We start from the raw sequence: 57671 nt of genomic DNA, 5'->3' as shown, positions 1-57671 counted from the left end.
CAGATAGCCGATGACATGCCTGGCTTTGCCGCCAACCACCACCGTATCCTGTTCGCCGGCGAGGTTCTGCTGTACCGTCAGTTCCGGGTTGAGTTGCTCCCGCAGTTGATCAAAATAAATTGTCTGCAGGTTTGTGCCAAGTTTGACTTCACCCTGTTGCGGCTGCAACTCGCCGAGAATCAACTTGAGCAGGGTGGTTTTGCCCACACCGTTGGGGCCGATGATGCCGATCCGGTCACCGCGAATGACGGTCGTTGAAAAGTCCTTGACCACGGGGGCCTCGCCATAGGCGAAGGAAAGTCCTTTTACTTTAGCGACCAGTTTTCCGCTGCGATCGGCTTCCTGCAGGTTGAAGTTGGCTGTGCCGAGGCGTGCGCGCCTTTGACTGCGCTCTTCTCGCATCTTCTTCAACTCGCGGACCCGCCCCTCATTACGGGTGCGTCGTGCCTTGATCCCTTTACGGATCCAGACTTCCTCTTCCGCCAGCTTCTTGTCAAAGCGGGCGTTCTCCTGGCTCTCGGCGTGAAGGTGCTCTTCTTTGCGGAGCAGAAAGGTGTCGTAATCGCAGGCGAAGTCGTACAGGCGGCCACGGTCTATCTCGACGATACGGGTTGCCAGATTACGTAAAAAGGCCCGGTCGTGAGTGACAAAGACCAAGGTGAGGTTCTCGCGTTTGAGGAATCCTTCAAGCCAGGTAATCGACTCGATGTCCAGGTGGTTGGTCGGCTCATCAAGTAACAGGATGTCGGGATTAACAGCAAGAGCCCGTCCGAGAAGAACCCGTCGCATCATCCCTCCCGAGAGACCCTGCACCGGCAGATCGGCTTCGAGCTTGAGGCGGGAGAGAACCTGTTCAATCTGCTGCTGCAGAGCCCAGCCATCACAACTCTCCAGCTTATGTTGAATCTCGGAGAGTTCCTTGTGCAGATCAGACTCTCCCTGCTCCATACGCAGGCTGAGTTCGTGGTAACGGTTCAGCAGCGAGCCCGCCTGGCCAAGTCCTCCGGCGAGTGCTTCATAAATGGTCCCCCGCAGGTTGCGGGGCACGTCCTGTTCGAGGCGTGCGACGCGCAGCCCCTGTTGACGATCTATGACGCCATCATCAGGTGGAAGCTCGCCGGAAATCACTTTGAGCAGGGTCGATTTGCCTGTGCCGTTGCGACCGAGCAAACAGATGCGTTCGCCCTTGGAAATGCGCAGGGAGACGTCCTCGAAAAGACTCGGGCCCCCGAAGGCCAGACTGATGTTGCGGAGATTAATAAATGCCATGAATACTCTCTTCCCGGATAATCGTGAGGGATTATGGCAGAGTGACGTTGCCATGCAAAGGAAAATGGTTTTCTTCTTACTTTCTGTCATGTAACAGCCGTCCTCTTTAAGGACGTCTGCGAGTGTGAATCTGCACGAAGATATTTAAAATTTGCTCGGCCGATGATTTTATCCTGCGCCCGAGCCGCTTGGTGTTAAACTTAACCGGTAAAAAAACTTATCAGAATGGAGAATCCCAATGTTCGACCTTGGTCATATGAATCGACTTGAAGTGTCACGAATAGATGAAGAAGGCGCCTGGTTACGTTCCGGTCGGCAAGAAGCGCTCTTGCCAAAGCGGGAGCTTGACGAAGAAATCAAGAAGGGCGATACGCTCCTGGTTTTTGTTTATGCGGATACTTCCGGGGAGCCTGTCGCGACCCTGCGCCAGCCCTTTGCCGAGGTTGGTGAGTATGCCTTGCTGCGCGCAAGCCAGGTCAATGTTCATGGTGCTTTCATGGACTGGGGATTGTTCAAAGATCTGCTGGTGCCGGTCAAAGAGCAGTTGGTAGAGATGAAACCCGGAGGGCGTTACCTGGTTAAGGTGCGTCTCGATCGCGAGGGGCGGCCGATCGGTACGGCGCGTGTCGAAAAAGGGCTCTCTGCTGTTGATGAAACTTTGGGCGAAGGTCAGGAGGTTGACCTGATCGTCTGGGGATTTACCGAGATTGGAGCCAAAGTGATTATCAATCATCGCTTTGCCGGTTTGCTCTATAACGACGAGGTTGGTAGTCGCCTGAAATACGGAGACCAGGTGAAAGGCTATATCCGGCAGATTCGTGCCGATGGCAAAGTTGATTGTACCCTGAGTATGGGAACCCGAAGCGACAGGGACGATGCCCGCGGAAAAGTCATGAAAGCCCTGATCGACCATGATGGCTTTTTACCCCTGCACGACAAGAGCCCGGCTGAAGATATTCAGGAGATGCTCGGTTTGAGCAAGAAGCTTTTCAAGAAAGGTGTTGGCAACCTTTACAAAGAGGGATTGATCGAACTTCCCGGCGATGGTGTTCGTTTGAAAAATGACTCCTGAATTTGCCCCAGGTGTTTGACAGACCCCTGTCGCTATTGTAGATATTTAGGGTACCTTTTTTGAGTAACCCGGTGAGGCTAACGAATTCATTCATAACAACCATAAGGAGAAATGAAATGGCAACTTATACCTGTGCGAAGTGTGGAATGGGCGTCAATGCTACCTGCGCCAAATGCGACGCTCCTCTTGAAAATGATTCTCTGGTTCTGGGTGACGGCAACAGCGTTCAAATCTCCAAGTGCCCCAACGGCCATGGTAAGATCAAGTCGCCCATGTGTTGCGGCGAAGATATGAGCTGCGCGCTTTAAAACCAGACCATATAAAAGTTATGAAGGGCAGCCTGTCGGCTGCCCTTCTTCGTTGTTGGCTTCAGCAAAGAGTAGGATGGTATGCCTTTGGTTTAGTAATCGGGACTTGATCTGACAGACAGTGTCTGGTTTTTAGCTTGCCTTCCGCGTACTAAATATCCCTAGATAATGTAAGAAAGAGTTGCAGTAATACTCATAGGAATACTCCTACTCGGAGAATCAGGGCGGGGGTAATGTTTACTGTAAATAGTGGTTAATCGAAATAGACTGACGTATCGATCCCCTGAGTCGTAGGATCAATGTCAGCAACTATCAAGTCGTGTTCAGTCGGCAGTAGTTCAGATAAGTTTTTTCCGGGGTCCGACTTCCCATTCGCAGTTCTTAATCGGCGCAACCTTAAATGGCTGCTGCCTAATTCGCCGAAACCGATGACCAGCATGATTTCGCCATTTTTTAGTCGAATAAGACTACCTACAGGGTAGTCCCCAAGGTGGAAAGTAAAATAGTCTAGAAACTCTGGATTCAAAATGTTGCCCCGGACAGCTTTCATTTGCCGGAGACCTTCTCGGGGCGGTATTGACCGCTTGTAAACCCGGTGCGTGGTTATTGCATCATAGGTATCTGCAATCTTGACCATATCTACCATAGGAGAAAGGTTTCTTCGCGGACGGCTGGGATAGCCACCAAAGCCTTTGTTGTGTAAATGGTGATAATGCACCATATCGATAACTTCTTGCTGAATACCCTCAACCTTAGAGATCAATTCCATTCCAGCTACAGGGTGATTTTTCATCAAATCATATTCTTCCTTGGTCAACTTCCCTGGCTTGTTAAGGATTTTCGAGGATATTTTCAGCTTGCCGATATCGTGCACCATGCCGCCGAAGGCCAATAGAGCGAGCTGTTTTGGGTCAATGTTGCAGGCATGACCAACGGTCAGTGAAATAATGCCAACATTTACCGAATGGTTGAATGTGTAATTGTCATAGTCCTTGATCTGGGCTAGAGCAAACAAGGCATGTTTCTCACGCAGAACTGACTGAACCATACTTTTTGAAACATTGCGAAGGCCTTCTGTTGAAGGAACACGTCCTCCCTTAATGTCATTAAAAACCTGGTCAACAGCTTGCATCGCGGCATTATAGACAGCACGCGGTTTTTCATCTTCTTCCTGTAAAGTGATAATACGTAGATGGTGCAGCTTTTTAAGATCGTGAGCATTCTCAATCTTTTTGTCTGAATTAAGACAGTAAACGCTCAGAGCAAAAAAAAGATTCAATTCCTCAAGCGTCAATCCACGTACTACTTCGAGACCTTTGAGTCCAAGGTCATTCAGAATGTCTATGGCTTCTGCCTCTGAAATGTATGGGTCGGTGAAGAGGTAATCATCTACAAAAAGAGTTTCTTCTGTTATGCCAATACAAATTTTGGGCTGCTGCATTAGCAGCATAGACAGTTGTTCGTAGCACTTCTTTATCCTCTGAACGCAAGCAGGGTGTTTGGCCGGGTACATGCGAAAGCTCTGCCAAGCAGCGACCAGTTGCCCTATTGTTTCGTGTCCTTGTTGAAGATCCATAGTAATCCGCGGTCAATGAATTTGGCTCTACATGGTAAGAGCAGTTGTTCTATACTTTATTATATATCTTGATATTTAGGAATGAATTATAATGAGGAGACAGCTTGATTCATTCTAGAGGCTTTTACTAGAAATCCTCTCACATTGTTTTGGTGTGCTAAGATTTGTTGAAATGCAAAATTACTGCACCCCCCGACTTCTAAAAATGTCGACAAGGCCTTTTTCAGTTCGACTAAATCTGACACTGACTGTCAGATCAAGTTTCAGCTACTAGACCTGTGGTGCTCTGGAAAGCCCTCTTTGATTTCTTGAATCTATACTCATTTCCAAAAAAGTTTTGTCCTAGCTCAAATCTGCTGTTTGACATGCACCACAGAAACCTTATAGTGTAATTACCTGAGTATTTTTGTCGGGCAAATGTGCTTACCAATTTCCTTCAAGACCTCCGGAGAGATTACAATGCAAACCTCTCACGTGGCTCGTGCATGGAAATGGCTGCTAAGTCATCTGGTCATAGCGGCCTTGATCGGTTATTTCTCCACGATGTTAGTGGCCGGGCTGTTTCAGGTGGAACCTGTAACCCTTCTGAAGGCGACGACGTTTGGTCTGCCACATGTCGGTACGATGATTACGAGCCAGGGGATGGCCCTTGGTGTTGATGCATGGCTCACGTTGTTTTTCTGTAATCTCACAGTTGCTCTGTCGATCGTGGCCCTCGCCTACTGGACCCAACTACTCAATCCTCACAACCAGAACCGGTCGTTCCTGCGACTCCGCAGATACCTGCAAAAAGACCGTTCTGCAGAATACTTGCTGAAAATCCCGGCTTTTGCGCCCATCCCATCCCCTCAACTGCGTCTGTCTTTGTTCCTTTTGATGGTTGTCCCCTACATCGCCACAATTGCTCTAGGTTTTATGGCCGGGGCTTGGATCGGTATCGGCCATGTGTTTAGTTCGTCGCTGCCTGTCGCCTTGGCCTACGTTTTACCGCATGGTATTCCTGAGATTGCAGCTATATTACTCGCCTGTAGCCTCCCAGTCGGAATCTGGAAGACCATTCGTCCGGTCGTGTTCGGTAATGAATCCACATTGGAGTCTTTCCAAAGTATTGATCATGTGCTTGCGTCGCAGAAGTTTCAGCAGAATTTGAAGATGATCATCAATCTTCTTCTGATTGCCGGCCTGACCGAAGCTTATTTAACGCGTCAGGTGGTCGCCATGATTGCCGGTAGCTGAAAAAGTTTTCTAATAAGCCCTGAGTTTTAACAAAAAAAGCCCCACAGCTAGGAGGGGCTGTGGGGCAACGGGTTTTATGGGTTTTGCTTAGGAGGTAGAACCATGAAGAACTTGTGTTCTGTGTTTATATATTACTGATTTTGTCAGGTATGTCAACAGAAAAATAAAAATAAAAAAAGGCCACCAGGGATCGCCCCCCTGGTGGCCATAGTGTTGTAGATCAAAGAGCCTTTTTAAGGTTGCCAGCTCTGAGCCTCTGTAACAGCCTTTACTTCATTTCTTCTGCAACGCACCAAAAATCATATCCAACACCACCTTCTGCCGCGCCTCATTCTTGTTCAGCACCGCGAGACATTCACCCATGGCGAAACGTTCGTGCAGGTAGTCTGCGTCACGTCCCGAGAGGATTATAATGCGCCGGCTATCCAGGCCCTTTTCGATGGCGTAGGAGAGCAGTTTGCCGCCGTCCATTTTGGGCATCTCAAGGTCGAGAAGAAGTAAATCGAGATCCTTATCAATTTGTGCCAGACCCTGGTGCGGTTCATCACAGGTTATGATCTCAAGGTTCGGGTAGCGTTCTCGCACGTATCTTGTGAGTAGATCGAGAAAGAGTCGATCGTCATCGATGATCAGGATTCTTTTCATGATGGTTTCTCTTAAGTTAAGTGTGCCTAGACGTTTATTATATCAAGCAAACGGATTAATGGTACTGAGGCGTTAGGTCTTGCCAAAAAGTAAGTTTGACTCACGCTCGGTCGCTATGCTCACTTGAGACGCGGAGATTGCAGAGTAAGACAAAATCCGGAAAGCCAGGATGTGGAAGTCCTGCCTGCGCGATTTCTGCGCCTCTGCGTAAGGCCGGCCGTCTGCTTTTCCGGTTTAAAGTTTTTGTTTAGTACGTCACCAGAAAGTTTATGCAACAGTTTGCTGGAATGAAGTAGATAACCAGAAAAGTAAAAACGCAAAGAATGGGCTAAGAAATTTAAACGCTTTAGGTTATCATTACTCTATTGCCGGTCTTGGGACTATCCGTTTTCTCGTTGGAGTACGCATTGTATCTAGTCGTTCTACATGATTGGAAGATGGAAGAGAGCGCTGTTGCCATGGTTGTCGCTGAAAAACTGGGAACCGTGGCATTCGAAGCCCGTCAGAAACTTTCTGGTGGCAGTCCGGTTGTGATTGCAACTTTTGCAGACGAAGATCACGCCCGTGCGTTGGTTGCCAGTTTGACTCAAGAAGAACTGCCGGCGTTCATGATCGACACGGAAGATGTGCGTAAACACCAGTCAGCCTGCTACGTCTATCGTTTTGTTCTGGGAGAAGAGGCGTTAAAGGTAGAGTCGCGTGATGGTGAAAGTTGCGAGATTGAATACGGTACGATCGAACTGTTGCTGGTTGCCATCTGTAAGGCCGGTGAGATTCAGACCACGGGGACCGAGACTAGCCGTAAGTTCAGCCTTGGCAAGACTCTTCTGGCCGGCGGGTTGCCGATGACCAAACAAGTCAAGACAGAGAAAATCGTGACGGTCGAAGAGCGTGACGAATCACTCTGGCTCTACACGCATGATCGTGCACTGTTTATCTTCGATCGCCCGGTGATGAGCTACGATGGTCTGGGCGAGGCGATGCAGTTTACCCGTGAGCTTAATTTTAACCACCTGAAGAACGAACTGAAGCGTCTCGCTCCGGGGGCGCGCTTCGACAATCGGTTACTCAAACGAGCCGCTATGATTCGCCTGATAGGGCCGGCGCTCAACCCTGAAGTAGATCACGACCTGGCTTTCGAAATCCTCTCCCGGAGCATGCGGCTAAAAGGCCTTTAACGGGGGCCTTTGCCCTTGTTGACCCGGAAACCTGATTTTGACAAGGCCTCGGCCATGGCCGTTGAAGGCTCAGGGGCTTTTTTTTCGGATCTTGCTTGCTTGACACGTTCTTTCTGCTGCGGTGGCTTCTCTGACTCACCCTTGCGCATGGTCAGGCCGATCCGTTTGCGCTGCAGATCAATCGACAGAACCCTGACCTGAACCTGCTGACCAACCTTGACCACCTGGTTCGGGTCTTTAACAAAGCGATCGGCAAGCTGGCTGACATGGACCAGGCCATCCTGGTGGACGCCAATATCGACAAAGGCACCAAAGGCTGCGACATTGGTCACGATGCCGTTAAGTGTCATCCCTTCTTTAAGGTCTTTCACCTCCATGACATCTTCGCGAAAGCTTGTCGTAACAAAACTTTCCCGGGGATCCCGACCTGGCTTTTTTAGCTCATAGACAATGTCATTCAACGTCGGCAGTCCAATGTCGTCTCCGGCATAAGTTTCCAGCTTGATGTTGTTGAGTAAAGCCGGTTCAGTGACCAACTTTGCTATGGCCACACCGAGGTCGGAGGCCATCTTCTCCACCACCCCGTAGCGTTCCGGATGGACGGCCGTGTTGTCGAGGGGCTGAACGGCGTTCCTGATCCTCAAAAAACCTGCTGCCTGCTCATAGGCCTTCTTGCCAAAGCGCGACACCTGGAGGAGTTGATCCCGTCTGACAAAAGCACCTTCAGCATCACGATGGTTGACGATCGCCTTGGCAAGAGTATCGCTGATTCCCGACACAAAGCTCAAGAGCGCCCAGCTGGCCGTGTTCAGGTCAACACCGACAAAGTTGACGCAAGATTCAACCACCTCATCGAGGGACTTCTTCAGGGCTGTTTGGCTGACATCGTGCTGATACTGACCAACGCCGATACTTTTGGGGTCGACCTTGACGAGTTCGGCCAAGGGATCCTGAAGGCGGCGGGCAATGGAGATGGCCCCGCGAACGGTCAGGTCGAGATCCGGAAATTCTTCGCGGGCGATCTCTGATGCCGAATAGACGCTGGCGCCAGCTTCGCTGACCATGACAACCTGCAGCTTTAAACCGGCCTCTTTGAGGGCGGCGCGAATGAATTGATCCATCTCACGCCCAGCGGTGCCGTTGCCGATAGCAATCATTTCAACGTTGTGATTCTCAATCAGACGCAGCAGTTCACGACGGGCCGACTCGATCTTGGCTCCTCCCCCGGTGTGGGGGTAAATTGTCACATGCTCGAGAAAGCGGCCGGTCGCATCGACCACAGCCAGCTTGGAGCCGGTGCGCAAGCCCGGATCAACACCGAGGAGTTTATAGCTGCCGGCCGGCGCGGCCAGAAGCAGGTTCCGCAAGTTCTCCGCAAAGACACGAATCGCCTCGTCATCAGCAGCCTTTTTTGCCTGTAACCTCAATTCCACTTCGATCGAAGGGGTGAGCAGGCGTTTGTAGGCGTCGACGATGATCTCACGTAATAATTCGCTAAAACGGCTTTCGGCAGGAACGAAAAGTACGCAGAGTCGGCCAAGAATCTCTTCTTCCGGCGCCTCGATGCGCAGACGTAAAACGTCTTCTTTTTCACCTCGCCGCATGGCGAGCATCCGGTGTGATGGTATCTGTTGCAGCGGTTCGCTGAAATCGTAATACATCTCAAACTTGCTGACCGTCTCCTCTTTGCCCCGTGCCGGTTGAGAAGAAAACAGTCCTTTTTGCCAGGTCAGGTCGCGCACAATCGCACGTGCCTCGGCAACATCGGCGAACTGTTCAGCAAGAATATGGCCAGCACCGGTCAAGGCTTCTTCGGTTGTTGTTATTTCCCGTTCCGCATTGAGATAAGGCCTTGCCAACTCTTCAGCAGAGGCCCCTTGGCCTCGTGCCGCCAGTAACTGCCCTGCAAGGGGTTCAAGCCCACGCTCCTTGGCAATCAGTGCCTTGGTGCGTCGTTTCGGTTTGAAGGGCAGGTAGAGGTCTTCCAGTTCAGTTTTTTGCCGGGTCTGCTCAATCTTCTGGCGTAGCTCAGGGGTCAGTTTGCCCTGCTCATCGATTGACTTAAGAATGGTCTGTCGACGCTCGTTCAGGGCCGTGTGATATTCAAGGCGTTCCTGGATCAGGCGTATCTCAACCTCATCGAGCTCCCCTGTGGCTTCTTTACGATAACGGGCGATAAAGGGGACGGTCGCGCCCTCTTCGAGAAGCGCTACGGTCTGCTTGATTTGCGCTAGTTGCAACCCGGTCTCTTCGACCAGAATCTGATTGATTGCGATTATTCCTGCAGTGTTCATTGTTGAGTCGATCCTTGTTTCGGGGTTGTTGTCAGGGGGTGCGATACTAGCACAAGCGTTTCATCTCTTGAGCAGGAATTTCTATCGGGTCATACAAGAAAGGTTGGGGAAGATCCGGTTAAAATATCCTCCAGGTTTTTGTAGCAGGAGGAAAAACTTTTAAATGAGATTTCCATGCAATAACTTGCGAGCTTTAATAATCCCCCCCTCTTCGCCCAGAAGCATAAGGGTGTCACCGACTTCCAGGCGCAATTCTGCCGTGGGATTGTAATCGACCCTCTCCTGACGAATCACTCCCATAACGCTACAACCGGTTACGGCGCGAAAGTTGAGTTCGGCAAGGCTCTTGCCAAGGCAGGGGGAATCGTCCGGAACCGCTTGAATCTCAATCTCTCCGCCCTCTAGTACAGACAGGTAGCCGGTCAGGTTTCTGGTCGGCTTGTCATGTTGTTTGTAGCGCTGATGATGCTCCTCGCGCAAGGAGGAGAGAATCTTCAGGACCCGACCTTCGGGGATGTCGAGCTGGCGTAGCAGGAAAGTCGACATCTCAAGTCCGGCTCCGAATTCATCCGTAATGATTTCGTCGGCTCCCAGCCGCACCAGCTGCTCAATGCTGGCAACGAAGTTGGTGCGAGCCAGAATGTACAAGTCGGGGTTCAGCTCTCGTGCTGTTGGGATGGCCCGGGCTAAAGCCGAGGGGTCGTTAATGGCAAGGACCATGGCTCGTGCCTTGTGGATTCCCGCCCCTTCCAGAACCGCCGGTGCCGTTGCATCGCCATAAATGATGATCTCACCTGATTTGCGTGCCTGATGCACCATTTCACCATTCATTTCGATGTGAATGTAGGGAATGCGAATCTCGCGTAAGGTGCGCGCGATGTTCCTGCCCGCCACTCCGTAGCCCGCGATCACAACATGTCCCTCGAGGTTGGCAGTGCGCTCGTTATCCTCTGTCATCGGGCGATCAGCGGCTCCGCTCCACAGGGACGAGAGGCGATCTGAGATATTATGGGCGTGACGAAACATCAGGGGTGACAACATCATCGTTAAGGCGACAACTGAAAGCGCGAGTTGATAGGTTTGAATAGGAATCAGTTTTAACTCCTGGGCTGACTCGAGCAGGATGAAAGAGAACTCTCCAACTTGGAAGGTCATCAATCCTGCGATCATGGACGTACGTAGAGGCTGGTTGGCCATCAGACCTGCGAGCGTTCCAGTCACGGCTTTGGTCAGGCTGAGCAGGACCACGCAGAGAAGCACAAGCCACAAATTGCTCATGAACAGCTGGATGTCGACCAACATGCCGACTGAGATGAAGAAGACGGCCAGAAAAACATCGCGGAAGGGGATAATATCAGCCATGACCTGATGGGAGGAGTCTGATTCTGCCAAAGCCAATCCCGCCAGGAAAGCTCCAAGCGCCAGCGACAGGCCTGCATGGGCCGTTGCCCAGGCGGTGCCGAGAACCACAGCGATAATCGTCAGGCGAAAAAGCTCTGGAGCACGGGTGCTCAGGATGATGCGCAGCAGAGGCTTGAGAAGATGACGGACGAACAGGTAGAGAGAGCACAGAATCAAGCCGGTTTTAACCAGAGCCCAGATCGTAAAGTCTTGATCTGTTTCGCCAAGAAGGGGCAGGGCAACAATGAAGAGGATGATGCACAGGTCCTGAAACAGCAGGATGCCGAGCGCCATGCGACCGTGTGCTGCATCAACTTCGCCGCGTTCAAGGAGTAATTTCAAGACGATTGCAGTTGATGACAGGGCCATTGCCATACCGAGAATCGTGGCGGAAACCATGCTTCCTCCAAACAGGAGGGTTATGCAAAATACAGTTGCCCCGGTTAAGGCCACTTGCGTGACGCCGGCTGAAAGCAACAGCTTCTTGAGGCGCAAAATTCGATCGTAGGAGAACTCCAGTCCGATAGTGAAGAGAAGCAGAACAATTCCGACCTCGGCAACCAGTTCGACTTCGTGGTGCCCGGTAACCAGGTGGAAACCATAGGGGCCTACGAGCAGTCCGGTGGTGAGGTAGCCGACAATTGGTGATTGACGCAGAAGGCTAAAGGCGTATGCGTTGAGCAGAGCGAGGCAAAGGAGGATAAGGATGTCTTGAAGAGCGGTCAGCTCAGTCATGGTTTGGCCTCTGTTCAGTGAGTGCAGGTGTGCGGAAAGCTAACAACTATTACAATCTACCAAAAACATTGCGGAATGTAATTTGAAATGGTTATCGGCTCTGCCGATTATCGGTTTCTATCAATTATTACTATGACATTTATTGAAGATGACCTGTCTTGCAACCCACCCTGCGACTGTGAGAAGCTTTCTATATGAATAAAAAACTGATTTTAAATAAGATCATAGCCCTCCTCACAGAAGATCTTAAAATTCTGACCGAGGCCGCCCGCAAAGCTCATGCGGCGGCCACTCATGAAGAGTGTCTTCCTGACAACAAGTACGACACGACCGGCCTTGAGGCGTCTTATGTGGCGCAGGGACAAGCCAATCGTGCTCAGGAAATCCGTCACGCCCTGGAGACATACAAGGCTCTGGTGGCTAAACCCTTTGACGAGGAGGCACCCATTCGTTTGACTGCTTTAGTCAGTCTCGAAGACGTGAATGGCAACGGCAGGAAAGTGTTTCTTGGTCCTGAAGCTGGTGGGTTGAAGCTCATTGATGGTGACGAGGAGTATATCGTTGTTACTCCTGAGTCGCCTTTGGGAAAAGCTCTGCTTGGGAGAGTCTGTGACGAGGAGGTGCGTGTTGGGCAAGGTAAGGGGCAAAAAACTTTCACCATTATTGATGTTTCTTAAATCCTTTTAGTCATTTGATAGTAATAGAGTAACGACCTGTTGCTCTTCTCTTGATAATTAAAAACCTGAAACCGCCGGTGTTGCCTTTCGCTTTCCGAAAGACAAAAGAGCAACAGATCTTAATCTGTTGCTCTCAATATGTCGTCCATTAAACCCTGGTGACCGGATCAGTAAACGAAGGGCTCCAATCGTACCTTGGGCAATAAACTCTCTGCACCGGTCAGGTAGGTGTCGACGCAGCGGGCGACCTCGCGTCCCTCGCTGATGGCCCAGACCACCAGACTCTGACCTCTACGACAGTCGCCGGCTGCAAAAACGCCATCGACCGAGCTCATGCGGGTGTTGGGATCGGTTTTGATGTTGGAACGCAAGTCCGTTTCGCAGCCGCACTGTTTAACCAACTCCGAGCGCGGCCCTAGATAACCCATCGCCAGGAGGACGAGGTCGCATTTCCAGATATGCTCACTCCCCTCGACCTTTTCTGGACGGCCATCGACCCATTTGACCTTGACGGTCTCGAGCCCGGTGACTGTTTTTCCCCTGCCAAGGAAGCGTGTGGTCATGATTTCATAAAAAACCTCACCACCCATAACTTGCATCTCCTCAACCGAAGTGCTGACACGCATGATGCGTGACCACTGTGGCCAAGGGTTGTCGGCGCTGCGTTGTTTCGGGGGCTGCTCGAGAAGCTCGAAGTTGACTACGCTGGTGGCTCCCTGGCGCATCGACGTGCCAATGCAGTCCGAACCGGTATCACCGCCACCTATGACAATAACTTTTTTTCCTTTGGCACTGATCGTCTGCTTTTTTTGGTGCAGGGCGGCAATATTACTGTCTCCCCAGTTGGCACGATTCTGCTGAGGTAAAAACTCCATTGCGAAGTGAATGCCCTCTAGGTCGCGGCCGTCGACGGGCAGATCCCGTGGCTCTTCTGCACCCGTGGCAATAACGACTGCATCGAATTCAGACTTGATCTCATCAAACTCCACATCCTTACCGACTTCACAGGAATAGCGGAATTCAAGCCCTTCCGCCTGCAAAAGGTCGATGCGACGCTGGACCTTTTCTTTGCGCAACTTGTAATGGGGGATGCCATACATCACCAGACCTCCGGCACGGTCTGTTTTTTCAATCACGGTCACGTTGTGGCCAGCACGATTCAGCTGTTGGGCACAGGCCAGACCGGCAGGGCCTGAGCCGATGATGGCAACGGTTTTGTCGCTGCGTCGGGAAGGTGGTTGAGGGACAATCCAGCCCTCTTCGAAGCCCTTGTCGACGATGGAGACCTCGTGCAGTTTGATCGTTACCGCAGGTTCGTTGATGCCGAGGACACAAGAGGTCTCACAGGGCGCAGGACAGACCCGGCCGGTAAACTCCGGAAAGTTGTTTGTGGCATGCAGGGCCTGAAGTGCCTGTTTCCACTGGCCACGGTAGACAAGGTCGTTCCACTCAGGAATCAGGTTGCCCAGAGGGCAGCCCGTCATGCAGAAAGGAACCCCGCAATCCATGCAACGAGAGGCCTGGGTCTTGACCTTTTCTTCTCTGGGGTAGTCATACTGCTCTTCATGATGCTGCAGGCGGGCGTTGACTGGTTGTAATGTCTTGTCACGCCGGCCGTGTTTGATAAATCCGCGTGGGTCACCCATGGGTGGCCTCCTTCTCTTTATTAGTCTTGCTCGCCCGTTCGGTCAGTACCCGGCGGTATTCACGGGGAAAGACGCGAACGAAACGCGGCAAAGAATCATTCCAGTTGGTGAGAATCTCAGCTGCACGAGGCGAGCCAGTCAGTTGGTGATGTTTGGTGATAATGTCCTGCAGCCATTGGGCATCCTCGTCCTCGTCCGACATCTGCTCGAGATCAATCATGGCCTGGTTGCAGCGGCGACGGAAACGATTGTCTTCATCCAGAACGTATGCAAAGCCCCCGGACATGCCCGCAGCGAAATTTCGTCCGGTACGACCCAGGCAGACCAGATGACCCCCCGTCATGTATTCACAGCCGTGATCCCCGGTGCCTTCGACAACTGCAGTGGCTCCAGAGTTGCGAACGCAGAAGCGCTCACCAGCTTTGCCGGCGAAGAAGACCTCGCCGCCAGTGGCACCATAGAGAACGGTGTTGCCAACGATCGAGTTTTCATGCCAGACGAAGGGGGCCCTGGGGTCGGGGTGGATGATGATCTGTCCACCGGCCATCCCTTTGCCGACGTAATCATTCGCTTCGCCGATCAACTCCAGGTCAATGCCTGGTGCCAGGAAGGCACCGAAACTCTGGCCTGCAATGCCGTTCAGCTTGATGTTGATGGTGCCTGCGGGGAGCCCTTCGCGGCCATGGAGCATGGCAACCTGACCCGAGAGCATGGTGCCGAAGGTCCGGTTGGAGTTGCGGATCGGCATCTCGATGGACACTTTCTCCTTGTGTTCCAACGCCGGTGCCGCGAGCTTGATCAACTGGTTGTCGAGTTGACCTTCCAGTCCATGTTCCTGTCCCTGAATGCGTCGGATGGCAACCTCGCTATCGACATCGGGCTTGGTGAGAATGCGCGAGAAATCAAGGCCCTGATTCTTCCAGTGTTTGATCGCATCGTCCATCTCCAGGTACTGCGTCTGACCGATCAGCTCGTCCAATGTTCGCATACCCAAATCGGCCATTAATTCACGGACCTCTTCGGCGAGGAAGGTGAAATAGTTGACCACGTGTTCTGGCTTGCCGGTGAATTTGGCGCGCAGGGCCTTGTCCTGGGTGGCAACACCAACCGGGCAGGTGTTGAGGTGGCATTTGCGCATCATAATGCAACCCACGGTTATCAGTGCCACGGTGGCAAAGGCATATTCCTCGGCGCCGAGCAGCGCCGCGATGATGACATCGCGACCGGTGCGCAGTTGACCATCGGTCTGCACGATAATACGGCCGCGCAAGTCATTGAGAACCAGCGTTTGCTGAGTTTCTGCCAGACCGATTTCCCAGGGGATGCCGGCATGCTTGATCGAAGAGCTTGGTGAGGCGCCGGTGCCGCCATCGTGGCCGGCAATGATGACGCGCTCAGCGTGGCCTTTACTGACCCCTGCTGCAACGGTGCCGACGCCGACTTCACTCACCAGTTTGACCGTGATGTCGGCTTTGGGGTTGCAGTTTTTAAGGTCGAAAATCAACTGTGCAAGATCTTCAATCGAGTAGATGTCATGATGCGGCGGCGGCGAAATCAGGGTGACGCCGGGAACGCTGAAGCGCAACTCTCCGATGTACTCGCTGACCTTGTGACCGGGCAGCTGCCCTCCCTCTCCGGGCTTGGCGCCCTGGGCGATCTTGATCTGCAGCTCGTCGGCGTTGACCAGGTAGTGGGGTGTGACACCGAAGCGTCCTGAAGCGACCTGCTTGATGGCGCTGCGGCGTGAATCGCCGTTGGCGTCCGGGGTGAAACGGCGAGGGTCTTCGCCGCCTTCTCCGGTGTTGGATTTGCCGCCGAGACGATTCATGGCGATGGCCAGTGTTTCGTGGGCCTCTTCAGAGATGGAGCCGAGGCTCATGGCTCCGGTACAGAAGCGCTTGATGATGGCGCTGATAGGTTCGACTTCTTCAAGGGGTATCGATGGCTTCAGATTCTTGAACTTGAAGAGGCCACGCAGCGTGCATATTTGCTCGCTCTGATTGTCGACCAGGTTAGAATAACGACTGAAGTCGTCGCGATTTCCGGAGCGCACGGCATGCTGCAGCAGAGCGATAACCTCCGGATTCATGAGGTGGGCTTCCCCCTCACGGCGCCAGGAGTATTCTGAGCCTCGTTCCAGGCCACGGTTGGGGTCCACCTGCTCGGCGTAGGCATTGCGATGGCGTATCAAGCTCTCTGTTGCGATCTCATTCAGTCCGGCGCCACCGATGCGACTGGCGGTGCCTGGAAAGTATTTGCTGATGAAATCCTGGTCCAGACCGACAACTTCGAAGATCTGTGCGCTGCAGTAACTCTGCAGGGTGCTGATTCCCATCTTTGAGAAGACTTTGAGCAGGCCCTTGCCGACCGCCTTGATGTAGTTCTTGATGTAGTGATAGACGATGTCGGTTTCTTCGTCAGCATGTTTGTTGCCATCCTGGCCTGGCAGCATCCCCAGAAGGACCATATCTTGAAGAGTCTGAAAGGCGAGGTAGGGATTGACCGCTGTAGCACCATAGCCAAGCAGTAGGGCAAAATGATGGACTTCACGGGCCTCGCCAGTTTCTACGACGAGTGAGCATTGACTGCGCTTGCCGACCCGGATCAGGTGGTGATGGATCCCGGAAAGTGCCAGAAGTGCAGGAATCGGTGCTTTGTCAGCGCTGACACCACGGTCAGAGAGCACCAGAATGGTGCGACCGGCATCGATCGCCTCCTCGGCTTCGACGAAAAGTTCCTGCAGGCGTTGCTCAAGGGCCCCGGATCCCTGCTCCGAGGAGAAGCGAGTGTTCAGTGTCGTGCCACGGAAACCGTCAATGTCGCTATGGCGTAATTGCTCAAGCACATCGTTGGTAATAACCGGGTGGTCGAGTTCGAGCATCCGACAGTGCTCCGGCCCAGGCATGAGGATATTGCGTGCCGGTCCCAGGTACTGCACCAGGCTCATGACCACTTCTTCACGCAGGGGATCAATCGGAGGGTTGGTTATCTGGGCGAAGAGCTGAGAAAAGTACCAGTAGAGAAGTTTGCTTTGCTTAGACAGAACTGCAACCGGAGTGTCGGTACCCATCGAGCTAACTGGCTCCTGACCGTTGATGGCCATTGGCGCCATGATCTCACGCATCTCTTCCAGGGTGTAGCCAAAGCTCGCCTGTCTGCGCTTAAATTCATCGCGCCGGGGGAGTCGTCTGGGTGCCGGTGTAGGCAGGTCATCGAGAGAGATTAATTGGTCGCGGACCCACGAAGCATAAGGCTGTTCTGCAGCAAGGTCGCCTTTGATTTCGTGGTCTTCCTTGAAAACTCCTGTTTCAACGTCGATCAGGATCATCTTGCCCGGGGCCAGACGTTCTTTACGAAGGATCTTTTCCGGGGCAATCTCCAGGACACCGGCTTCCGAAGCATAAATAATCTCGTCATCGCTGGTGACCCAGTAGCGGGCCGGGCGCAGCCCGTTGCGATCGAGGATGGCAACGACCTGTCGGCCGTCGCAGGCCACAATGTTGGCCGGGCCGTCCCAGGGCTCCATCATGGTTGCATGGTATTCGAAGAAGCCTTTCACCTCCTTGCGCAGGTGAGCCTTGGAGACCCATGCCTCTGGGACCAGCATCGCAAGAGAGTGGGCCAGACTTCGGCCGGTTACCAAAAGGAGCTCGAGGGCATTGTCGAGACAGGCGGTGTCAGAACTTCCTTCGATAATGATCGGATCCAGATCCTTAACCGCATCTCCCAGTTGGGAATGCTCAAACAGCGCAGTTCGGGCGCGCATACGGTTGATGTTGCCACGCAGGGTGTTGATCTCGCCGTTGTGAGCTGCATAGCGAAAGGGTTGGGCCAGGTCCCAGGTCGGGAAGGTGTTGGTGCTGTAGCGCTGATGAACAAAGGCAATGGCGCTGACGAGACGTTCATCCGCCAGCTCCGGAAAGAAGGTGTCCAGCTGCTCTGAGAGCAGCATGCCTTTATAAAGGACGGTGCGACTGGAGAGAGAGCAAATGTAGAAGAGTTCAGCGCCGGCAAGTGTCTCGTTGCGGATAGTATTCTCGGCGCGCTTGCGCGCCAGGTAAAGCATCAGTTCGAAGCGTGGCAGATCGACGTCACCCCGTCCAACAAAGATTTGCATGACCTTAGGCTCTACAGAGCGGGCGTTGCGGCCGATGGTTTTGCCATCGGTCTGGATGTCACGCCAGCCAAGGACGCAGCACCCGACTCGTTCCAGCTCTTGGTTCAACACCTCGATGCACGTTTCGCGGCGAGCTTTGTCTTGAGGCAGGAATACGATGCCGGCACTGAAATTACCAGTCTCTGGCAGCTCGAAATCACAGACCTCGCGGTAGTAGGCCTCAGGGGTCTGGATCATCAAGCCAGCGCCGTCACCATCCAGAGGGTCGGCACCCACGGCACCACGATGGGTCAGGTTGCAAAGTATTTCAATGCCACGCTTGACGATAGAGTGGCTTTTGCGGCCTTTGATGTTAGCGATAAAACCGACACCGCAATTATCGTGTTCGTTGGCTGGATCGTAAAGGCCTTGTGCGGGCGGCATCCCTATATGGTTTGTCATGGTTGGTCCTCGGCTATTGGGGAACGGAAGCATGGGCTTCTGTTTCTACTTAGAATTTTGCCCTCCTGTACAGGAGACCGGAGTGAGCATAATCAGAAAATATGACGTGGACAGCAGATTTTGTCAATACACATGAGTGTATCAGTCATGCAGCTCTCCACAAGACTAAAGCCCCACACCAGATGAGTGCGGGGCTTTAGTACTTTGATGGTCGGTCAAAAAGGGACTTTGATTGTCTTGTTGAGAATTATTTGCCCCATTTTTCTCTGATCCGTTGTACCGCCGTTTCTACATTGGCTCGATCACCAAAAGCCGAGAGGCGGAAGTAGCCTTCACCGGAAGGGCCGAAACCGCTGCCGGGGGTGCCGACCACATGACACTCGTTCAGGAGTTTGTCGAAGAAGTCCCAGCTGGTCATGCCTTCAGGGGTTTCCAGCCAGATGTAGGGAGCATTGACGCCACCGAAGCAGGTGATGCCGGCGTCGGTAAGGCCTTCGCGAATAATCCGGGCATTCTCCATGTAGTAGTCGATGGTTTCCTTGACCTGTGCCCAGCCTTCATCAGAATAAACAGCTGCAGCGGCTTTCTGCACTGGATAAGAGACGCCGTTGAACTTGGTGGTCTGGCGACGATTCCAGAGCTTGTTGAAACTGTATTTGGCTCCATCAGCGGTGGTGCCCATCAACTCTTCTGGAACAACCACAAGACCGCAACGCACACCGGTGAAACCTGCTGTCTTGGAGAAGGAGCGGAACTCGATGGCACATTCGCGGGCACCTTCGACCTCATAGATCGAATGAGGAATCTCCGCTTCCGTAATGAAGGCCTCGTAGGCGGCATCAAAGAGGATAACAGCGTCGTTGACCAGGGCGTAATCGACCCATTTTTTCAGGTCCGCCTTGGTTGCCACCGCACCGGTTGGGTTGTTCGGGTAGCAGAGGTAAATGACGTCGACCTTTTCGTTCGGGATCGACGGGGTGAAGTTGTTGGCACCGGTGCAAGGCATGTAGTGGATGCCTTCATAGTAGCCCTTGTCGTCTGCCTGGCCCGTGCGGCCGACCATGACATTGGTGTCGTTATAGACGGGGTACACCGGGTCGCAGATCGCGACCTTGTTGCCAAGGTCAAAGATGTCGAGAATGTTGGCACAGTCGCACTTGGAACCATCAGAGATAAAGACCTCAGAGGTTTTCAAGTCAACGCCAAGCTGTTTGTAAGCTTTGTCGATGATAATCCGGGAGAGCCAGTCATAGCCTTGTTCAGGGCCGTAGCCGTGGAATGTTTCGCCTTTGGCCATGTCATCGACACCTTCGTGGAAGGCTTTAAGAACGGCCGGTGCCAGCGGTAGGGTGACATCGCCGATGCCGAGACGAATAACCTGAGCGTCGGTGTTGGCGTCAGTGAAAGCTTTAACGCGACGGCCGATTTCAGGGAAGAGGTAGCCTGCTTGTAATTTTAAATACGAATCGTTAATTCTTGCCATTTTAAAACTCCTTCAAAAATGATTACCACGAAGATCACGAAGCACACGAACAAAAGGCCCTGCGGCTTTCCCTTCGTGATCTTCGTGGTTTATTTCTATTTCAATCCAAGGACATCCTGCATATCGTAGAGCCCGACTGGTTTTTCTGCCAGCCAACCGGCTGCGCGAACGGCGCCACGGGCGAACATGTCGCGGCTCATGGCGCGATGGGTCAGTTCAATGCGTTCGCCCATGCCGATGAAGTAGACCGTGTGCTCGCCGACGATATCGCCGCCGCGCACGGTCTGCATGCCGATCTCATCCTGGCTGCGCTCACCGCACATGCCTTCTCGATGATAGTTGGCGACTTCGTCGTAATTACGATCGAGAGCATCGGCAACGATTTCGCCCATGCGCACGGCTGTTCCCGAGGGAGAGTCTTTCTTCCTGTTGTGGTGCAACTCGACGATCTCGACATCGAAGCCTTCGCCGAGGGTCTCGGCCATATCCTTGAGAAGCTTGAAACAGACGTTGACACCGACGCTCATGTTCGGTGCGAAGACCACAGGTGAGGATTGGGCTGCCCGCTTAATAATTTCGCGTTGCTCCGGGTTCAGGCCGGTTGTGCCGACCACTATGGCTTTGCCGAGTCTTGCGCAGACTTCGGCGTTACCGATAGTTACTTCCGGCCAGGTAAAGTCGATGAGGACGTCAGCGCTGGCAAGGGCCTGTTCAAGGGAGTCGGTAATTGCGACACCGAGATCACCGCAACCGGCAACATAGCCGGCATCATCTCCGAGCCTGGCATGTCCAGCCATTTCGATCGCACCGGCGACTTCCAATCCCTCTGCTTCGGTAATCAGGGTAATGATACGGCCGCCCATACGCCCGGCGGCCCCAGTTACAGCAACTTTGATCATTTTTTAACCTCAATAATAGACCACGAAAGACACGAAGAACACAGAGATGACAATGGCTCTTTCCTTCGCGCTCTTCGTGATCTCTGTGGTTCAATCAGATAATGGCATATTTTTTCAAAACGGTTTTTAACTTCTCAAGGGTTTCATCACTCATGTCGACCAGGGGCAGTCGGACGTTCGCCTGCAATTTGCCCATCAGTTCCAGAGTCTTTTTGACCGGAACCGGGTTTGACTCGATAAACATGGCATTGTGAAAGTCCAACATTTCGAGATGCAGCTTGCGAGCCATCATGTAGTCGGCGTTCAGGACCGCTTCGACCATGTCCTTGACCTGCTTTGGAATGGCATTGGCGGAGACGGAAATAACACCCTTGGCGCCGCAGCACATCATCGGGAAGGTGAGAAAGTCGTCACCGGAGATGACGTCGATCTTTTCACCGGCTTTCGCCAAAATCTCGGAGACCTGGGTCAGGCTGCCGGAGGCTTCCTTGATCGCAACGATGTTGTCGAATTCAGCCAGGCGGACAGTTGTCGAAGAGGTCATGTTAACGCCGGTACGACCCGGGACATTGTAGAGAATCTGGGGTAAGGCAACCTCTTCGGCAAGCAACTTGTAATGCTGAAAGATACCTTCCTGGGAAGGTTTGTTGTAATAGGGGCAGACCAGCAGGAGACCATCGGCGCCCATGTCCTTGGCCTTGTTAGAGAGATGGATGGCTTCGGCCGTGTTGTTGGCACCTGTGCCGGCGATAACAGGAACACGCTTGTTGACCTGGTCGAGACAAACCTTGATGACATATTCGTGCTCGTCAACATCGAGGGTCGCTGATTCTCCTGTTGTGCCGCAGGGCACGATAACGTCAGTGCCGTTTTCGATCTGGAAGTCGATCAGCTGACGATAGGTCTCCTCGGCAAATTGCCCCTGGTTATCAAAAGGGGTGACGATCGCTACCATGGCTCCACTGAACATGATTCTCTCCTTAAAGGGCGAAGACGACCGGATCTCATTGTCCGAACGTTCTCTGGTGCTGTATGAATTTCCTGAAATCAAGTCACTGATGCACTTAGGTAACATAGCAGTAGACTCTTGTAAAGCCCGTATCTAGGCCCTCACTGAGGGGTAATCAGCACACCAGGGCTGGCCATACTTTCAAGCTGTTGAGTGCCGGTGCTTACGAGTGCGCTGACGCGATATTCATAGGCCCGTCCGTTATCGAGGCCGCGATCAAGCAGTTGGGTCTCCTGCAAGGGCTTGACGTTGACAGGAACAATCGGAAATGGCCGTTTGGCCTGTCTCCGATACAGGTTGTAACCGAGCAGCTCTAACCCTTCCGGCAGAGTGGGTGCGTTCCATTGCAATGCAATCTGACCGTCACCAGATTCCGCTTTCAAACCGCTGGGTGCGGGTGGTGATTGCCGGACTTCAAGATGAATTGTAGCGAACGGCGCTTCTATATTGCCAAGGGTGACAGGGACAATGGCGTACCTGTAGCCGGTGCCCTCGCGAATGTTGAAGTCACGCCAGTAAATCCGGTCGCCGATTCTTTGGCCTGGTGCCGGATCCTTGATTGAAAGTTCGGCGACTTCCTCTTCCGGGGTGCGGCAGGTAGGGCAGTCTTCGGTGGCATTGTAGGTCAGGCGTTTGATGATAAAGCCGGTCAAGTCTTCTGCACTCCCATCATGATTGTCGGAAGGGATTTTCCAGCCGAGGACGAAAAGGTTGCCCTGCTGTTGCAGCGTGACATCGGTCGGAGCTTTCAACTGTATGGCAATTTTCGGCCGGACCGGGCCTTTTTTACCGCAGGCAGAGAGCGACACAACCAGCGAAAAACTGATGGTGACGAGGAGCGCAGCTCGCAGGATTGAGGTCACGGGGAAAGCAAACAAACGCAAAAATCTCATATTTAGCCTTCCTTGAGGGCCTGGCGGGCGAGGCCAAGTTCTTTTTCGACCGCTGAGCGGGCTGTTCCGCCGGTCGCTGTGCGGGCATTCACAGAAGCTTCAAGGGTGACGTAATCGAAAATGTCGGATTCGATGTCGCCGGAGAATTGCTGGAACTCGGCAAGAGTCAAATCGGGAATATCCTTTGCGTTCTCAACACAGTAACGCACGGTTTTGCCAACGACTTCGTGGGCGTTACGGAAGGGCAGGCCCTTGCGTACCAGGTAATCGGCAATGTCGGTGGCGGTTGAGAAGCCGCGTGCGGCAGCAATCCTCATCTGCTCCGACTTGATGCTCATCTCGGCGATCATCTCGGCGAAGACCTTGAGTGAACCACGGACTGTGTCGATGGTGTCGAAGAGAGGCTCTTTGTCTTCCTGCATATCCTTGTTATAAGCCAGGGGCAGGGATTTCATAAGCGTTAGTAAACTGATCGAGTTGCCATAAACCCGGCCGGTTTTACCCCGCACCAGTTCTGGGACATCGGGGTTTTTCTTCTGCGGCATGATCGAGCTGCCGGTGCAGAAGCCATCGGAGAGATCGATGAAGGCAAAATCGGCGCTCGACCAGAGGATCAGTTCCTCGGAGAGCCTCGAGAGATGCATCATCATGATCGAGGCGAAGCTGCAGAACTCGAGCGCGAAGTCACGATCGGAGACGGTATCGAGGCTGTTGCGTGTGACACCGGCAAAACCGAGTTGCTCGGCCACCCATTCCCGGTCAATCGGGAAGGTTGTTCCCGCAAGGGCTCCGGCACCCAGAGGCATCAGGTTGAGGCGACTGCGCAAGTCATGCAGACGACCGGTATCCCGCGCCAGCATCTCCACGTAAGCGAGCATGTGATGGGCAAAGAGAACCGGCTGTGCGGTTTGCAGGTGCGTGTAGCCCGGCATGATGACATCGAGGTTTGCCTCGGCCTGGTCAAGCAGGGCCGTTTGCAACTTCTTAAGGGCTGCGGAGATGGCATCAACTTCATCGCGCAGGTAGAGGCGCACGTCGAGTGCGACCTGGTCGTTTCTTGAGCGTGCGGTGTGCAGCTTGCCACCGACCGAACCAATCTTTTCAATCAGGCGTGCTTCGATATTCATGTGAATATCTTCGCGGGCGACAGAGAAGGTAAAGTTGCCGGATTCAATCTCAAGCAGGATTTCATTAAGGCCCGCAACGATCGTTTCGGCCTCGCCATCGGTAATGATCTGCTGCCGGGCGAGCATTCTGGCATGAGTGACAGAACCGAGGATGTCGTAGCGGTAAAGGCGTTGGTCAAAATTGATCGAAGCTGTGAATTCTTCGACAAAGGCATCGGTTGGTTGTGTGAATCGTCCGGCCCAGAGTTTGTCACTCATGTTTTTCCCTTTAGTAAGGCAGTCTTGAACTCTTTTACGCTCAAGGTTGTTGGTCAATAATTCCAGCCAGATTGCGGTTTGTCAGTTCATCGTCCGGATTCCCCGGATCCTGCAGTACGCCAGGGTAAATCTGGGCCAGAATATGGCGTGTGCCGGGGGTCATGTCATATTTAGCAAGTCGTTCCGCAGAAACCCAGTCCGCCTCGGTGACTTCCTGATTATTCGGTACCAGTTCAACCGTCAATGGGTGTGCCCGGTAATAGAGAATCACGTAGTGATCGTTGTTGTCACCGATGGCAAGGTGTTCGTAAACATCGAGCAGTCCGTCGATATGAACTTCGAGACCGACCTCTTCACGAACCTCACGGTGCAGTGCTTCTGCTAAAGGTTCACCGTGATCGACCTTGCCTCCCGGCATGACCCACTGACCGCAAAAAGGCTCAATGCAGCGCCGGGTCAAAAGGACTCGTTTCTGGTCGTCGATAATGCAGGCGACGATAGAGGTTTTGATCGACTGTTTTTTGAAGTCCATTTTGGTTCAGGGCGCAGGGCTAAGGGTTAAGGGAAAACCCTGTGCCCTTAGCCTCGACCCCTTATCCTGTTTTTATTTCTTCACTTCTCTCTGCATCGCTGCAATTCTCAGACGTAGCGCGTTCAGCTTGATAAACCCTTCGGCGTCTGCCTGGTTGTATACTTCATCGGCCTCAAAGGTGGCGAAGTCGACATTGAAAAGGCTGTTGGTGTCGGAATCACGGCCAACCACGCGGCAGTGACCTTTGTAGAGCTTGACGCGTGCCTTACCGTTGACCGTCTGCTGGGTCTGGTCAATCATCGCCTGCAGCGCAATGCGCTCCGGAGCGAACCAGAAGCCGTTGTAGACCATCGTGGCGTAGCGGGAGATTATAGAATCACGCAGGTGCATGACCTCGCGGTCCATGGTGATTGATTCCACGGCGCGGTGAGCCTCTTCGAGAATGGTGCCGCCGGGCGTCTCGTAGACCCCGCGGCTCTTCATGCCGACGAAGCGATTCTCCATCAGATCGACGCGGCCGATACCGTGCTTGCCGCCCAGTTCATTGAGCTTGGCAAGCAGTTTGGCCGGGGAGAGCCGTTCGCCGTTAACGGCAACGGCATCACCTTTCTCAAAATCAATTTCAACATATTCCGCTTGGTCGGGAGCCTCTTCTGGTGCGACGCTGAGCACGTACATGTGCTCAGGTGCTTCGGCCCAGGGGTCTTCAAGTATGTCGCCCTCGAAAGAAATGTGCAACAGGTTGCGGTCGCTGCTCCAGGGACTCTTTTTGCTGGTCGGTACCGGGATGCCATGCTTCTTGGCATACTCTTCCAATGCCGTACGGCTGTTTAAATCCCACTCGCGCCAGGGGGCGATGACCGTAACAGAAGGATCAAAGTGATAATAGGCGAGCTCGAAACGAACCTGGTCGTTGCCCTTGCCGGTGGCGCCATGAGAGACGGCGTCAGCACCTTCGCTGGCGGCGATTTCCATCTGTGCTTTGGAGATCAACGGCCGGGCGATCGAGGTGCCGAGGAAGTAACGTCCTTCGTAAATGGCGTTGGCGCGGAACATGGGGAAAACGAAATCGCGGACGAATTCTTCACGCAGGTCGAGGATGTGGCAGGCGCTTGCGCCGGTATCCTTGGCTTTCTGCGGGATGCCGTCGAGTTCTTCACCCTGGCCGAGGTCTGCCGAAAAGGCGATGACTTCACAACCATATTCTTCAATCAGCCACTTCAGGATGATCGAGGTATCAAGACCTCCGGAGTAGGCGAGGACTGCTTTTTTGATTTGTGGCTTAGACATTGAAATGTGCTCCTTTTGATTATGAATGGTTCAGGGTAAAGGGCTCAGGGTAAAGGGGTAAGTTTTGATCTGCTTCTTTTGACCCTGATCCCTTCACCTTTATCCTAAAGCTTTATAACGTAAGTATCGGCGATCTTGTCATGCAAACCCTGCTTGCGGTTGTCAAAGGCGACCATGAGATAGCCGATGCCGAGCAGAATGCTGGAAATAAACTTTCCAAGGACTTCGCGTAGGGCAGCGCGACCGTAGTTGATCGGGCTGCCGTCGGTGCGGATAACCTTGATGCGCAGCACCATCTTGCCAGGGGTCTGGCCGCAGTATCCGGTGAAGAAGACCGCATAGCTTATACTGAGTACAGCTCCGAAAAGCCAGATGATGGTGTTGATGGCGGGGTCTCCCTCGGTGGCAATCCCCAGCATGCCGATGGTCAGGTTGATCAGTAAACTGAGTGCCGTTTGCACCGTGATCAGTAGAACCGAGTCGAGCAGGTAAGCCAGAACCCGGACCCAGAAGCCTGCATAGCTTTGCTCGTTTAGCGGGCTCGCTGTGGCGATGATGGTTGCGCCGCACTGTACGCATCGAGCCGCAGGCGGTTGTACCGTGCCGCAGGCGTTACAGATAATCCTGCGCCCCTGGTAGCCTCCTGCTTGAGATGACAGAGAATCCTTTTGCGGAGTAGCTGTATTGGCTGAAGCCTCTCCTTTTTCGAGTTTCTTGTCAAAAGTGAAACGCTTTTTGCACTTGGGGCAACTCACCTTAACGGGGCGGTCCGGAACTTGAGCAGGATCAACGGTTTTGGAAAAATTACAATGTGGACAGATAATATTCATTATGTCTCTATGCGGAAAATTTATCTCTTGTCATGCTGTTCGCCAGGTGTCTCCGGTTTTTAGCCCATCAATGTTGCCATAATGGCTTTTTGCACATGCAACCGATTCTCGGCTTCGTCGTAGATGATGGCGTGGCGGCTCTCCATGACCTCATCAGTAATCTCTTCCTCACGGTGTGCAGGCAGGCAGTGCATAACGACACAGTCGGGATCAGCCAGGTTAACCAGGTCCATGTTGATCTGGTAGCCGGCAAAGGCTTTGGCACGCTCCAGCTGTTCTTCTTCCTGGCCCATGCTGGCCCAGACGTCGGTGTTGAGGACCTGCGCACCTTGTGCGGCTTCGCGTGGGTCCTTCGTATAGAAAATTGTTGCCCCGGCATCGGCCGCTCGCTTGCAGACTGCAGTGTCGGGCTCATAGCCGGCCGGAGTGGCAACGCGCAGTTCAAAGCCGAATACGGCAGCGGCGTTGATCCAGCTGTTCGCCATGTTGTTGCCGTCACCGATCCAGCAGTAGGTCAGATCACGATAGTTCTCTCTGTGTTCGCTGACAGTAAAGAGGTCTGCCATAATTTGACAAGGATGGTAGCTGTCGGTCAGGCCGTTGATAACCGGAACAGAACTATGCTTGGCAAATTCCTCGACGGCCTGTTGCGAGTAAGTCCTGATCATGACGCCATCGACATAGCGGGCCATGCAACGGGCGGTGTCCTTGATCGGCTCGCCGCGGCCCATCTGGGTGTTGCCTGAAGCCAGAAACAGGGCGTGTCCACCGAGGTGGAACATGCCTGCCTCGAAGGAGACCCGGGTTCTTGTCGAACTTTTCTCGAAGAGCATACCAAGGGTTTTGCCGGCCAAGAGGTGGTGAGGCGTGCCCGCTTTTTGCTTTGATTTAAGTTCACTGGTCAGCGTGAAGATCGTTTCCAGTTCTTCAAGGCTCCAGTCGCTGAGACAGAGAAAGTCTTTATTCACAGTCATGACTCCTTCATGGTTTTATTTGTTTTTCAGCCGGCCGTTGCCAGCACTTCGTCAAGTATCGTCATGGCCTCGTCAATCTCTGCTTGGTTGACGATTAGTGGCGGTACGAATCGCAAGACGTTGCCGACGGTGCAATTCATCAACAGGCCGCGCTCCATGGCCTTAATGACCAGGGGGCCGCCTTCTATGGCGAGCTCCACGCCGATGATCAGGCCGAGGCCACGGATCTCCTTGATAAAAGAATACTTGCCTTTTAATTGCTCGAGTTTTTCGGCCAGGTACGCGCCCATTGCCCGGCAGTTGTCGAGCAGGGTTTTCTCGTTGATGGTCTGCATAGCCGCCAGCGCTGCGGCGCAGACCAGCGGATTGCCACCAAAGGTGGAGCCGTGAGTCCCGGGCCCGAGACTTGCCGACAGCCCTTCCGTAGTCAGGAGCGCGCCGATCGGCGGCCCACCGGCCAAGGCTTTGGCCAGGGTCATGACGTCGGGGAGAACCTCGTCCTGCTCATAAGCCCAGAGGGTGCCGGTTCTTCCGCAGCCGACCTGAACCTCATCAAAGATCAGTAAAAGGTCGAATTCGTCACAGAGCTCGCGGATAGCTTTGAGGTAACCAGACGGCGCGACGTTGACGCCTCCCTCACCCTGAAGGGGTTCGAGCATAATGGCGCAGGACTGTGGTGTGATCGCCTGGCGCATGGCTTCCACGTCACCAAAGGGGACGTGTTTAAAACCCTCAAGCATCGGTTTGAAACCTGCCTTGACCTTCTCCTGGCCGGTAGCGCTGATGGCACCGATCGTGCGGCCGTGAAAAGAGGCCAGGGCGGTAATCACCTCGAAGCGGTCTGCACCGTGTTTCTCGTTGCTGTGCTTGCGTGCCAGCTTCATGGCCGCTTCATTGGCTTCCGCTCCAGAGTTGCAGAAGAAGACCCGCTCGGCAAAGGAGTGCTCACAGAGCCACTCTGCCAACTCAACCTGTTGAGGGATATGATAGAAGTTTGAGCAATGCAGCAGACGTCCTGCTTGCTCGCGCAGGGCCTCTACCACCTTGGGGTGGCAATGGCCAAGATTGTTAACGGCCACTCCGGCGAGAAAGTCGAGATATACTTTGCCATCAACATCCCACAATCGGCAACCTTCGCCGCGCTCTGCGACGATCGGGTAGCGACCATAGGTTTTCATGACATGTTTGTCTGCTCTGTTAATCCACTCTGACGAACTGCTCATTGTTGCTTTCCATATAAGTAAATGATCATTATCGTTACAGCTAACAGCTAACAGCTAACAGCTTGCAGCTTGCAGCTTGCAGCTTGCAGCTTGCAGCTTGCAGCTTGCTTCACTTGAACTTTGCGACCGCAGTGCCGACACCCTGATCGGTAAAGATCTCGAGCAGGCAGGCGTGTTCCATCCGGCCATCAATGATGTGGCTCTTCATAACACCATCGGCGATAGCGTCAAGGCAGCAGGTGACTTTCGGAATCATGCCGCCGGCAATGGTACCATCATCAATCAGCCCCTTTACATCGCTGATGTCGATGGTGTTCAAAAGATTGCCGTCCTTGTCCTTGACCCCTTCAACGTCTGTCAGCAGGATCAGCTTTTCGGCCTTTAAGGCGCCGGCAATTTTGCCCGCGACCAGGTCGGCGTTAATGTTGTAGGTCAAGCCCTCATCGTCTACTCCAACCGGCGCGATCACCGGAATAAAGTTGGCCTCCTCAAGCGCCGAGATGACCTCGGGATTGATCTTAGCGACTTCTCCGACCATGCCGATATCGATGATCTCAGGGGTCAGGGTGTCGGGATTGATCGCTTTCAGTTCCAGCTTGCGAGCCGTGAGCAGTTTACCGTCTTTGCCCGTCAGGCCAACGGCCTTGCCGCCCTGCTTGTTGATGTTGGCGACGATCTCTTTGTTGACCTTGCCACCCAGAACCATCTCGACGACGTCCATGGTGCGGGCGTCGGTGACCCGCATGCCCTGTTCAAAGCGGGTTGCAATGCCCATGGCCTCAAGAACTTTTCCTATCTGCGGCCCACCTCCGTGGACAACCACCGGGTTCAGGCCGATGTACTTCATCAGGATAATGTCACGGGCGAAGCCTACTTTAAGACTCTCCTCAACCATGGCGTTGCCACCGTACTTGATGACGATGGTTTTGCCATTGAACTCCCGAATCCAGGGCAGGGCTTCGACCAGGACATTTGCTTTATTAATCAGTTCTTGCATCATCTGCCAAACTCCAGATTACAGGATGTACCGTGAAAGATCTTCATTGTCGGCAATATCAGAGAGGCGCTCACGAACAAAGGCATCGTCGATGGACAGGCCTTTGTCCTGAAGTTCCGGGGCGTTGAAAGACAGTTCCTCGAGCAGCTTTTCCATAATGGTGTGCAAGCGGCGAGCGCCGATATTTTCTGTTCGTTCGTTGACCCTGGCCGCGGTTTTGGCAATCTCCGCGATCGCCTCTTTGCTGAACTTCAGATGAATACCTTCGGTCTCCATGAGCGCCTGGTACTGGCGGATAAGGGCGTTGTTCGGTTCAGTCAAAATTCTTACGAAGTCAGCCTCTTCGAGGCTGTCGAGCTCAACCCGGATCGGGAAACGCCCCTGCAACTCGGGAATCAGATCCGAAGGTTTGGCAACATGGAACGCGCCGGCCGCAATAAAGAGGATGTGGTCTGTCTTGACCGGACCATACTTGGTGTTGACCGCGCTGCCTTCAACGATCGGCAGGATGTCGCGTTGTACACCTTCGCGGGAGACTTCCGGGCCATGACCGCCTTCACGACTGGCAATCTTGTCAATTTCGTCGATAAAGATGATGCCGTTCTGTTCGGTTCGCTCCTTGGCCAAGGTTTGGACCTTGTCCATGTCGACGAGCTTTTCGGCTTCCATCTCAACCAGCATCTCGCGGGCTTCCGAGACCTTCACCTTGCGGTTCTTGGTCTTCTTCGGAAAAATGTTGCCAAACATCTCCTTGATGTTGATGCCCATGTCTTCGGAGCCCTGAGGGCCGAAGACCTGCATGTTCGGCATCTGGGAGTCCTGTGTTTCGATCTCGACCATGCGCTCGTTGAGTTCGCCCATACGCAACAAGCGGCGCAGCTTGTCACGCGTTGTGCTGCTACCGTCTTTGGCCTCTTCAAGGTTCTTTTCGCCCGGCAGGAGGAGATCGAGTAAGCGTTCCTCAGCGAGATCTTCAGCTTTAAGCCTCTGGCTCCTGGCTTCTTCGGTCTTGACCATGAGGATCGCCAGTTCAACGAGATCGCGAACCATACTCTCGACATCCCGGCCGACATAGCCGACTTCGGTGAATTTGCTGGCCTCAACCTTGACGAACGGAGCCTGCGCCAGGCGTGCCAGGCGTCTGGCGATCTCGGTTTTGCCCACCCCTGTCGGGCCGATCATGATGATGTTCTTCGGGGCAATCTCATCGCGCAGATCCGGTGCAACCTGCTGACGGCGCCAGCGGTTGCGCAAGGCGACCGCGACCGCGCGTTTAGCGTTGTTCTGGCCGACGATATAGCGATCCAGTTCGGAAACGATTTCACGTGGAGTAAAGTTGTTCACGTCAGGGTCTCCACGATAATCTGATCGTTGGTGTAAACACAGATGTCGGCAGCAATCTTCAGCGATTCTTCAGCAACCTGGGCCATGGATAACTCTGTATGGCAGGTTAAGGCACGGGCCGCGGCCTGTGCAAAGGTGCCCCCTGAACCAATCGCGGCGATGCCGTGTTCCGGTTCGATGACATCACCAACACCTGAGAGGACCAGGGTTGTTTCACGGTCCGCGACAATCAGCAAGGCTTCAAGGTGCCGAAGAATCCGGTCTTTGCGCCAGTCCTTGGCCAGCTCAACGGCTGCTCGCTGCAAGTTGCCGCGGTATTCCTGGAGCTTCACCTCAAACTTTTCGAAGAGGGTGAAGGCATCAGCCGTACTGCCCGCAAATCCGGCAATCACCTGGTCATCGTACATGCGTCTCAGCTTCCTTGCGGTGTGTTTCATGACGGTGTTGCCGAGGCTGACCTGACCATCTCCGGCCATCGCCACCTCGCTTCCCCGTCTCACGCAAAGAATGGTTGTTCCTCTGAACATTTTAAACCCCTTGAAGGAACTTGCTGTAAATTGGTGAAAAATATTGAAAATATAACATAAGTCTGCGAACAGACAAAGCAAAATGCCTGTAGCCAAGCAAGATGTCAAGATGGAAATGGCAGACAAAAAAAGGTCAAAGAAAAGATTCGGGATGAAGTTGTAGAAGACTCAATCTGAGACTTTGGGAGAAAGTTCCGGCAGGGTGGGGGGAGGTGTCCGACTTGTATCAGCTGTTTGCCAGTCCTGGAGGCTGCCGGACTAGCCATGACCGGGCTGCAAATCCGGCTGTTTGGTTCATCTATTGGCCCCTGTTCGGCCAATAGCTACGGCTACTAACCTCAAATGAGACACAATCTGTCCTCAAACTTCCGAATTTTCACTTCGGCCCGTATAGTCCGGCAGCCTCCTGGGCAGCTGGATTGTGACGGCTGTTCCTTTCCCTGGAGCTGTGTCCAGATGAATTGTGCCACCATGATCACGGATAAATTTACGGGCGTAAAAGAGCCCCAGGCCAAAACCACGGACCTGGCCAGTGCGATGTGGGTCGACCTGATAAAACTTTTCGAAGATCTTGGCTTTTTCTTCCTTGGTAATGCCTGGCCCGTTATCGGTAATCGTCAGTGAGATGTCCTGCTCTGTAATCTCGCCCGTAAGCGTGATTTCACCTCCTGGCGGAGTGAACTTGATCGCGTTGTCCAAGAGGGCGTTAAGGGCAAAAGCAATACGCCGGCGATCGACTATAATGGCCGGCCAACTGCCGGCCAGCCTGCTCTGCAGGATCAAGCCCTTCTTCTCGAGCGCAGAGCGTTTTTCGGCCAACAGGCTCATGGCAATTTCTTTCAGATCTTCCGCTGCGGCCTTGCCCTCGTTGTCCTGGAGAATAATGTCACTGTAGTAGAGAAGATCCTTAATCAGGTAAGCCAGGTACTCCGATTCTTCCTGAATGGCTTTGAGTGCTTCAGTGAAACCGGCCTCTTCGGTGTCGACAGCTCCGCTGGCGAGGTTTTGAATGAAGAGGGATATGGAGGTCGTCGGGGTGCGCAGCTTGTGCGAGATGAGGCCAAGAAAATCAGATTTGATGCGATCGAGCTGTTTTAATTGCAATAACTCACGGCGCAGAGCTTTTTGCTCCAGGGCCTTGCTGATGGTGTTTTTGAGCTGGAGAAGATTGATCGGCTTCTGTATGAAGTCATCGGCGTGAGCCTTGAGGGCACGCAGGATTATGTCTTTGTCTGCATACCCGGTCATGACGATGACCAGCTGCGATGGGTCACGTTCCTTAACCTGTTGCAGCAGGTCGAGACCGTTCATGATCGGCATCATGATGTCGGCCAGGACCAGGTCGACCTCTTGCTGAACCAGAATCTTCAGTGCTGCCTGGCCATTATCGGCCTGAAGGATTCGATAGTCTTTGAGTGCCCTGGCGCAGAGATCGCGAATTATCTCTTCGTCGTCGACGATGAGAAGGGTCGGCTTCTCTAACTGCTGCATCAGTTGAGCTTCTTCGCGTGTTTCCAGGCGCATGGTGCCTCCGCTGTAAGCTCCTGCCTCAGGGGCTTGGCAATTGGGCCCTACTCAAGTTATACGTTTCGTACCAGCTCAGCCACCTTACTCAAGGCTGAGGCAAGCTTCTCCGGTTGACTGCCGCCGGCCTGGGCAAGGTCCGGTCGACCGCCACCGCGACCGCCGACTTCTTCTGCCAGGACAGCGACCAGCTTGCCGGCATGCAGCTTGTCCGTCAGGTCGGCGGTGACAGCAACCAGCAGGTTGACTTTGCCTTCGTGTGGGCAGCCGATAGCGACAACTCCGGAACCGAGTTTGTCTCGAAGCTTGTCTGCCATCTCCCGTAAACCCTTGCCGTCTGTTGAATCAACCTCAGCGGCCAGGAGTTTGATATCGCCAATCTCCACGACCTTGCTCATGATGTCGTCGGCCTGGCCCGCTTTCAGACGACTTTCCAGGGTCGCCAGCTCGCGTTCCAGCTCTTTCTGCCGTTCAACTATCTTGACCAGACGGGTTTCCAACTGCGGGCGATCACTTTTTACCAGTCCGGCCATGCGGCTCAGGCTATCATCCTGCTGCTGAATCAGGTCGAGGGCACGCGTTCCGGTAGCGGCTTCGATACGACGCACGCCGGAGGCGATACCTGCCTCCTGAATGATTTTGAAAAGGCCTATGTTGCCGGCTGCGGACGTGTGGGTGCCCCCGCAGAGCTCCATGCTGAAGTCACCCATATTGACGACTCGGACACGCTCACCGTATTTTTCGCCAAACAGAGCTGTTGCTCCATCTGCGATAGCCTCGTCTGCTGACATCTCCCGGGTCTCCACGGAACGGTTTTCACGGATGCGCCGGTTGACTTCGGTTTCGATGCGCTTAAGCTCATCATGAGAGATCGCAGTATAATGGCTGAAATCGAAACGCAGACGATCTGGCGCCACCAGTGAGCCCGCCTGCTTGACGTGGTCGCCAAGGACCTCGACCAGTACGGCGTGCAGGATGTGCGTCGCCGTGTGGTTCAACGCGGTGGCTTGACGGGCCGCGCTGTCAACAGTGAGCTGCACGTCTTGACCCATCTCCAGGGTTCCTTCGGTGACCTTGCCGACATGAACGATCAGTTCCGGCAGCGGTTTCCTGGTCTCGATAATGTCAACCTTGAGGCCGTCAGCACTGATGCTGCCAATGTCCCCTGCCTGGCCGCCTGATTCGCCATAGAAAGGTGTCGTTTCGGTAAGAATTTCGATCTGTTCTCCGACTCTGGCCTGGCTGACCTGCTCGCCATCGTGCAGAAGTGCGACAACCTTGCTGTTTGCCTGCATTTCATTGTAGCCGATAAAGTTCACATGATTGCCCTGCTCGATCAGCTCACGATAAATCGTACCAACCGCTTCTTCACCGGAACCTTTCCAGTGTTCACGGGCTTTCTTGCGCTGCTCTTCCATGCAGATTTCAAAGCCAGCCTCATCGATGCTGAAACCGTCGGCTTCAACGATATCGGCGGTCAGGTCGGAGGGGAAGCCGTAGGTGTCATAGAGTTTGAAAAGAACTTCGCCGGGGATGACGGTCGATTGTTTTTTACGCAAGATGTCAACCTGGTCATTGAGGATGCGCAGGCCATTATCGAGGGTCTGGATGAAGCGTTCCTCTTCCTTCTCGACAATCTTGGCGACAAAGCCCTTGCGCTCCGCTTCCTGCGGATAAGCCTCAGCCATGAAGTCGAGAACAAAAGTTGCTGTTTTGTAGAGAACCGGGTCGGCAAAGCCGAGCATTTTGGCGTGTCTCATGGCGCGGCGCATGATACGGCGTAACACGTAGCCGCGGCCTTCGTTGCTTGGCATGACGCCATCGGCGATCAGGTAAGCGGTGGCGCGACTGTGGTCGGCCATGACTCGCATGGAGACATCATCTTCGAGCTTGTCGCCGTAGGTTTTTCCGGACAGTTTTTCGATGTAGCCAATAATGTCGCGAAGCAGGTTGTTGTCGTAGTTTGACTGGACACCCTGCATAACCGTAGTGATTCTTTCCAGTCCCATGCCGGTGTCGACGGCAGGCTTTGGCAGTGGAATCAGCTCGCCGTCGGCCTGACGGTTAAACTGCATGAAGACGTTGTTCCAGATCTCCATGTAGCGGTCACAATCGCAGCCGACGGTGCAGTTAGGGGAGTCGCAGCCGACTTCCGGACCGTTGTCATAAAAAATTTCCGAACAGGGGCCACAGGGGCCAGTGTCGCCCATCGACCAGAAGTTGTCTTCCTCGAAGCGGAAAATACGCTCACGTGGAACCCCTTCCTGTTCAAACCAGATATCGGCGGCTTCGTCGTCGTCGGTGTAAACCGAAACGTAGAGGCGATCTTTATCCATGGCCATGTCGACGGTGAGGAATTCCCAGGCATAAGCGATCGCTTCCTTCTTGAAATAATCTCCGAAGGAGAAGTTGCCGAGCATCTCGAAAAAAGTGTGATGACGCGCAGTGCGGCCGACATTCTCCAGATCGTTGTGTTTGCCGCCGGCGCGAACGCACTTCTGTGACGTGGTGGCCCGGACGTAGGCGCGTTTTTCCTGGCCGAGGAAGCAGTCCTTAAACTGGTTCATGCCGGCGTTGGTAAAAAGCAGCGTCGGATCGTTGTGCGGGACCAGGGAAGAAGACGCGACAACCGTGTGGCCTCGATCTTCAAAAAATTTCAAAAAAAGTTGACGTATTTCGCTACCGGTTTTCATCACGCGTTTCTAAGCCTTTCCGAGTCAGTTGAGCCATGATGCGGTCGATTGTGAAGCCGCGTCGTTGCAGAAAATGCACAACCCTCCGCCGCTCTTTGGCCGGCGCCGAGTCGTAGCTGAAATTGGCAAAGCGTCGTTCCAGGAGCGATGCCAGTAGTTGTTCCTCATCACAAGCCTCGCGAGCCAGTTGCAATGCCCGATTGGCGATTTCTTCATTAACACCGTGCTGGCGCAGATCAAGCAAAACCCGCTTGCCAACTGCACGTCCCTGGTTCATCAGGCTAGTCGCCCGGTTCAGGGCGTATCGGGCATCGTCGAGATAGCTCAGTTCTAAACAGCGCTTTAAGGCAACTTCGATGCGTGCCGGGTCGAACCCTTTATCAGTCAGCCGTTGGCGCAATTCGCTCTGACTGTAGTCGCGGCGGGTCAGTATGCGCAGTGCTACCGGCCATGGATCGGTCCGGTCCGGTTTTTGTGCTCTACTATCCTTCACCTTTTTCGTCAGTGCCGTCGAAGGCATCCCATGAAAGATCTGAAGTTGAAGAAACACCGGACATCTTGAGCTTGAAGTCATCCGGGTTGGAGCACTGGCGCAGGGCCTCTTCGAAGCTGATCGTTTTGTTCTTGAGCAGACCCATCAGTGACTGGTCGAAGGTCTGCATGCCGTAGGATTCAAACCCTTGCTGAATTGCTTCCGGCAGAGACTTTGTCAGTTCCTTGTCGTCGATCATCTGGCGCACCCTGGCCGAAGCGACCATGACTTCAACCGCTGGGGCCCGCCCCTTGCCGTCAATTCTTGGCACCAGGCGCATGGAGATAACGCCGCGCAGAACCGCAGCCAGCTGAATACGCATCTGCCGCTGCTGGTACGGCGGGAAAACAGAGATAATACGGTTGACTGTTTCAGTCGCATCGATCGTGTGCAGTGTCGAGAGAACCAGGTGACCGGTTTCAGCCGCCATCAGGGCGGTCTCGATCGTCTCATGATCGCGCATCTCGCCGACCAGAATGACGTCAGGGTCCTGGCGCAGGGCAGATTTCAGTGCCGGCTCAAAACCCTTGGTGTCCGAACCGACTTCGCGCTGATTGATGATGCTCTTCTTGTCGCGATGAAGAAATTCGATCGGATCCTCAATCGTCACGATATGTGATTTGCGGTTGGCATTGATGTAGTCGATGACCGCAGCGAGAGTGGTTGACTTGCCCGAGCCGGTCGCTCCGGTTACCAGAATCAGGCCACGTTGGGCCATGGCCATTTTTTTGATGACCGGCGGCAACATCAGGTCGTCGAGACCTTTGATATCAAAAGGAATAGCACGAAAGACCAGTGAAATCGAGCCACGTTGGGTAAACGCATTGACGCGGAAACGGCCAAGACCAGGAACCCCATAAGCCAGGTCACACTCGTAAGACGTTTCAAAACGCTCTCTCTGCATGTCGTTCATGATCTCTGCCGCGATCTGTTCTGTCTGCTCCGGGCTGATTCGTGGCGCTTTCGGCAGAGGTCGCAGGGTGCCGTCAATACGATAGATCGGCGGCAGGCCCGCTTTGAGGTGAATGTCCGAGGCTCCTGACTTCAGGCCAACGGACAGGATTTCATTGAGTTCCATGTATTATTCTCCTTCAGGGGATGTCCCTGCAGGGTTAAGGTTGAAATGTTCGAGTACTTTTGCTTCGATTTCGGCCGCCATTTCAGGGTGGTCAATCAGGAATTTCTTGGCATTTTCACGCCCCTGGCCGATGCGTTCTTCGCCGTAGGAGAACCAGGAACCGCTCTTCTCGACAATATTGCACTCAACGCCCAGGTCGACCAGATCCCCTTCTTTTGAAATTCCGGTGCCGTACATGATGTCAAATTCAGCTTCCTTGAAAGGAGGTGCCACCTTGTTTTTGACGACCTTGACCCGGGTGCGGTTACCGATGGCATCTTGTCCCTGCTTAAGCGATGCGATGCGACGGATGTCCATACGGACAGATGCATAAAATTTCAGGGCATTACCGCCCGTGGTGGTCTCAGGGTTACCGAACATGACGCCGATCTTCATGCGGATCTGGTTAATGAAAATGACGCAGCAGTTTGATTTACTGATCGTGCCGGTGAGCTTACGAAGCGCTTGCGACATGAGCCGGGCTTGCAGGCCCATGTGTGAATCTCCCATTTCGCCCTCAATCTCAGCTCGAGGAACCAGGGCTGCGACCGAGTCAATGATCAGGACATCAATAGCGCCGCTGCGAACGAGGACTTCGACAATCTCAAGGGCTTGCTCGCCGGTGTCCGGTTGGGAGATCAGGAGATCGTCTGTGTTGACACCGAGTTTTTTGGCGTAGTGAACATCCAGGGCGTGCTCAGCATCGATAAAGGCGGCGACACCACCTTTTTTCTGGGCTTCTGCAGCGATGTGCAGGGCCAGGGTTGTTTTGCCGGAAGATTCAGGGCCGTAAACCTCGACGATTCTGCCACAGGGCACGCCGCCAATACCGAGAGCGATATTCAGGCTCAAGGCGCCAGTGGGAATGGATTTTATGTCCGGTAGCACGGCATCTTCACCGAGGCGCATGATGCTGCCCTTGCCAAACTGTTTTTCAATCTGGCCCATGGCCAGTTCTATAGCTCTGTTGCGATCACTCTCCGCCATCAGTCGTCCCTCCTTCGCAGGGGCATTGCCCGCAATAAAATGTTAGGTTGCATTGTGGATATCAGTATTTTTGTCATCAAAATTCACCGTCAGTAATGGAATGTGCTGCGCGCCTTCTGGGCGCAGACGACTTTCATAAAGGATCAACCTGTCAACGGTCAGCGGTTCAATCGTCTTTTGCGGCATTGAGCTGAAAAGTTTGGTCAGGTCAAGCTTGCCTCCACGCAGTCGACCGATGGTCAAGTGCGGAGAGTAGGGCCGCGAATCAGTTGTGAGCCCTACCTGACGTAACCACTGACCGGTGGCTCTGTGTAGCTGTTCGAGCTGCCCCTGTGGCTCCAAACCGAGCCAGATGACCCGGGGCCGATGTGGACTGGGGAAGGCGCCAAGACCATTGACCTCGACCTGGAAAGACCGTTGACAACCCTTAACGGATAGCACAGAAACCTTCAACTTTTCAAGGGTTTCCTGCTCGATTTCACCGAAGAAGTGCAGGGTCAGGTGGAGATTCTCGGGTCGGGTCCAGCGAGCCTCCGCTATGCTGGCCTGCAGTTCGGTCTGTATGACGCGGATAGACTCCTGAAGTTGCCAAGGCAACGGGATGGCCAGGAAGGCTCTAACCGAGGACATATCTCTCCTCATGCGAGTTGGCGAGCGGCAGGAGCGCCGAGAAACAGCTGCCCTGATCAGCTCCTGCACTTTCCACCCAGACCAGTCCGTCATGGGTTTCTATGATCCCCTTTGCCAGCGTCAGTCCCAGGCCGACACCTTTGCCGCCGAATTGTGCCTGGGATGTTGAGTGTGTCGAGATGTCACCGACTTCCTGGAATTTGTCAAAAATCCGCAGATGATCAGCCTTGTCGATGCCAATGCCACTGTCGCTGATGGAAATCTGCAAGTAGGATTCGGCCAGCGCACCATCGAAAAAACTTTCCGAAAAAGCGTTCAGCTCTCCGGTGAGGCCGACGACTATCTCCTGTTGCAGAGTGCGTCCGGCAATATGAACCATGCCCCCTTCTGGAGTGAATTTGATGGCGTTTTCCAGCAAGCGTGCGAGAGCTCGTTTGAGATGATGGGCGTCCCCACGGAGGACGGTGTCATCAGGAAACTCCTGTAACTCGAGATTGATTTTGTTCTTCTGGTAGCTTGGTTTGAATTCAGTGATCAGTTCGTTGATCATCATGAAGGGATTGAATGACTCACGAGCAATATAGAGGGTTCTTGCTTCCAGTCGGGCCGCATCAAGCAGGTCATCGACAATATGGTTGAGACGCTGACTGGCACGGATAATAACATTGAGGGCTCGTTTTTCATTGTTGCCCAGAAGCTCTTCCGTTTGACTCTGCAGGAACTCTGCCCCCGATAGAATCGTGGTAAGTGGCGTCCGCAGTTCGTGCGAGGCCAGTGACAGGAAAGCGCTTTTCATCTGGTTGAGGCCCTGCAGGGTCCGGTGATGCTGTTCGAGTTGATCCAGATTGTCACGGAGGGTCGTTCGTGAGCGTTCCAGCTCACGCAGGCTGGCAAAGTTGATCCGGTGTTGCCACTGCAGCTCATCGAAGAGTTCGGCGTTTTTCAGTAAGGGGCCGAGCTGTCTGCCGATCGCCTGGGTCAGGCGTATGTCTTCGCGACTGAAGACCTTGTGACCTCGATCAAAAATGAAGAGGACGCCAAGCGCTTCCTCTTCTGCAATGAAGGGCACAGCCAGAAAGGCTCGCCAGTTATCTGCACGGACCGCGCTGGAGGTCCGTCTATGGTCTTTCTGCAGGTTGGTTGAATGTCGATGGCGAGCTGTTTTCACCACCTTGCCGGCAAGCCCTTCGCCGGGTTTCATCTGGTTGAGATCTTCGACGACATCCTCGGGGATGTTGCGATGAAGGGCAAGCTTCATCTCTGTGCCGCGCTGCTCCAGGAGGAAAATCCCACCCCCTGAAACACTGAAGCTCCTGATCACTTCATCGAGGATAATCTCAAGCGTATGTGGCAGGTTGTGACCCTCTGCTACCCGGTTGGAAATCTGGTTCAGCAGGGTGAGGTGGAGGTTGTGGCGTTCCAGCTCGAGCTGCAGGCTCGCGGTCTGGGTAATATCCCGAAAGTTGCCATAGACGATCTGGCGATTTCCTATGCGTCCGCTTCTGGCCTTGATCTCACCGATGAATTGACTGCCGTCTTTGCGGCGGAACTTGATGCCGTTGGTTTCGGCGTGTCCTTTTTTGATAATGGTACTTATCATGCGCAACAGGCGCTGACGGTGTTCCTTGGAAAAAAGGACTTTGAAAGTCAGAGGGGTGACTTCTCCCTGGGTGTAGCCGAGCAGCTCTTCTGCCTGGCGGTTGATTTCAATCAGGGCTCCATCCTTCTGGTCAAAGATGAAGAGGGCGTCGTTGGCGTTCTGTACCAGTTGTCGATTACGATCATTATGCTCCTTGAGTTGCTCCGCTTGCTGCCGAGAGAGCTCGTCACCCTTTTTCAGTCTTTCCTGCATCTCCCTGGTCTGGTTCTGCTTTTGTTTCGCCCAGCGAGCCGCCATGAACACAGCTATTGCGACTATGGTCAGAATCGCCGTGTTCATGCCTCATCCTCCAGAATGCCACCTGAGAGCTGAACCATTGCCTGACGACGCAGCCAATCCAGAGCCGTACAGGCTGTGCGCAGCCGAACCTGCTCGCGGTTGCCGGAGAAATTAAAGCGTTCCACACGTTTCCCCTGGGGACTGATCATCGCCAGGTAGACGGTGCCGATCGGTTTGTCCGCCGTGCCGCCATCGGGGCCAGCTATGCCGGTGACCGCCAGGCTGATGTCGGTTCTGGCCGCAGAGCGGACGCCATTGGCCATGGCTTCAGCGCACTCGGGGCTGACCGCACCATGACGATCAAGGATTTCCTGATCAACCTTAAGACAGTCTGTTTTGGCGGTGTTGGCGTAGGAGACAATGCTGCGTTCCAGGAAGGCCGAGGCTCCGGGTTGATCGGTCAAGAGTTGTGCGATCAGGCCTCCTGTGCATGATTCGGCCAGGGAAATCGTCAGGCCGGCTGTAGAGAGCAGGCGCGCTGTACTTCCGGCCAGTGTGTCGTTGTCGATGCCGAAAACGTAATGGCCCAGAGTTTTGCGTGCCGCCAACTCTGCACGGTCCACAAGCCGCTGGGCGTCTTCGCCTTTGCTGCGCAGTTTGACCTGAACCACCGGGAATTCGACATTGAAGGCCAGCTCCACTCCTTCGGGCAGGACGTTGCGGTTGATGCGTGACTCGACCGTAGGTTCGGGCAGGCCAAAGACGCCCAGGGTGCGTTGGCAACGCATAGGCGGGTCGGGGAAACGTTTCAGCAGGGAAGGCACGACGTACTCATTGAGCATCGTCAGCATCTCACGGGGAACGCCCGGCAGAAAATAAAGGTCGGTCTGCTTGTGCTGCAGGTGGAATCCAGGCGCAGTGCCGGTATTGTTGGCGATAACCGTACTTCTTCCCGGCAGCATGGCCTGCTTCTCATTGCGGGGGTGCATCTCTCGTTGCCATTCTTGAAAACGGGCCCGGATCTGCAGCAGCGCTTTGTCATTGAGGCTATAGGAACGTTCGAAGGCCATGGCCGCGGCCTTGGCGGTGCGGTCATCTTCGGTGGGTCCGAGACCGCCCGTTGCAATCACCGCGTCGTGGCTTTCTGCAAGGCGCCGCAGGGCAGCAGCAATGTCAACTGCACTGTCACCAATGGTGCTCGCCTCACGTACCGGCAAGGCATTCTCTATGAGTTGCCGACTGATAGCGACGGTGTTGGTGTCGGCCAGGTCTCCGTTCAGTAGCTCGTCGCCTATGGTAAGGATGGCTATCTTCATAACTTTAAAAACTCAAAAGGAAAGGAACACAAACCATTTTTAACGCAGAGGCGCGAAGACGCGGAGAATTAAGTAAAAGCTAAAAAGCCTGGGCATAATCTGTCCTTGTGCCTCTGTGTTGAGTCTTAAGCTCCAGGCCTGTGTCTATATCTTCAGACACCCAGGTTGAAAAACCACAAGGTCAGGCGTAAGGCAATCGCAGCGTATATTCCTGCCGCGAAATCGTCGAGGACCACGCCGACGCCATGTTTGAGGTTTTTATCGAGCCAGCCTGCAGGTGGGGGTTTGAAAATATCGAAAAGCCGAAACCAGAAAAATCCGAGGATCGCAGCGCTCCAGCTCCAGGGCAAAAAGGCGACGGTGACCAGATAGCCGATCAGTTCGTCGATGACGATACGGCCGTCATCGGCCACTCCGTAGATCTGTCCTGCGGCATCTGCAATCCAGAAGCTCAGGAACAGCAGCGTTAGCAGCGTGATGAGAAAGAGCCACCAGGGCCAGGCGCTGGTCAGATAAAAGACCGGGATGCCGGCCAGTGTGCCGACAGTGCCAGAGGCAAAGGGCGCATAGCCAAGACCGGCGTTACTGGAGAAGAAAAGGATCAGTTTCCGCATTTAGTCCTCCAGGCCGAATTGACGATTGGCTGCGGTTGTGATGGCACGGTAGATTTCTGGCAGGGGTCGGGTGCTGGCTGTGGCCAACGCCTGGCAGCTGTCATGCTCCGGGGTGATCCTCAACAGCGTCTTCCCCTCGTAAATCAATTTCACCGCAGCTTCCCCAAAAGCTGTTTGTACGGTGGCCGGTTCACGCCGCAGCTTCATGCGACGGGTCTCATGCATGCGTACGCCGATGGCAGTGCTTTCGCGCAGGATCATTTGGGCCAGAGGCTTCGCTTGTTGTGGCTGAGCCATAACCGTCAAGCCTGTTCCAGGACGGTTCTTCTTCATCTGCAGCGCAGTTAACCCGACATCAAGAGCTCCTGCTGATAACAGCCTTTCGGTCAGGGCTCCGAGCCATTCGGGCGAGGAGTCGTCGATATGAGTTTCAATCACCGTGACGGTATCCTGTTCGAAACCGTCAGCCGTATTCTCTGTGCCGATGATCCCCCGCAGCAAGTTGGGGCGGTCATCAAGGTCCCAGCCGCCGACACCATAACCGATGCGTTCGATGGTCATCTCCGGCATATCTCCGAAGCAGGCGATTTCGACCGCAATAGCGGCGCCGGTGGGGGTCACCAGCTCCCGGTCGCAGTCAGCATTCCGGACCGGTTTTCCTTGCAGTATCTGTAGAGTCGCCGGGGCAGGTAAGGGCATGGCGCCGTGGGAACCGCGAATCATGCCGCTGGAGAGCGGCAGTGGGGTGCAGATAATCTTCTCTACTCCGAGGAGATACAGGCCGATGGCGCTGCCGACGATGTCGACGATGGCGTCAACTGCGCCGACTTCATGAAAGTGGACTTCGTTCAGGGCAACCTGATGAACTTTTGCCTCCGCTTCGCCGAGACTCCTGAAAATATTGCGAGCCCGGTTGCGTACAGGCTCAGCGAGAGAACTCTTGGCAAGCATAGCGTCGATCTCAGACCAGGTGCGGGCCGGTTGTTTGTCTTCGCAAATAACTTCGACGCGCGTGCCGCCGATACTGTGACGTTTTTCAGGGCGCTGCTCCAACTTGTATCCGGAGACGGAAAGCTTTGCCAGTTCTGCTTCGATGAGATTGAGGTCGACGCCCAGGTCAACCAGCAGGCCGAGCATCATGTCACCGGAGATCCCGGAAAAGGTGTCAAGGTAGAGAATGTTCATGATGATTTTTTTCGATTGATGCGGGTGGCGGCAAATGCGGCCCCGAAGCCGTTGTCAATATTGACCACCGTGACACCGCCGGCGCATGAGTTAAGCATGCCGAGCAGTGCTGCCACGCCTCCGAAGGCCGCGCCATAGCCAACTGAAGTCGGTACGGCAATCACCGGTATGTCGACCAGACCACCGACCACCGAGGGCAGAGCGCCTTCCATGCCGGCGACAACGATGATCACCGAGGCTTCGCGCAGGGCGTTGGTGTGAGCCAGCAGACGATGGATGCCGGCGACGCCAACGTCGACCAGTTCTTCGACCTGGTTGTTGAACATGCGAGCCGTAACTGCGGCCTCTTTGGCAACCGGTAGATCGGAGGTGCCAGCGCAGATGATGAGAATCTTGCCTCGGCCGAGGTCTTCATGCGGTTTCTGCTGCAAAACGAACGTTCTGGCTTCGGCATCGTATTCGCTGCCTGGATGGTGTTTCAGGAGGGTTTTGGCTTTTTCATCGCTAATCCGGGTGACCAGGACGTTGTCGCCATGGGCCGCCATGCGCTGCACTATGATCTCAAGCTGCTCAGCTGTTTTTGCCTCGCCAAGCACCACTTCCGGAACTCCCTGACGCAGGGCGCGATGATGGTCGATCTTGGCGATGCCAACATCCTCGAAAGGGAGCTCTTTCAGCCGATCAAGGCCTTCTTCAATGCTAAGCTCACCCGCTTGCAAAGCTGTTAATAAATGCTTTAAATCATTGGCGTCCATCGGTGTTTTCTCCAATTCTTTCTCCAATCAAACATGTTAGCATTCTCCTTGCGATTTTCAAACCGTTTCTCTGTCAAATAAGGGGACGGGAGAGGCTGCCTGTTTGTTGGGTACGCTTTTGTTGAGTTTTTCAGTCTGCATCAGCGCGTTCGTCGATTCAGCTTAAGTTGAGAGCTGTGAATTGGAAACGGGAGCAGGTTGATTCTCTGCTCCCGCTTTAAAGGGTGTCTGAACTGTTTAGACTTCTGTTGAGTTTAAAAGGCGGAGTTGGCCTAGTTACTCGTCTCCACCAATCTTGTTGATGAACACCTCACGCGGACGACTGGTGCCATCGGAAGGCCCGACAATCCCTTCCGCTTCCATCTTCTCGATCATGCGGGCTGCGCGGTTGTAGCCGAGGCGCAGGCGACGCTGAAGCATGGAAATGGAGGCTTGTTTGGCATCGGCGATAACGGCAAGCGCTTCATCCCACTTCTCGTCATATTCATCGTCGCCATCGCTGCCACCGCTTTCACTTGCCGCCGGGGCTTCAAGGATTGATTTGTCGTAGTCAGGCTGCCCTTGTTTCTTGAGAAAATCAACAACACGCTGGACTTCGATCTCTGAAACAAAAGCCCCGTGGACACGCTGTACGGCGCCGGTCCCGGGTGGCAAGAAGAGCATGTCACCGTTGCCGAGCAGTGTTTCGGCGCCCATCTGGTCGAGAATTGTACGTGAATCGGTGCGTGAGAAGACCTTGAACGAGAGACGGGTCGGGAAGTTGGCTTTGATCAGGCCGGTTATAACATCGACGCTTGGTCGTTGTGTTGCGAGTATCAGGTGGATGCCGGCAGCGCGGGCCATCTGTGCAAGGCGGGCGATCGATTCTTCGATCTCTCGACCGGCGACCATCATCAGGTCGGCGAGCTCATCGACGATGACGACGATGTAGGGCAAATGTCCATGATCAAGCACTTCCCCCTCGGCAATTTCAATCTCCGGAAGATCCTCTTCCATGAGATCGACGATATCATCGTTGTCCAACACCTGCTGTCGTTTTGAGCTCTTGTCCTTCTCTTCTTTGGCCAGCTTGCGATTGTAGCCGTCGATATTGCGTACGCCCTTGTCGGACATCAACTTGTAGCGGCGCTCCATTTCGCGAACCGCCCAGTTGAGGGCCAGAGACGCTTTTTTGGGATTGGTCACGACCGGCAGCAGGAGATGTGGGATGCCTTCGTACATCGAAAGCTCCAACATCTTCGGGTCAACCATGATGACACGGACATCACGAGGGTCAGCACGGTAGAGCAGGGACAAGATCATGGCATTGATCGAAACCGATTTACCTGTTCCGGTTGAACCTGCAACCAGGAGGTGCGGCATTTTAGCCAGATCGGAAACAACCGTGTGACCGAAGATGTCTTTACCCAGTGCAAGTGGCAGTTTGCCGCCCGTTTTCTGGAATTCGTCGGTGGAGAAGATCTCCTTGAGATAAACCATCTCACGGTCGCGATTGGGGATCTCGATACCGACTACGCCGCGGCCCGGGATCGGCGCGACAATCCGGATTGAAAGTGCTTTGAGCGCCATGCTCAGGTCATCAGACAGGCCGGCAATTTTATTGACCTTAACACCTGGCGCCGGGGCAAACTCATACATGGTGACAACGGGCCCTGGCTTGACTTCGGAGACGTCGCCTTCGACGTTGAAGTCAAGCAGCTTCTTCTCCAGCAGGCGGGCGTTCATCATCAGGGCTTCTTTGTCGACCGGCTTTGCCGCTTCACCATCATGATCAAGCAGGGTCAGCGAGGGCGGGTGGTAGGTTCCCGAAGGCTCAAGGAACTCAAACGCTTCCTGGTTGGCCTGGGCCTTCTTTTTGCTGTTCTTTTTGCTCTCTTTGATGACAGGCGCAGGAGCCGGTCGCGGGGCGCGAATGACTGGTGCCTTATCTTTCTTTGGCTTGTCAGCTTCTTTCAGCTCCCGGCGGGCCTTGCGGGCTTCGCGGCGTTTTTCCATACCGGCGGCAAGTCTTGCCAGTAGCCCTTCAAGGAACAGAACCATTGAGAAACGGGCGACCAGCATCGAAGAAACCGAAAGGAAGACGACCAGGAAGATGGCGGCTCCGGTCAGGTTGAACCAGCTCTTCAAGGTGCTTGCCAGGAAGAAGCCAATAAAGCCTCCTGCCTGGTTGAGGGTCTGTCCAAAGAGGGCGACTTTCTCGATTTTGAGCGAGATCAGGCCGGCAATGGAGATCAGCATCACGATGAAAGCGGCTATCTTGTAGATGCGAGGATGGAGGTCACGGAACTTGAGCAGCCGCCAGGCAAAGAGCAGACAGGCGAAGGGGATCATCATGGCGGGAATGCCGATGATCTGGTAGAAGAGGTCAGAGACGTAAGCACCGACCCTGCCGCAGAAGTTGCTGATCTGTGCCGGATCGAGATTGTTGTTGAAGGAGGGATCGTTGTTGTTGAACGAAACCAGGCTCAAGAGGAGAAAGAGACCCGCAGCCATCCAGACGAGGCCAGAGATTTCTTTCTTGATGTGTTCACGTAGAAAGGTTTTGCGTGGTTTTTCGCTCATTAAGTAACCCCATAAGTAATTCGCGCCATGTTAGCGCAATTATAGGGGAAAGGTCAAAGATTGATGGCTTGCCTGTTGCAGGTTTTTCTGTGGGTAGAGCGAAAAAGCTGTTTACAGTAAAAATACCAGCCCCAGGCCGCCGACTAGCCAACAGTAAAGAGCAAACCAGTGCAGGCGACGACGCCTGATAACGCCCATCAGGAGATGGATACAGAGCAGGCCGGTGATCATGGATGCAACCGTTCCAGCCAGGTAAGGGAGAAAGGCTCCGCTTGCGACCGTGTCGAGGTCTTTAACGGAAAGCAGGGCGGCACCGAAGACAGCGGGTAATGCCAGAAGAAACGAGAAGCGGGCGGCCGTTTCGCCATCGACGCCGCGCAGCAGCAAGGCAGCAATGGTTGAGCCGGACCTGGAGATGCCGGGGATAATGGCGCACCCCTGTACGGTGCCGACCAGGATGGCATCAGTCCAGTTCATCTCCTTGCGCGCCAGGTCGCGGTTGCGCAAACGCTCCGCCAGCCAGAGCAGGCTTCCTGTGACCAGCAACATGATGCAGACGATCGCTGGTTTCTCAAAGAGTCCGATAAAGAAATCCTTGAAGCACAGGCCAATAATAGCTGTCGGTATTGAGCCGGCAATCAGCAGGCCGACCATGAAGCGTTGCTGTTTGGCCAGGTCGTCTCGTCTCCAGAGGGAAGAGATGAGACCGCTTAAATCGCTCCAGAAATAGATGGCAACAGCGACAAGGGTGCCGAGATGCAGGAGGACATCGAAAAGCACGCCGACCTGATCGAAATCGCCGAGCATGTGTTGAGCAAGGACCAGATGGCCGCTTGAAGATACGGGAAGAAACTCGGTGGCACCTTGCAGGATACCGAGGAGTATTGCGTCTAAGAAAGTCATGATGATCCAGTGTTAAGCGGTAAGCCTTATGTTGTAAGAAAAATCTTGCACATGTTGAATTGATAATCATAGCCGAGGCACAATCGCTTCAGCTCCCAGCCTTAAAGCTCCATAATTACAGGCAGAATCAGTGGCCGCCGAGCCATGGTTTTATTGAAGAGGCGACGCAGAATTTTACGCACTTCAACGCGCAGTTCTTCCCAGTCGGCCATGGCTGCCGGGCTGTGTTCTACGAGCATCTGGCAAACCAGTTCACGGGCTTCGCTGAGGAGCTCCTCGCTTTCTTCTTCGGGAACAAACCCCCGGGTTATGATTTCCGGCCCGGAGACGATGGCGCCGCTGTTCTGGTTGAGTGCCAGAAAAACGATCACCAGGCCATGGTTTGCCAGGTGGCGGCGATCACGCAGTTCCATCTCACCAACATCACCGACTCCTTTACCGTCAATGAAGACCCGCCCCGTTTCGGCTTTTGGCTCGATATGGTGTCCATTTTCGGAGATGACCAGTGGCGTACCGTTACTGATAACGATCGCCCGGTCTGCTTGCCAGCCCATGCTCTGGGCTAACTGTGCATGCTTGACCAGGTGCCGGTACTCACCGTGCACCGGTACAAAATATTTCGGCTTGACCAGGTTGAGCACGGTCTTGAGTTCGTTCTGGCTGGCGTGCCCGGAGACATGGATCTCGCTGGTTGTCTCGTAGTGGACTTCTGCCCCGCGGCGATAAAGATGATTGATCAGGTGCGTGATCGCCCGCTCATTGCCGGGGATGAACTTGGACGAAAGGATGACTGTGTCGCCCGGTTCAATGCTGATCTGCTTGTGGTCGTCCATGGCGATGCGCGAGAGCGAGCTCAAGGGTTCACCCTGACTGCCGGTGGTCAGAATCAAAACCTGTTCCGATGGCATGTCACGCATCTGGCGCAGGTCGATCAGGATGTCGTCCGGAATGGTGAGATAGCCAAGCTGCCGCGCGATGGCGATATTGCTGACCATGCTGCGGCCCGAGACCATCACTTTGCGCTCGGCTTTGATCGCGGCATTAACGATCTGCTGGATGCGGTGGATGTTCGAGGAGAAGGTGGCCACCAGGGTCTTGCCGGTACAGCGTGGCAGGAGCTCGTTGAGGGCGTCGCCAACAGTCCTCTCGGAGAGGGTCTGGCCGGTGTTCTCAACGTTGGTGGAATCGGAGAACAACAGCAGGACACCTTCTTCGCCGTAGGAGGCCAGACGGCCCAGGTCGGTGGGCTGGTTGTCCACCGGAGTCGGGTCGAGCTTGAAGTCACCGGTATGCACAATCAGTCCGGCCGGAGTGCGAATCGCCAGTCCGCAGCCATCGACAATGGAGTGGGCAGCGCGGAAGAACTCGACTTCAAATGGACCGATTTCGACCGGTTCGCGGACTTTGATGCTCCTGCAGGTCACGCGACTTTTCAGTTGATGTTCTTCCAGCTTGTTGTCGAGCAGTCCCAAGGTTAACGGCGAGGAGTAGATCGGCGGGAAACCGAGAGCTTCGATCAGAAAGGGGATGGCGCCGATGTGGTCTTCGTGGCCATGGGTCAGGAGGATGCCACGGATCTCGTCTTTTCGTTCAACGATCGTCGCGATGTCCGGGATGACCAGGTCGATGCCGAGCATGTAGGCTTCCGGAAACATCAGGCCACAGTCGATGATCAACAGACCGCCTGCGGCCTCTATGACCATCATGTTGAGACCGATTTCGCCCAGGCCTCCCAAAGGCAGGATACGAACTGCGTCAGGGTGCAGTGGGCGTGTTGTTTCAGAATTGATCGCGATACTCATGGTGACTCAAAAGTTTCTGACAAATCAGGTGGTTGGCAATGAAAAAGACGTCAGTCTAGGGGAGTGAAGGTTGAGAGTCAAATGCTTTCCTCTTTGCAGTGGGTCGGCTTGCTCGTTACAATGGCAAGAAGATCGTTGCAAAGGAGTCGAAATGGTTTTACCTCAGCCGTTGGTTGCAGGGAGACTGGTGCGTCGTTATAAACGTTTTCTGGCCGATATTGAGCTGGAGGACGGTTCCCTGGTGACAGCTCATACACCGAATACCGGCAGCATGCAGCAGTGCGCCGTGCCCGGCCAGCAGGTGTTGCTGTCGAAAAGTGACAACCCGAAACGCAAGCTGGCCTGGTCATGGGAACTGGTTCGGGTTAATGGGCACTGGGTGGATATTAATACTCACCGTGCCAATCGGCTCGTCGAGGAAGCCTTGCGGAATAATGTTCTCCGGTGTTTTCAAAATTATTCGGTTCGCCCGGAATTCCCTTTTGCCGAAAGCCGCATCGATTTTATGCTGGAAGGGGAGAACGAGAAGGTTCTCCTTGAAGTCAAGAATGTCACTCTCTGCTGCCAGCCTGGCGTTGCCTGTTTCCCGGATGCTGTCACCACGCGGGGCCAGAAACACCTGCGCGACCTGAAGCTGGCAAAAGAGCAGGGCTGGCGAGCTGTGATCTTCTTCCTGATCCAGCGAAGTGATGCCCAGACTTTTTCTCCCGCGGATGAAATTGATGCGGAGTACGGTCGACTTCTCAGAGAGGCCATCTCTTGCGGGGTTGAAGCCCTGGCTTATCGCACGCTGGTGTCGCCGGAAAGCTCCAGGGTCGATCAGCAGCTCCCCGTCTGCCTATGAACGGATAGTTTTCCATTTCCCCCATAATGCAAGTATACTGAAAAAACCGCTGAAACCCGTCTGCAGGAGCCTGTCTCCTGCCGTATCTATGCAAAACGAAAGGATTCATTTATGCGTGTCGAAACTGATTTGAAGCTGGGATTTAAAGACGTTCTGATTCGTCCCAAGCGTTCCACCCTGAAAAGCCGCTCCCTGGTCGAACTGGAGCGTAGCTATACTTTTTTACACAGCAAGCGCCAATGGAGCGGTGTGCCGATCATTGCTGCCAACATGGATACCATCGGTACCTTTGAGGTTGCCGAGGTGCTCGCTGAAAATAAGATGCTCTGTGCCATTCACAAGCACTACAGCCTCGAAGAGTGGCAGGCTTTTGTTGATCGGCAGGCTTCTGATGATATTTTTGAGCGGATCATGGTCAGTACCGGAGTGGCTGATGAAGATTTTGACAAACTCGTCCAAATTATCAACCAGCATCCGCAACTGCTCTTTATCTGTATTGACGTCGCCAACGGTTATGCGGAATCCTTTGTCGAATTCGTCAGTAAGGTAAGGCAGGCGTTTCCTGATAAAACCATCATTGCTGGCAATGTCGTGACCGGCGAGATGGTGGAAGAGTTGCTGCTCTCCGGCGCTGACCTCGTCAAGGTCGGTATCGGGCCGGGTTCGGTCTGCACCACCCGTGTGAAGACGGGGGTCGGTTACCCGCAACTTTCCGCCGTGATCGAGTGTGCTGATGCTGCTCATGGCCTCGGCGGACGGATCATCTCTGACGGCGGTTGTGTTTGTGCCGGGGATGTGGCCAAGGCTTTTGGCGGCGGCGCCGATTTCGTGATGCTTGGTGGTATGTTTGCCGGACACGATGAAAGTGGTGGCCAGCTGGTTGAGCGTGGAGGTCTGCAATTCAAGCTTTATTACGGCATGAGCTCTGACACCGCGATGAAAAAACACGCAGGCATGGTTGCCAACTATCGTGCCTCCGAAGGTAAAACGGTGGAAGTGCCTTACCGCGGGCCCCTCGAGGAGACGATCAAGGACATCCTCGGCGGCCTTCGTTCTACCTGCACCTACGTCGGTGCTTCTGCGCTGCGGGAGTTGTCCAAGAGAACGACTTTCATCCGTGTTATGGAACAGGAAAATCAGACTTTCAACTGAGCTGAGGAAGAGCGCCAGGCTGTGGTAACGATGAACAGGGGCCTCGCCCGCCCGGCTTTGTAACTTAAGGCTCATAGCGACGCCCATATGCTTCACTGAACAGGAATCCCTCGTGCGAACTGTTGGCCTGATTACCGAGTACAATCCCTTCCACAACGGTCACCTGCATCACTTGCAGGAGAGCTTGCGTGTGGCTGATGCCGACGCCAGCGTTGCCGTGATGAGCGGGCACTTCCTGCAGCGCGGCGAACCGGCCTTAATCAATAAATGGGCGCGTGCCGAAATGGCCATGGCGGCAGGTGTCGATCTTGTCCTTGAACTGCCATTCTCCTTTGCTTGTAACAGCGCTCCGCATTTTGCCAGGGGAGCGGTGCAAAGCCTAAACGGTCTCGGTGTTGTCGATACCCTTTGCTTTGGCAGTGAGGCGGGAAAGGTGAGTTCATTGTGGACGGTCGCACAGCTTCTGGTCGAACACGCGGCTGATATCGAAGCAGGAACACGTCAGCTGCTGAGGAACGGCGTCAGCTACCCCGCAGCGCGGGCAGAGGTTCTCTCTGCCAGGGCACCGGAGGTGTCTGCAGAGCTGGTCTCTTCACCGAATAATATCCTCGGCATTGAATACCTGAAAGCCTTGCTGGAAACGTCGAGTCCTATCGAGGCTTTTACAATTTTGCGCCGGGGAGCCGGATACCACAGTACCGATGTAACAAGCCCCATCGCCAGTGCCACCGGGATTCGGAAACGACTCGGTGAGGGAGGCACCGTTGGGGAGTTCGTACCGGAAACCTGTCGACACATTCTCAGTCAGGCTCTGGACAGAGGGCTTTCACTGGACCATGATCGCCTCTTTTCTTCTTTGCAGACGTTTTTGTTGCAGGAGATGGAGACTTTGTCCGGAATTTACCAGGTTGAAAACGGCTTGGCGCAGAGACTGGTCGATGCCGCCATGACTGCGACGTCCTATGCGGATTTGACGGATGCGATTAAATCGCGGCAGTGGACCTTGACCCGGATTCAACGCATCCTGAGTTATGTCTTGTTGCAAGTGTCCAGCGTTGAGATGAATAGCTTCCTGGAGTGCGGCCCGCTCTATCTGCGGTTGCTGGGAGCAACGGAGAAAGGGCGGCAGCTGCTGGCGGGCTCTCGCAAAAAGAGAACTTTGCCGGCGATATCGGATCCGGCCAGGGCGCAGGCCGTCTTGAGGCGTTTTTATTCAGGCAGGAAGGATCTTGGTTGTCTGGCGGAGAGAATGCTGGCCTGTGATTTGCGGGCGACCCGATTATACGGTTTGCTGCAAAAGAACCCGGTACAAGGACATCGGAATCAGGATTTCTTTCGGGATTGTTTGGGACTAGGTAAAGACTAGGGGACTGTCCCGGCTGCTCACGGGACTGTCCCCGGGTTAATAGTCTTAAAAACTTTAAGCTCAGGGACAGTCCCCTTAACTGCGGGGACAGCCCCTAGAACCGGCGGCGGCACACGGGGCCAGAAAAGGAAATCTTTTCAACCCGCTAACGCTAGGGTCCTCCAGAAAAATCAGTTGTCACCTCAACTCCAAATTCCGGACTAACTTTCCACATCCCCCTCATCACCCTCAACCAAAGTCACCCCCACTTCAGCGTCCTGTAAAACCGACGCTGACAGCTGCTTACGACTTTTGACGCCAAGATCGATCAGACCCTGAGCCCTGGAGATCAGGTTGCCTTTGCCGCTGGTCAATTTATTGTGAGCGCCATCGTAGACCTTGCGGGTGTTGTCGATCTGGTCGCCGATCTTTTCCAGGTCTGCCACGAAACCCACGAACTTGTCGTAGAGGTTGCCGGCTTTGTCGGCAATCTCGAGGGCATTCTTGTTCTGGTGCTCGTAACGCCAGATGTTCTGGATCGTGCGTAAAGTCACCAGCAGGGTGGAAGGGCTGACGATCATGATGCTCTGGTCAAAGGCTTTACGAAAAATTTCACTGTCTTTGTCGATCGCCAGCATGAAGGCGCCTTCGATCGGCACGAACATGAGGACAAAGTCCAGGCTCTTGACGCCCGGCAGCTCATCGTACTTCTTAGACTCCAGGCCTTTCAGGTGGCCATTGATAGAAATCAGGTGTTCTTTGACCGCCCGCTCGCGGTCCTCATCTGTTACCGCACGCATATATTTCTCATAGGCAACCAGGGAAACCTTTGAGTCGATGATGATGTCCTTCTCTTCCGGAAGATGGACAATGACATCGGGTTTCAGTAGTTTGCCTTCGCCATCTCTGAAGCCGCCTTGTGTGTCATATTCGAGACCTTTGCGCAGGCCGGATTCCTCGAGGATGCGTTCCAGGATAATCTCACCCCAGGTGCCCTGCGTCTTGGTGTCACCCTTGAGCGCTTTGGTAAGATTCTCGGCGTCTTCACCAATCTTCTGATTCAGCTCCTGAAGGCGTTGTACCTCTTTGATCAGCGAGTGGCGCTCTTTACCTTCGGTGGTGTAAACGTCGGTGACTTTTTTCTCGAATTCGGCAATCTTCTCTTTGAAAGGTGTCAGGATTGTAGCCAGGTTGGCTTTGCTCTGGTCGGCAAAGGTCTTTGTTTTTTCGGCAAAAATCTGGTTGGCCAGATTCTCAAATTGAACCTGCATCTCTTGCCTGGTGTCATTCAGGACTTTGAGACTCTCATCAGACCGACGAATCTCCTCCTTGAGCTCTGTGTCGAGGCGCACTTTCTCCCTTTCCAGCAGGGTCTTCTCTTCCTGTAGCTTTGCCGCCTGATTTTGCTGCTCGGCTAACTCGACCACCTGCTGACGCAGCTGCTCCTCACGTCCGGCCAGGCGTTCCTCTAAAATTGCCAATTCTGTAGAGAGTTCCTGTCGTCCTGACATTCTCGCTGCTTCGCTGCGTGTTTTTATCAGCATGATGGCTGGCAGGAGTCCGAAGAAAAAGCCCACGGTCAGAGCGGCGAAAAGCCAGGGTAGTTCTGGTGCAGCGGTCATGATGAACTCCGAAAAAGAGGTTGAACCCGCATCAGTGGCCTCAGGTTCTGTGATTTCTCCAGGGCCGGTTGAGTTCGACAAGCAAAGATAACAGTCTGTGGATAAGCCTGCAAGAGGAGTGTGACAGGATAATTCACTACACTTAAAGTGTTTTCAGAAAAACAACCTCAAGATGATTGCTGCGCCCGTATCGCTTGCAGCGTTTGTTAAGGTGCTTCCTGTAATGCTCTGTTCAGGGTCCTTATGACAAGAGCGCCGGTTGCTTCTGCAACACCACCGTAGGCCAGAATACCGTCTTGATGCCCTCCCATGACCAGGAGAGAGGAATGGCAGTCTTGCCGCTCTTTAGCCAGGGCTTCGATTGCAGAGGCCATTTCCGGTGTGCCATAGGCGGCAGAAGGGTCGGTGCGCGGAAGGCCCAGGCTTCTGCAATTGTTGAAAATGTCCGGGCTGTGCAGATGCATGACCCAGTGGATGTTCGGGCTGACCTGATAAAGAATGCCGTGAGAGAGGGCTTCGGATGACGGTTTGATCTGCCCTGTGGCCTGCAGCTGGTTTTTCGCGGGGTTGCATTGCAGGACTGTGGCGTAATGGTTCGCCTGTAACGCGTCCAGGTGGCCGGTCTGGGTGCCGCTGATTAAAAAGGCATTCCCCCTCTGGCCCGGCAGGCGGCGGCTGAGATTGCCGAAACCGTAGCCCTCGTAACGGTCAGGATCTTGACCGATTAGCCCAAGCTCAAGGAACCTGGTGCGCCAGGCATTTAACTCCAGAAGAAGACTCTCTTCTGGCGCGGGGCCTGCACGGAAATCAAGGTGAAACTTGATGACGCCTTCGTTGTTTCCCTGTGACTTTGCGATCAAAGTTTTTACTTAACCTTCGAAGTCGACAGCAACGACGCCCGAGGTGATCGCTTTGACATGGGCGACGACTTTTTGATGCTCAGGATGTACCTGGTAACGTTGCAGAGCGTCAAGATCGTCAAAGCTGGAGACCAGGCCAAAATCGTAGGAGCGTTCAGAGTGGATGACGTCTGTGCCGAACCGGAACTCGCGAATCTCTTCGATCTTTTGCGGCAGCCCTCCCAGCCCTTCAGCCAGCTGTTGAATCTCTGCTTCGGTCGTTTCCGGTTTGAACTTGAAAAGTACAAGATGGGTAATCATGTTTTGCTCCGTGATCTAGAAGAATTATGCGTTAAGTTCAGAGAGTTGATCGTTGAGTGTCCAGTAATCGTAAATATAACCTACGCCAAACAAACCTCCGGTCGCCAGATAGAGGATGCCGGTCAGCCATTTGCCCATATACATTCGATGCACACCGAACAGTCCGAGGAATGTCAGCAGAATCCACGCGGTATTGTAGTCGACGGGACCCGAGGAAAAGCGCTGGTCTGCCTCCTTGTCCATGCCCGGGATAAGCAGAAGATCAACCAGCCAACCGATGAGGAAGAGGCCCAGTGTAAAGAAGTAGATTGTTCCGGAGATGGGTCGGCCGTAGTAGAAACGGTGTGCTCCGGTGAAACCGAAAAGCCAAAGCAGGTAGCCGATCAATGGCGTGTGGGTGCTCTCTTGCATTTTGCCGCGTCCTTAGTTAGGGAGTCGGGTTCAGGTTGAAGACGTCGAGAATGGTCCGGGTTGCGGAGTTGAGGCGGATAATTCTATCGTCTACCTGAATAATTTCTGAGCCGGTCGGTTGCTGTGGCAGTCGCCGCAAGATTTCTTCCGGGAGGCTTAGTCCTTGACGATAAACCTGGTAATCAAGGCTATCTCCTGGAGCAACCTTCTTCTGCCAGCCGGGTGGTAGTTCTTTGCCGCGAGCGACCTTCTTCTGTAGCCCGGGGGGAAGGTTTTTATGTTTTTTCTGCTTCTTTTTACGTTCTTCCTGCTGCAACTGAGCACGAATCATATTGCGCTCGGCAGGGCTGAAGACTTCTTCACGACTTCTCTCCGCCTGCTGTTGTTTGTTGAGTCTCTCTGTTTTGTTGTGCTTGCTGGATTTGGCATAAGTAGGCAGACTGACTGCCAGGGCAAGCAGAACCAATAGTGCAATACGCCACATGATAATCTCTCCATATCCGCGAGTTTAGACTGCCTCTGCATAAGGGGTTGAAAGAGCATCTCGGCAAACATCGCCATCCTAATACATTTTTCTGATGCTGTCATTACTCTCCCGGGGCAATCTCCCGGTGGAGCCTCGAAATGTGACAGTCTTGTGATTATAGGGTATATTAA

Annotated in this window: 47 protein-coding genes (1 of these 47 running past the window's edge); 8 read left to right on the top strand and 39 right to left on the bottom strand. The window is 53.9% G+C overall.

Annotated elements, in window-relative coordinates; all coding sequences use genetic code 11:
- Positions 1-1269, bottom strand: the 5' portion of a protein-coding gene (locus P9J64_11950; GenBank protein MDG5469034.1) for an ATP-binding cassette domain-containing protein. Its footprint begins 609 nt before the window's first position; the window shows 1269 of its 1878 coding nt (coding positions 1-1269); it begins with the start codon at positions 1267-1269; the stop codon falls past the left edge of the window.
- A gap of 238 nt (positions 1270-1507) precedes the next feature.
- Between P9J64_11950 and P9J64_11945 the strand changes: the two genes are divergently transcribed.
- Positions 1508-2341, top strand: coding sequence for a S1-like domain-containing RNA-binding protein (locus P9J64_11945; GenBank protein MDG5469033.1), 834 nt, complete (start codon positions 1508-1510; stop codon positions 2339-2341).
- A 116-nt stretch (positions 2342-2457) separates the two neighbouring features.
- Positions 2458-2649, top strand: a complete 192-nt coding sequence (locus tag P9J64_11940) for a hypothetical protein (GenBank protein ID MDG5469032.1) — start codon at positions 2458-2460, stop codon at positions 2647-2649.
- Between the two features lie 253 nt (positions 2650-2902).
- On the opposite strand, the gene P9J64_11935 is transcribed toward P9J64_11940, so the two are convergent.
- Positions 2903-4225 (bottom strand): HD domain-containing protein, encoded by a 1323-nt coding sequence (locus P9J64_11935; protein MDG5469031.1) that lies wholly within the window; start codon positions 4223-4225, stop codon positions 2903-2905.
- 459 nt (positions 4226-4684) lie between these two features.
- Here P9J64_11935 and P9J64_11930 point away from each other — a divergent pair, with 459 nt between their 5' ends.
- Entirely contained in the window at positions 4685-5461 is a 777-nt protein-coding gene (locus P9J64_11930) for a stage II sporulation protein M (GenBank protein ID MDG5469030.1), read from the top strand.
- A gap of 273 nt (positions 5462-5734) precedes the next feature.
- On the opposite strand, the gene P9J64_11925 is transcribed toward P9J64_11930, so the two are convergent.
- Positions 5735-6106 (bottom strand): response regulator, encoded by a 372-nt coding sequence (locus P9J64_11925; protein MDG5469029.1) that lies wholly within the window; start codon positions 6104-6106, stop codon positions 5735-5737.
- A 407-nt stretch (positions 6107-6513) separates the two neighbouring features.
- Here P9J64_11925 and P9J64_11920 point away from each other — a divergent pair, with 407 nt between their 5' ends.
- A complete protein-coding gene (locus tag P9J64_11920) occupies positions 6514-7284 on the top strand; it encodes a hypothetical protein (GenBank protein ID MDG5469028.1) in 771 nt (256 codons plus the stop codon).
- Here P9J64_11920 and P9J64_11915 read toward each other — a convergent pair.
- Positions 7281-9578 (bottom strand): Tex family protein, encoded by a 2298-nt coding sequence (locus tag P9J64_11915; protein ID MDG5469027.1) that lies wholly within the window; start codon positions 9576-9578, stop codon positions 7281-7283. The two genes, P9J64_11920 and P9J64_11915, sit on opposite strands and share 4 nt — an antisense overlap.
- 159 nt (positions 9579-9737) lie before the next feature.
- On the bottom strand, positions 9738-11714 hold the full coding sequence (locus P9J64_11910) for a cation:proton antiporter (GenBank protein MDG5469026.1): 1977 nt from the start codon (positions 11712-11714) through the stop codon (positions 9738-9740).
- A 194-nt stretch (positions 11715-11908) separates the two neighbouring features.
- Here P9J64_11910 and P9J64_11905 point away from each other — a divergent pair, with 194 nt between their 5' ends.
- Positions 11909-12391, top strand: coding sequence for a GreA/GreB family elongation factor (locus P9J64_11905; GenBank protein MDG5469025.1), 483 nt, complete (start codon positions 11909-11911; stop codon positions 12389-12391).
- A gap of 167 nt (positions 12392-12558) precedes the next feature.
- On the opposite strand, the gene P9J64_11900 is transcribed toward P9J64_11905, so the two are convergent.
- From P9J64_11900 to P9J64_11760, 29 genes are all read right to left on the bottom strand, one after another.
- Positions 12559-14037 carry a glutamate synthase subunit beta gene (locus P9J64_11900; protein ID MDG5469024.1) on the bottom strand — a complete coding sequence of 493 codons (1479 nt, stop codon included), beginning with the start codon at positions 14035-14037 and terminating at the stop codon, positions 12559-12561.
- Positions 14030-18595: a glutamate synthase large subunit gene (gene gltB / locus P9J64_11895; GenBank protein MDG5469023.1), complete on the bottom strand. Its 4566-nt coding sequence runs from the start codon at positions 18593-18595 to the stop codon at positions 14030-14032. The genes P9J64_11900 and gltB overlap by 8 nt, the downstream gene beginning before the upstream one ends.
- 247 nt (positions 18596-18842) lie before the next feature.
- Positions 18843-20078 (bottom strand): LL-diaminopimelate aminotransferase, encoded by a 1236-nt coding sequence (locus P9J64_11890; protein ID MDG5469022.1) that lies wholly within the window; start codon positions 20076-20078, stop codon positions 18843-18845.
- 95 nt (positions 20079-20173) lie between these two features.
- On the bottom strand, positions 20174-20977 hold the full coding sequence (gene dapB, locus P9J64_11885) for a 4-hydroxy-tetrahydrodipicolinate reductase (protein MDG5469021.1): 804 nt from the start codon (positions 20975-20977) through the stop codon (positions 20174-20176).
- A 94-nt stretch (positions 20978-21071) separates the two neighbouring features.
- Positions 21072-21947, bottom strand: coding sequence for a 4-hydroxy-tetrahydrodipicolinate synthase (gene dapA, locus P9J64_11880; GenBank protein ID MDG5469020.1), 876 nt, complete (start codon positions 21945-21947; stop codon positions 21072-21074).
- A 140-nt stretch (positions 21948-22087) separates the two neighbouring features.
- The gene (locus tag P9J64_11875) at positions 22088-22879 is read right to left on the bottom strand and encodes a fibronectin type III domain-containing protein (protein ID MDG5469019.1); all 792 of its coding nucleotides are present in this window, start codon (positions 22877-22879) and stop codon (positions 22088-22090) included.
- A gap of 2 nt (positions 22880-22881) precedes the next feature.
- The gene (gene argH / locus P9J64_11870; protein MDG5469018.1) at positions 22882-24264 is read right to left on the bottom strand and encodes an argininosuccinate lyase; all 1383 of its coding nucleotides are present in this window, start codon (positions 24262-24264) and stop codon (positions 22882-22884) included.
- Between the two features lie 40 nt (positions 24265-24304).
- Entirely contained in the window at positions 24305-24796 is a 492-nt protein-coding gene (locus P9J64_11865; GenBank protein ID MDG5469017.1) for an NUDIX domain-containing protein, read from the bottom strand.
- A gap of 72 nt (positions 24797-24868) precedes the next feature.
- On the bottom strand, positions 24869-26086 hold the full coding sequence (locus P9J64_11860) for an argininosuccinate synthase (protein ID MDG5469016.1): 1218 nt from the start codon (positions 26084-26086) through the stop codon (positions 24869-24871).
- Positions 26087-26190: 104 nt separating this feature from the next.
- Positions 26191-26916 (bottom strand): RDD family protein, encoded by a 726-nt coding sequence (locus tag P9J64_11855; GenBank protein ID MDG5469015.1) that lies wholly within the window; start codon positions 26914-26916, stop codon positions 26191-26193.
- A gap of 59 nt (positions 26917-26975) precedes the next feature.
- On the bottom strand, positions 26976-27884 hold the full coding sequence (gene argF / locus P9J64_11850; GenBank protein MDG5469014.1) for an ornithine carbamoyltransferase: 909 nt from the start codon (positions 27882-27884) through the stop codon (positions 26976-26978).
- Between the two features lie 32 nt (positions 27885-27916).
- Positions 27917-29113 (bottom strand): acetylornithine transaminase, encoded by a 1197-nt coding sequence (locus P9J64_11845; GenBank protein MDG5469013.1) that lies wholly within the window; start codon positions 29111-29113, stop codon positions 27917-27919.
- 109 nt (positions 29114-29222) lie between these two features.
- On the bottom strand, positions 29223-30110 hold the full coding sequence (gene argB / locus P9J64_11840; protein ID MDG5469012.1) for an acetylglutamate kinase: 888 nt from the start codon (positions 30108-30110) through the stop codon (positions 29223-29225).
- Between the two features lie 18 nt (positions 30111-30128).
- On the bottom strand, positions 30129-31454 hold the full coding sequence (gene hslU, locus P9J64_11835) for an ATP-dependent protease ATPase subunit HslU (protein ID MDG5469011.1): 1326 nt from the start codon (positions 31452-31454) through the stop codon (positions 30129-30131).
- Positions 31451-31981 (bottom strand): ATP-dependent protease subunit HslV, encoded by a 531-nt coding sequence (gene hslV, locus P9J64_11830; protein MDG5469010.1) that lies wholly within the window; start codon positions 31979-31981, stop codon positions 31451-31453. The genes hslU and hslV overlap by 4 nt, the downstream gene beginning before the upstream one ends.
- Positions 31982-32341: 360 nt before the next feature.
- A complete protein-coding gene (locus tag P9J64_11825) occupies positions 32342-33505 on the bottom strand; it encodes a hybrid sensor histidine kinase/response regulator (protein ID MDG5469009.1) in 1164 nt (387 codons plus the stop codon).
- A 56-nt stretch (positions 33506-33561) separates the two neighbouring features.
- Complete coding sequence (gene alaS, locus P9J64_11820; protein ID MDG5469008.1) at positions 33562-36198, bottom strand: alanine--tRNA ligase; 2637 nt, start codon at positions 36196-36198, stop codon at positions 33562-33564.
- Complete coding sequence (locus P9J64_11815) at positions 36185-36691, bottom strand: regulatory protein RecX (GenBank protein MDG5469007.1); 507 nt, start codon at positions 36689-36691, stop codon at positions 36185-36187. Before P9J64_11815 ends, alaS begins: the two co-directional genes overlap by 14 nt.
- Complete coding sequence (locus P9J64_11810) at positions 36681-37808, bottom strand: type IV pilus twitching motility protein PilT (GenBank protein ID MDG5469006.1); 1128 nt, start codon at positions 37806-37808, stop codon at positions 36681-36683. The genes P9J64_11815 and P9J64_11810 overlap by 11 nt, the downstream gene beginning before the upstream one ends.
- Positions 37809-37811: 3 nt before the next feature.
- Positions 37812-38834 carry a recombinase RecA gene (gene recA, locus P9J64_11805; GenBank protein ID MDG5469005.1) on the bottom strand — a complete coding sequence of 341 codons (1023 nt, stop codon included), beginning with the start codon at positions 38832-38834 and terminating at the stop codon, positions 37812-37814.
- Positions 38835-38876: 42 nt separating this feature from the next.
- A complete protein-coding gene (gene thpR, locus P9J64_11800) occupies positions 38877-39464 on the bottom strand; it encodes an RNA 2',3'-cyclic phosphodiesterase (protein MDG5469004.1) in 588 nt (195 codons plus the stop codon).
- Positions 39451-41403, bottom strand: coding sequence for a PAS domain S-box protein (locus tag P9J64_11795; protein ID MDG5469003.1), 1953 nt, complete (start codon positions 41401-41403; stop codon positions 39451-39453). The genes thpR and P9J64_11795 overlap by 14 nt, the downstream gene beginning before the upstream one ends.
- Positions 41400-42659, bottom strand: coding sequence for a CinA family nicotinamide mononucleotide deamidase-related protein (locus P9J64_11790; protein ID MDG5469002.1), 1260 nt, complete (start codon positions 42657-42659; stop codon positions 41400-41402). The genes P9J64_11795 and P9J64_11790 overlap by 4 nt, the downstream gene beginning before the upstream one ends.
- Before the next feature lie 152 nt (positions 42660-42811).
- The gene (locus P9J64_11785) at positions 42812-43273 is read right to left on the bottom strand and encodes a phosphatidylglycerophosphatase A (GenBank protein MDG5469001.1); all 462 of its coding nucleotides are present in this window, start codon (positions 43271-43273) and stop codon (positions 42812-42814) included.
- Complete coding sequence (larC, locus tag P9J64_11780; GenBank protein MDG5469000.1) at positions 43274-44458, bottom strand: nickel pincer cofactor biosynthesis protein LarC; 1185 nt, start codon at positions 44456-44458, stop codon at positions 43274-43276.
- Entirely contained in the window at positions 44455-45213 is a 759-nt protein-coding gene (larB, locus tag P9J64_11775) for a nickel pincer cofactor biosynthesis protein LarB (GenBank protein ID MDG5468999.1), read from the bottom strand. The genes larC and larB overlap by 4 nt, the downstream gene beginning before the upstream one ends.
- Before the next feature lie 276 nt (positions 45214-45489).
- Positions 45490-47775, bottom strand: a complete 2286-nt coding sequence (locus P9J64_11770) for a DNA translocase FtsK 4TM domain-containing protein (protein ID MDG5468998.1) — start codon at positions 47773-47775, stop codon at positions 45490-45492.
- A 111-nt stretch (positions 47776-47886) separates the two neighbouring features.
- Positions 47887-48678, bottom strand: a complete 792-nt coding sequence (uppP, locus tag P9J64_11765) for an undecaprenyl-diphosphatase UppP (GenBank protein MDG5468997.1) — start codon at positions 48676-48678, stop codon at positions 47887-47889.
- Between the two features lie 101 nt (positions 48679-48779).
- The gene (locus P9J64_11760; protein MDG5468996.1) at positions 48780-50480 is read right to left on the bottom strand and encodes a ribonuclease J; all 1701 of its coding nucleotides are present in this window, start codon (positions 50478-50480) and stop codon (positions 48780-48782) included.
- A gap of 151 nt (positions 50481-50631) precedes the next feature.
- Here P9J64_11760 and sfsA point away from each other — a divergent pair, with 151 nt between their 5' ends.
- From sfsA to P9J64_11745, 3 genes are all read left to right on the top strand, one after another.
- Positions 50632-51324, top strand: coding sequence for a DNA/RNA nuclease SfsA (gene sfsA / locus P9J64_11755; protein ID MDG5468995.1), 693 nt, complete (start codon positions 50632-50634; stop codon positions 51322-51324).
- A 111-nt stretch (positions 51325-51435) separates the two neighbouring features.
- Positions 51436-52476 (top strand): GMP reductase, encoded by a 1041-nt coding sequence (guaC, locus tag P9J64_11750; GenBank protein ID MDG5468994.1) that lies wholly within the window; start codon positions 51436-51438, stop codon positions 52474-52476.
- A 112-nt stretch (positions 52477-52588) separates the two neighbouring features.
- Positions 52589-53842 carry a nucleotidyltransferase gene (locus tag P9J64_11745; protein MDG5468993.1) on the top strand — a complete coding sequence of 418 codons (1254 nt, stop codon included), beginning with the start codon at positions 52589-52591 and terminating at the stop codon, positions 53840-53842.
- Positions 53843-54042: 200 nt separating this feature from the next.
- Here P9J64_11745 and rmuC read toward each other — a convergent pair whose 3' ends face one another.
- The 5 genes from rmuC to P9J64_11720 all read right to left on the bottom strand — a co-directional run bounded on the left by rmuC (position 54043) and on the right by P9J64_11720 (position 57498).
- Entirely contained in the window at positions 54043-55524 is a 1482-nt protein-coding gene (gene rmuC, locus P9J64_11740) for a DNA recombination protein RmuC (protein ID MDG5468992.1), read from the bottom strand.
- A 125-nt stretch (positions 55525-55649) separates the two neighbouring features.
- Complete coding sequence (locus P9J64_11735) at positions 55650-56303, bottom strand: class II aldolase/adducin family protein (GenBank protein ID MDG5468991.1); 654 nt, start codon at positions 56301-56303, stop codon at positions 55650-55652.
- Positions 56304-56312: 9 nt separating this feature from the next.
- Positions 56313-56603, bottom strand: coding sequence for a Dabb family protein (locus P9J64_11730; protein ID MDG5468990.1), 291 nt, complete (start codon positions 56601-56603; stop codon positions 56313-56315).
- A gap of 24 nt (positions 56604-56627) precedes the next feature.
- Positions 56628-57014: an NINE protein gene (locus tag P9J64_11725; protein MDG5468989.1), complete on the bottom strand. Its 387-nt coding sequence runs from the start codon at positions 57012-57014 to the stop codon at positions 56628-56630.
- A gap of 16 nt (positions 57015-57030) precedes the next feature.
- Positions 57031-57498, bottom strand: coding sequence for a hypothetical protein (locus P9J64_11720; GenBank protein ID MDG5468988.1), 468 nt, complete (start codon positions 57496-57498; stop codon positions 57031-57033).
- Positions 57499-57671: the final 173 nt, after the last annotated feature.

It is taken from the genome of Deltaproteobacteria bacterium IMCC39524, assembly GCA_029667085.1.
Taxonomy (GTDB): domain Bacteria; phylum Desulfobacterota; class Desulfuromonadia; order Desulfuromonadales; family BM103; genus M0040.
The sequence above is the reverse complement of the archived record's forward strand: the minus strand, read 5'-3'. Positions and strand labels throughout refer to the sequence as shown.

Coding starts and splice junctions, on each gene's coding strand:
- P9J64_11945 (MDG5469033.1), top strand. CDS start 1,508: ATGTTCGACCTTGGTCATATGAATCGACTTGAAGTGTCACGAATAGAT.
- P9J64_11940 (MDG5469032.1), top strand. CDS start 2,458: ATGGCAACTTATACCTGTGCGAAGTGTGGAATGGGCGTCAATGCTACC.
- P9J64_11935 (MDG5469031.1), bottom strand. CDS start 4,225: ATGGATCTTCAACAAGGACACGAAACAATAGGGCAACTGGTCGCTGCT.
- P9J64_11930 (MDG5469030.1), top strand. CDS start 4,685: ATGCAAACCTCTCACGTGGCTCGTGCATGGAAATGGCTGCTAAGTCAT.
- P9J64_11925 (MDG5469029.1), bottom strand. CDS start 6,106: ATGAAAAGAATCCTGATCATCGATGACGATCGACTCTTTCTCGATCTA.
- P9J64_11915 (MDG5469027.1), bottom strand. CDS start 9,578: ATGAACACTGCAGGAATAATCGCAATCAATCAGATTCTGGTCGAAGAG.
- P9J64_11910 (MDG5469026.1), bottom strand. CDS start 11,714: ATGACTGAGCTGACCGCTCTTCAAGACATCCTTATCCTCCTTTGCCTC.
- P9J64_11905 (MDG5469025.1), top strand. CDS start 11,909: ATGAATAAAAAACTGATTTTAAATAAGATCATAGCCCTCCTCACAGAA.
- P9J64_11900 (MDG5469024.1), bottom strand. CDS start 14,037: ATGGGTGACCCACGCGGATTTATCAAACACGGCCGGCGTGACAAGACA.
- gltB (MDG5469023.1), bottom strand. CDS start 18,595: ATGACAAACCATATAGGGATGCCGCCCGCACAAGGCCTTTACGATCCA.
- P9J64_11890 (MDG5469022.1), bottom strand. CDS start 20,078: ATGGCAAGAATTAACGATTCGTATTTAAAATTACAAGCAGGCTACCTC.
- dapB (MDG5469021.1), bottom strand. CDS start 20,977: ATGATCAAAGTTGCTGTAACTGGGGCCGCCGGGCGTATGGGCGGCCGT.
- dapA (MDG5469020.1), bottom strand. CDS start 21,947: ATGTTCAGTGGAGCCATGGTAGCGATCGTCACCCCTTTTGATAACCAG.
- P9J64_11875 (MDG5469019.1), bottom strand. CDS start 22,879: ATGAGATTTTTGCGTTTGTTTGCTTTCCCCGTGACCTCAATCCTGCGA.
- argH (MDG5469018.1), bottom strand. CDS start 24,264: ATGAGTGACAAACTCTGGGCCGGACGATTCACACAACCAACCGATGCC.
- P9J64_11865 (MDG5469017.1), bottom strand. CDS start 24,796: ATGGACTTCAAAAAACAGTCGATCAAAACCTCTATCGTCGCCTGCATT.
- P9J64_11860 (MDG5469016.1), bottom strand. CDS start 26,086: ATGTCTAAGCCACAAATCAAAAAAGCAGTCCTCGCCTACTCCGGAGGT.
- P9J64_11855 (MDG5469015.1), bottom strand. CDS start 26,916: ATGAATATTATCTGTCCACATTGTAATTTTTCCAAAACCGTTGATCCT.
- P9J64_11845 (MDG5469013.1), bottom strand. CDS start 29,113: ATGAGCAGTTCGTCAGAGTGGATTAACAGAGCAGACAAACATGTCATG.
- argB (MDG5469012.1), bottom strand. CDS start 30,110: ATGCAAGAACTGATTAATAAAGCAAATGTCCTGGTCGAAGCCCTGCCC.
- hslV (MDG5469010.1), bottom strand. CDS start 31,981: ATGTTCAGAGGAACAACCATTCTTTGCGTGAGACGGGGAAGCGAGGTG.
- P9J64_11825 (MDG5469009.1), bottom strand. CDS start 33,505: ATGCGCCTGGAAACACGCGAAGAAGCTCAACTGATGCAGCAGTTAGAG.
- alaS (MDG5469008.1), bottom strand. CDS start 36,198: ATGAAAACCGGTAGCGAAATACGTCAACTTTTTTTGAAATTTTTTGAA.
- P9J64_11810 (MDG5469006.1), bottom strand. CDS start 37,808: ATGGAACTCAATGAAATCCTGTCCGTTGGCCTGAAGTCAGGAGCCTCG.
- recA (MDG5469005.1), bottom strand. CDS start 38,834: ATGGCGGAGAGTGATCGCAACAGAGCTATAGAACTGGCCATGGGCCAG.
- thpR (MDG5469004.1), bottom strand. CDS start 39,464: ATGTCCTCGGTTAGAGCCTTCCTGGCCATCCCGTTGCCTTGGCAACTT.
- P9J64_11795 (MDG5469003.1), bottom strand. CDS start 41,403: ATGAACACGGCGATTCTGACCATAGTCGCAATAGCTGTGTTCATGGCG.
- P9J64_11790 (MDG5469002.1), bottom strand. CDS start 42,659: ATGAAGATAGCCATCCTTACCATAGGCGACGAGCTACTGAACGGAGAC.
- P9J64_11785 (MDG5469001.1), bottom strand. CDS start 43,273: ATGCGGAAACTGATCCTTTTCTTCTCCAGTAACGCCGGTCTTGGCTAT.
- larC (MDG5469000.1), bottom strand. CDS start 44,458: ATGAACATTCTCTACCTTGACACCTTTTCCGGGATCTCCGGTGACATG.
- larB (MDG5468999.1), bottom strand. CDS start 45,213: ATGGACGCCAATGATTTAAAGCATTTATTAACAGCTTTGCAAGCGGGT.
- P9J64_11770 (MDG5468998.1), bottom strand. CDS start 47,775: ATGAGCGAAAAACCACGCAAAACCTTTCTACGTGAACACATCAAGAAA.
- uppP (MDG5468997.1), bottom strand. CDS start 48,678: ATGACTTTCTTAGACGCAATACTCCTCGGTATCCTGCAAGGTGCCACC.
- P9J64_11760 (MDG5468996.1), bottom strand. CDS start 50,480: ATGAGTATCGCGATCAATTCTGAAACAACACGCCCACTGCACCCTGAC.
- sfsA (MDG5468995.1), top strand. CDS start 50,632: ATGGTTTTACCTCAGCCGTTGGTTGCAGGGAGACTGGTGCGTCGTTAT.
- guaC (MDG5468994.1), top strand. CDS start 51,436: ATGCGTGTCGAAACTGATTTGAAGCTGGGATTTAAAGACGTTCTGATT.
- P9J64_11730 (MDG5468990.1), bottom strand. CDS start 56,603: ATGATTACCCATCTTGTACTTTTCAAGTTCAAACCGGAAACGACCGAA.
- P9J64_11725 (MDG5468989.1), bottom strand. CDS start 57,014: ATGCAAGAGAGCACCCACACGCCATTGATCGGCTACCTGCTTTGGCTT.
- P9J64_11720 (MDG5468988.1), bottom strand. CDS start 57,498: ATGTGGCGTATTGCACTATTGGTTCTGCTTGCCCTGGCAGTCAGTCTG.